The sequence below is a fragment of the Paracoccus sp. C2R09 genome (assembly GCF_018860625.1).
GTDB lineage: Bacteria > Pseudomonadota > Alphaproteobacteria > Rhodobacterales > Rhodobacteraceae > Paracoccus.
Window position 1 is genome coordinate 111,619 of sequence record NZ_JAHKQB010000010.1, and the last position, 57,095, is coordinate 168,713.

The 57,095-nt window shown below is 66.0% G+C and carries 51 protein-coding genes (2 of these 51 only partly in view); 21 read left to right on the plus strand and 30 right to left on the minus strand.

From position 1 onward, the window contains the following. Positions 1–177, minus strand: the 5' portion of a protein-coding gene (locus tag KO490_RS03105) for a hypothetical protein (RefSeq protein WP_252726985.1). 1,293 nt of this gene lie to the left of the window's left edge; only the first 177 of its 1,470 coding nucleotides appear in the window; its start codon is at positions 175–177; the stop codon falls past the left edge of the window. A 111-nt stretch (positions 178–288) separates the two neighbouring features. Here KO490_RS03105 and KO490_RS03110 point away from each other — a divergent pair, with 111 nt between their 5' ends. Beyond that, the gene (locus KO490_RS03110; RefSeq protein ID WP_216017942.1) at positions 289–1,143 is read left to right on the plus strand and encodes an ABC transporter permease; all 855 of its coding nucleotides are present in this window, start codon (positions 289–291) and stop codon (positions 1,141–1,143) included. A gap of 3 nt (positions 1,144–1,146) precedes the next feature. Here the strand turns inward: KO490_RS03110 and choV are convergent, their stop codons facing one another. From choV to choX, 3 genes are all read right to left on the minus strand, one after another. Continuing rightward, complete coding sequence (gene choV, locus KO490_RS03115; protein WP_216017943.1) at positions 1,147–2,166, minus strand: choline ABC transporter ATP-binding protein; 1,020 nt, start codon at positions 2,164–2,166, stop codon at positions 1,147–1,149. After that, positions 2,163–3,014, minus strand: coding sequence for a choline ABC transporter permease subunit (gene choW, locus KO490_RS03120; RefSeq protein ID WP_216017944.1), 852 nt, complete (start codon positions 3,012–3,014; stop codon positions 2,163–2,165). Before choW ends, choV begins: the two co-directional genes overlap by 4 nt. Before the next feature lie 64 nt (positions 3,015–3,078). Further along, on the minus strand, positions 3,079–4,020 hold the full coding sequence (gene choX / locus KO490_RS03125) for a choline ABC transporter substrate-binding protein (RefSeq protein WP_216017945.1): 942 nt from the start codon (positions 4,018–4,020) through the stop codon (positions 3,079–3,081). Positions 4,021–4,108: 88 nt separating this feature from the next. Between choX and betI the strand changes: the two genes are divergently transcribed. From betI to betA, 3 genes are read left to right on the plus strand one after another with little or no spacing between them, the layout of a single operon-like run. Next, a complete protein-coding gene (gene betI, locus KO490_RS03130) occupies positions 4,109–4,675 on the plus strand; it encodes a transcriptional regulator BetI (RefSeq protein ID WP_216017946.1) in 567 nt (188 codons plus the stop codon). After that, positions 4,672–6,117, plus strand: a complete 1,446-nt coding sequence (betB, locus tag KO490_RS03135; RefSeq protein WP_216017947.1) for a betaine-aldehyde dehydrogenase — start codon at positions 4,672–4,674, stop codon at positions 6,115–6,117. Before betI ends, betB begins: the two co-directional genes overlap by 4 nt. Then, the gene (gene betA / locus KO490_RS03140; protein ID WP_216017948.1) at positions 6,104–7,759 is read left to right on the plus strand and encodes a choline dehydrogenase; all 1,656 of its coding nucleotides are present in this window, start codon (positions 6,104–6,106) and stop codon (positions 7,757–7,759) included. Before betB ends, betA begins: the two co-directional genes overlap by 14 nt. 46 nt (positions 7,760–7,805) lie before the next feature. On the opposite strand, the gene metH is transcribed toward betA, so the two are convergent. From metH to KO490_RS03175, 7 genes are all read right to left on the minus strand, one after another. Continuing rightward, positions 7,806–10,523 carry a methionine synthase gene (metH, locus tag KO490_RS03145; RefSeq protein WP_216017949.1) on the minus strand — a complete coding sequence of 906 codons (2,718 nt, stop codon included), beginning with the start codon at positions 10,521–10,523 and terminating at the stop codon, positions 7,806–7,808. Beyond that, positions 10,516–11,553 carry a homocysteine S-methyltransferase family protein gene (locus tag KO490_RS03150; RefSeq protein ID WP_216017950.1) on the minus strand — a complete coding sequence of 346 codons (1,038 nt, stop codon included), beginning with the start codon at positions 11,551–11,553 and terminating at the stop codon, positions 10,516–10,518. The genes metH and KO490_RS03150 overlap by 8 nt, the downstream gene beginning before the upstream one ends. Before the next feature lie 117 nt (positions 11,554–11,670). Next, on the minus strand, positions 11,671–12,711 hold the full coding sequence (locus tag KO490_RS03155) for an ABC transporter substrate-binding protein (protein ID WP_216017951.1): 1,041 nt from the start codon (positions 12,709–12,711) through the stop codon (positions 11,671–11,673). A gap of 74 nt (positions 12,712–12,785) precedes the next feature. Then, positions 12,786–13,673, minus strand: a complete 888-nt coding sequence (ppk2, locus tag KO490_RS03160) for a polyphosphate kinase 2 (RefSeq protein WP_216017952.1) — start codon at positions 13,671–13,673, stop codon at positions 12,786–12,788. A 3-nt stretch (positions 13,674–13,676) separates the two neighbouring features. After that, positions 13,677–14,603 carry a homoserine O-succinyltransferase gene (gene metA, locus KO490_RS03165; protein WP_216017953.1) on the minus strand — a complete coding sequence of 309 codons (927 nt, stop codon included), beginning with the start codon at positions 14,601–14,603 and terminating at the stop codon, positions 13,677–13,679. A 1-nt stretch (position 14,604) separates the two neighbouring features. After that, positions 14,605–15,468, minus strand: coding sequence for an ATPase (locus KO490_RS03170; protein ID WP_216017954.1), 864 nt, complete (start codon positions 15,466–15,468; stop codon positions 14,605–14,607). Between the two features lie 123 nt (positions 15,469–15,591). Further along, positions 15,592–16,746, minus strand: a complete 1,155-nt coding sequence (locus KO490_RS03175) for an OmpP1/FadL family transporter (RefSeq protein WP_216017955.1) — start codon at positions 16,744–16,746, stop codon at positions 15,592–15,594. Positions 16,747–16,967: 221 nt separating this feature from the next. Here KO490_RS03175 and guaB point away from each other — a divergent pair, with 221 nt between their 5' ends. Next, positions 16,968–18,416, plus strand: a complete 1,449-nt coding sequence (gene guaB, locus KO490_RS03180; RefSeq protein ID WP_216017956.1) for an IMP dehydrogenase — start codon at positions 16,968–16,970, stop codon at positions 18,414–18,416. 154 nt (positions 18,417–18,570) lie between these two features. Next, the gene (locus KO490_RS03185) at positions 18,571–20,685 is read left to right on the plus strand and encodes a heavy metal translocating P-type ATPase (protein ID WP_216017957.1); all 2,115 of its coding nucleotides are present in this window, start codon (positions 18,571–18,573) and stop codon (positions 20,683–20,685) included. Positions 20,686–20,703: 18 nt separating this feature from the next. On the opposite strand, the gene KO490_RS03190 is transcribed toward KO490_RS03185, so the two are convergent. The 5 genes from KO490_RS03190 to KO490_RS03210 all read right to left on the minus strand — a co-directional run bounded on the left by KO490_RS03190 (position 20,704) and on the right by KO490_RS03210 (position 25,822). After that, on the minus strand, positions 20,704–21,732 hold the full coding sequence (locus KO490_RS03190) for an HlyD family secretion protein (RefSeq protein ID WP_216017958.1): 1,029 nt from the start codon (positions 21,730–21,732) through the stop codon (positions 20,704–20,706). Further along, entirely contained in the window at positions 21,729–23,342 is a 1,614-nt protein-coding gene (locus KO490_RS03195) for an MFS transporter (RefSeq protein WP_216017959.1), read from the minus strand. Before KO490_RS03195 ends, KO490_RS03190 begins: the two co-directional genes overlap by 4 nt. Then, positions 23,339–23,761: a MarR family winged helix-turn-helix transcriptional regulator gene (locus tag KO490_RS03200; protein ID WP_216017960.1), complete on the minus strand. Its 423-nt coding sequence runs from the start codon at positions 23,759–23,761 to the stop codon at positions 23,339–23,341. Before KO490_RS03200 ends, KO490_RS03195 begins: the two co-directional genes overlap by 4 nt. Before the next feature lie 83 nt (positions 23,762–23,844). Beyond that, positions 23,845–24,600: a hypothetical protein gene (locus tag KO490_RS03205; protein ID WP_252726986.1), complete on the minus strand. Its 756-nt coding sequence runs from the start codon at positions 24,598–24,600 to the stop codon at positions 23,845–23,847. After that, a complete protein-coding gene (locus KO490_RS03210) occupies positions 24,572–25,822 on the minus strand; it encodes a hypothetical protein (RefSeq protein ID WP_216017961.1) in 1,251 nt (416 codons plus the stop codon). Before KO490_RS03210 ends, KO490_RS03205 begins: the two co-directional genes overlap by 29 nt. A 114-nt stretch (positions 25,823–25,936) precedes the next feature. Here KO490_RS03210 and KO490_RS03215 point away from each other — a divergent pair, with 114 nt between their 5' ends. The 3 genes from KO490_RS03215 to KO490_RS03225 all read left to right on the plus strand — a co-directional run bounded on the left by KO490_RS03215 (position 25,937) and on the right by KO490_RS03225 (position 29,884). Next, complete coding sequence (locus KO490_RS03215) at positions 25,937–26,551, plus strand: hypothetical protein (RefSeq protein WP_216017962.1); 615 nt, start codon at positions 25,937–25,939, stop codon at positions 26,549–26,551. 10 nt (positions 26,552–26,561) lie between these two features. Continuing rightward, complete coding sequence (locus tag KO490_RS03220; RefSeq protein WP_216017963.1) at positions 26,562–27,710, plus strand: RsmB/NOP family class I SAM-dependent RNA methyltransferase; 1,149 nt, start codon at positions 26,562–26,564, stop codon at positions 27,708–27,710. Positions 27,711–27,793: 83 nt separating this feature from the next. Beyond that, positions 27,794–29,884 (plus strand): PAS domain-containing hybrid sensor histidine kinase/response regulator, encoded by a 2,091-nt coding sequence (locus KO490_RS03225; protein WP_252726987.1) that lies wholly within the window; start codon positions 27,794–27,796, stop codon positions 29,882–29,884. Here KO490_RS03225 and KO490_RS03230 read toward each other — a convergent pair. Continuing rightward, positions 29,881–30,465, minus strand: a complete 585-nt coding sequence (locus tag KO490_RS03230) for a sulfotransferase family 2 domain-containing protein (protein ID WP_216017965.1) — start codon at positions 30,463–30,465, stop codon at positions 29,881–29,883. The genes KO490_RS03225 and KO490_RS03230 overlap by 4 nt on opposite strands. Positions 30,466–30,701: 236 nt before the next feature. Between KO490_RS03230 and recA the strand changes: the two genes are divergently transcribed. From recA to KO490_RS03250, 4 genes are all read left to right on the plus strand, one after another. Beyond that, positions 30,702–31,769: a recombinase RecA gene (recA, locus tag KO490_RS03235; protein ID WP_216017966.1), complete on the plus strand. Its 1,068-nt coding sequence runs from the start codon at positions 30,702–30,704 to the stop codon at positions 31,767–31,769. A 157-nt stretch (positions 31,770–31,926) separates the two neighbouring features. Further along, positions 31,927–34,584 (plus strand): alanine--tRNA ligase, encoded by a 2,658-nt coding sequence (gene alaS / locus KO490_RS03240; protein ID WP_216017967.1) that lies wholly within the window; start codon positions 31,927–31,929, stop codon positions 34,582–34,584. Continuing rightward, positions 34,581–34,877 (plus strand): DUF1330 domain-containing protein, encoded by a 297-nt coding sequence (locus KO490_RS03245; protein WP_216017968.1) that lies wholly within the window; start codon positions 34,581–34,583, stop codon positions 34,875–34,877. Before alaS ends, KO490_RS03245 begins: the two co-directional genes overlap by 4 nt. A 64-nt stretch (positions 34,878–34,941) precedes the next feature. Further along, complete coding sequence (locus tag KO490_RS03250) at positions 34,942–35,736, plus strand: class II glutamine amidotransferase (RefSeq protein ID WP_216017969.1); 795 nt, start codon at positions 34,942–34,944, stop codon at positions 35,734–35,736. On the opposite strand, the gene KO490_RS03255 is transcribed toward KO490_RS03250, so the two are convergent. Further along, entirely contained in the window at positions 35,737–35,976 is a 240-nt protein-coding gene (locus tag KO490_RS03255) for a DUF4177 domain-containing protein (protein WP_216017970.1), read from the minus strand. A 49-nt stretch (positions 35,977–36,025) separates the two neighbouring features. After that, positions 36,026–37,537 carry an Asp-tRNA(Asn)/Glu-tRNA(Gln) amidotransferase subunit GatB gene (gene gatB, locus KO490_RS03260; RefSeq protein ID WP_216017971.1) on the minus strand — a complete coding sequence of 504 codons (1,512 nt, stop codon included), beginning with the start codon at positions 37,535–37,537 and terminating at the stop codon, positions 36,026–36,028. 274 nt (positions 37,538–37,811) lie between these two features. Between gatB and KO490_RS03265 the strand changes: the two genes are divergently transcribed. Then, positions 37,812–38,420, plus strand: coding sequence for a lytic transglycosylase domain-containing protein (locus KO490_RS03265; RefSeq protein WP_216017972.1), 609 nt, complete (start codon positions 37,812–37,814; stop codon positions 38,418–38,420). 54 nt (positions 38,421–38,474) lie between these two features. Here KO490_RS03265 and KO490_RS03270 read toward each other — a convergent pair whose 3' ends face one another. Beyond that, positions 38,475–39,860: a dipeptidase gene (locus KO490_RS03270; RefSeq protein ID WP_216017973.1), complete on the minus strand. Its 1,386-nt coding sequence runs from the start codon at positions 39,858–39,860 to the stop codon at positions 38,475–38,477. A gap of 163 nt (positions 39,861–40,023) precedes the next feature. Here KO490_RS03270 and hemA point away from each other — a divergent pair, with 163 nt between their 5' ends. After that, positions 40,024–41,253, plus strand: a complete 1,230-nt coding sequence (gene hemA / locus KO490_RS03275) for a 5-aminolevulinate synthase (RefSeq protein WP_216017974.1) — start codon at positions 40,024–40,026, stop codon at positions 41,251–41,253. Between the two features lie 164 nt (positions 41,254–41,417). Beyond that, positions 41,418–42,623, plus strand: coding sequence for a helix-turn-helix domain-containing protein (locus KO490_RS03280; RefSeq protein WP_252726988.1), 1,206 nt, complete (start codon positions 41,418–41,420; stop codon positions 42,621–42,623). A 39-nt stretch (positions 42,624–42,662) separates the two neighbouring features. On the opposite strand, the gene KO490_RS03285 is transcribed toward KO490_RS03280, so the two are convergent. Further along, the gene (locus KO490_RS03285) at positions 42,663–43,715 is read right to left on the minus strand and encodes a dipeptidase (protein ID WP_216017976.1); all 1,053 of its coding nucleotides are present in this window, start codon (positions 43,713–43,715) and stop codon (positions 42,663–42,665) included. Between the two features lie 151 nt (positions 43,716–43,866). Here KO490_RS03285 and parA point away from each other — a divergent pair, with 151 nt between their 5' ends. Continuing rightward, positions 43,867–44,499, plus strand: coding sequence for a ParA family partition ATPase (parA, locus tag KO490_RS03290; RefSeq protein WP_216017977.1), 633 nt, complete (start codon positions 43,867–43,869; stop codon positions 44,497–44,499). On the opposite strand, the gene KO490_RS03295 is transcribed toward parA, so the two are convergent. Together KO490_RS03295 and KO490_RS03300 are read right to left on the minus strand one after the other, a co-directional pair. Further along, positions 44,494–45,171 carry an NAD-dependent deacylase gene (locus tag KO490_RS03295; RefSeq protein WP_216017978.1) on the minus strand — a complete coding sequence of 226 codons (678 nt, stop codon included), beginning with the start codon at positions 45,169–45,171 and terminating at the stop codon, positions 44,494–44,496. The genes parA and KO490_RS03295 overlap by 6 nt on opposite strands. Before the next feature lie 5 nt (positions 45,172–45,176). Then, entirely contained in the window at positions 45,177–45,479 is a 303-nt protein-coding gene (locus KO490_RS03300; protein ID WP_216017979.1) for a hypothetical protein, read from the minus strand. A gap of 153 nt (positions 45,480–45,632) precedes the next feature. Here KO490_RS03300 and KO490_RS03305 point away from each other — a divergent pair, with 153 nt between their 5' ends. From KO490_RS03305 to lepA, 4 genes are all read left to right on the plus strand, one after another. Further along, on the plus strand, positions 45,633–46,325 hold the full coding sequence (locus KO490_RS03305) for an HAD family hydrolase (RefSeq protein WP_216017980.1): 693 nt from the start codon (positions 45,633–45,635) through the stop codon (positions 46,323–46,325). Next, a complete protein-coding gene (locus KO490_RS03310) occupies positions 46,322–47,248 on the plus strand; it encodes a DMT family transporter (protein ID WP_216017981.1) in 927 nt (308 codons plus the stop codon). Before KO490_RS03305 ends, KO490_RS03310 begins: the two co-directional genes overlap by 4 nt. Before the next feature lie 76 nt (positions 47,249–47,324). Beyond that, complete coding sequence (locus KO490_RS03315) at positions 47,325–48,020, plus strand: type 1 glutamine amidotransferase domain-containing protein (RefSeq protein WP_216017982.1); 696 nt, start codon at positions 47,325–47,327, stop codon at positions 48,018–48,020. A gap of 66 nt (positions 48,021–48,086) precedes the next feature. Then, a complete protein-coding gene (gene lepA, locus KO490_RS03320; RefSeq protein ID WP_216017983.1) occupies positions 48,087–49,886 on the plus strand; it encodes a translation elongation factor 4 in 1,800 nt (599 codons plus the stop codon). Positions 49,887–49,943: 57 nt separating this feature from the next. Here lepA and KO490_RS03325 read toward each other — a convergent pair whose 3' ends face one another. From KO490_RS03325 to guaA, 7 genes are all read right to left on the minus strand, one after another. After that, positions 49,944–50,090 carry an entericidin EcnAB gene (locus KO490_RS03325; protein ID WP_216017984.1) on the minus strand — a complete coding sequence of 49 codons (147 nt, stop codon included), beginning with the start codon at positions 50,088–50,090 and terminating at the stop codon, positions 49,944–49,946. A gap of 60 nt (positions 50,091–50,150) precedes the next feature. Further along, complete coding sequence (gene rbsD / locus KO490_RS03330; protein WP_216017985.1) at positions 50,151–50,534, minus strand: D-ribose pyranase; 384 nt, start codon at positions 50,532–50,534, stop codon at positions 50,151–50,153. 3 nt (positions 50,535–50,537) lie between these two features. After that, the gene (locus KO490_RS03335; RefSeq protein WP_216017986.1) at positions 50,538–51,725 is read right to left on the minus strand and encodes a dipeptidase; all 1,188 of its coding nucleotides are present in this window, start codon (positions 51,723–51,725) and stop codon (positions 50,538–50,540) included. Positions 51,726–51,861: 136 nt separating this feature from the next. Continuing rightward, positions 51,862–53,679 (minus strand): M3 family oligoendopeptidase, encoded by a 1,818-nt coding sequence (locus KO490_RS03340; RefSeq protein ID WP_216017987.1) that lies wholly within the window; start codon positions 53,677–53,679, stop codon positions 51,862–51,864. Positions 53,680–53,744: 65 nt separating this feature from the next. Continuing rightward, a complete protein-coding gene (locus tag KO490_RS03345) occupies positions 53,745–54,554 on the minus strand; it encodes a GNAT family N-acetyltransferase (RefSeq protein WP_216017988.1) in 810 nt (269 codons plus the stop codon). 60 nt (positions 54,555–54,614) lie between these two features. Continuing rightward, positions 54,615–56,138, minus strand: coding sequence for a cryptochrome/photolyase family protein (locus KO490_RS03350; protein ID WP_216017989.1), 1,524 nt, complete (start codon positions 56,136–56,138; stop codon positions 54,615–54,617). 59 nt (positions 56,139–56,197) lie between these two features. Further along, positions 56,198–57,095: the 3' portion of a glutamine-hydrolyzing GMP synthase gene (gene guaA / locus KO490_RS03355; protein ID WP_216017990.1), read on the minus strand. Its footprint extends 662 nt past the window's final position; only the last 898 of its 1,560 coding nucleotides appear in the window; its start codon lies beyond the right edge, outside the window; the stop codon is at positions 56,198–56,200.

The window sequence follows — 57,095 nt, forward strand, 5'->3', positions numbered from 1 at the left end:
ACCCGGACCCTGACGCGGGCCGCCCTGGGGCTGTCTGTTCGGGCCTTGCGCGTTGCCGCGGCCCTGGGCCGGTCCCTGGGTCCGGCCTTCGGTGGATTGGGTATCGGGGGATCGACCGTCGGGCCGGTTCGCGGCTGCCTCGGTCGTCGTGCCGGGTGTCTGGTCCTCAGCGGACATGTGCGTGGCCCCGCCTGTCTGTTGCACTTCCAGACGACCTCATACATAAGCGCAGGCGACAGTTCCAGCGCCGATGGATCGGCGGGATCGCGAACCCAGAAGGCGCGGCTGATGTCCGACACCCCACCGTTCCGGAAACCTGCATTCCCCACCCAGACGCGCGCCACGCGGCCCCGGCAGCTGAAGGAGGTCCGCAAGCACCGCAGCCATGCCAGCTTCCGCGCCATCACCGCCCTGATCCTGCGCGAGATGCAGACCAGCAACGGGCGCGGGCGCGGCAGCTATATCTGGGCGATCCTGGAACCCGTGGGCGGCATCGTCATGCTGACCATGATCTTCTCGCTCGGGTTTCGTGCGCCGCCGATCGGGACGAATTTCGCGATCTTCTATGCGACGGGCATGGTTCCCTTCATGGCCTATATGGACATATCGGGGAAGGTGTCGAACGCGGTCGGGTATTCCAAGCCGCTTCTGGCCTATCCGGCGGTGACCTTCATGGATGCGCTGATCGCGCGGGTCATCTTCAACACCATCACGCAGCTGATGGTGGCCATCGTGATCTTCACGGGCATCTGCATGATGATGGAGACACGGACCGAGCCGCAGATCGGGGGAATCGCCCTGGCCATGCTGATGGCCGTCACGATCGGCACCGGGGTGGGGGTGATGAACAGCTTCCTGTTCCAGGCGTTCGACTGGTGGCAGTCGATCTGGAGCATCCTGACCCGCCCGCTGTTCCTGCTGTCGGGGCTGTTCTTCATCTTCGACGACGTGCCCCAGCCCTACCAGGACTGGCTGTGGTACAACCCGCTGATCCATGTCATCGGTCAGATGCGGCGTTCGTTCTTCCCGTCCTATATCGGGGATTACGTCAGCCTCGCCTATCTTTTCGGGGTGGGCATGGGGCTGACGGCCTTGGGGATGGCGCTGCTGGTCCGGTATCACCGCGACCTGCAATACAGCTGATCCTCAGCCCCGCGGATCGATCAGGCGCGCAAGCACCGCGGCCCGCGTGATGCGCCCGCCGCCCTGGACCGGGATGGCGGTATCGCCCGCCAGCCTGTCCATCACGTCGCGAACCGGCATGTCGCGGGGCACGGGATCGCCCTCTGCCTCGCCCGGCTCGGCCACATCCTCGGCCGTCAGCACCCCGAGCGGGTTCATATGCGCCACGAAATCCGCGACATATTCGTTGGCCGGGTTCGCGATGATGTCGCGGGCGGTGCCGATCTGGACGATGCGCCCGCCCTCCATCAGGGCGATGCGGTTGCCCAGCTTGAAGGCTTCGTCCAGATCGTGGCTGACGAAGATGATGGTGCGCCCGGTCCTGGCCTGCAGTTCCAGCAGCTCGCCCTGAAGGCGGGCACGGATCAGCGGGTCCAGCGCGCTGAAGGGTTCGTCCATCAGCAGGATGGGCGCCTCGGTCGCGAAGGCGCGGGCAAGGCCCACGCGCTGCTGCATCCCGCCCGACAATTCGCCCACCTTGCGGTCGGCCCAATCGGCAAGCCCCACGGTCTGCAGATGCCGTTCGACCCGTTCGCGGCGTTCGGCAGTCGAGATACCGGCCAGTTCCAGGCCCAGCCCCACATTGTCGCGCACCGTCCGCCATGGCAGCAGACCGAATTGCTGGAACACCATCGCGACATTGCGCAGGCGGATGTCGCGCAGGTTCCTCTTGCCCGCGCCGGTCACGCTGACCATCCGGTCGCCCCGGCGGATGCGCACCTCGCCGCGGCAGACGTCGTTCAGGGCGTTGACCGCGCGCAGCAGCGTGGACTTGCCCGACCCGGACAGCCCCATCAGCACGAGGATCTCGCCCTCGTCCACGGACAGCGAACAGTCGTGGACGCCCAGGACCTGGCCGGTCTCTTCCTTGATGGGGCCGCGTTCCAGCCCCTCGTCCATCAGGGGCAGGGCACAGGCGGGGCGGTCGCCGAAGACGATGCTGACGCGGTCGAATTCGACCGCCGTGCGTCGGGTGTCGGTCATTTGCGGCCCTCCATGCGCAGCATCCGGTCCAGAAGGATGGCCACGACGACGATGACGAAGCCCGATTCGAAGCCGAGCGAGGTGTTCACGCTGTTCAGCGCCCGCACGACCGGAACGCCCAGTCCCGATGCGCCGACAAGGGCCGCGATCACGACCATGGACAGCGACAGCATGATGGTCTGGTTCAGCCCGGCCATGATCTGGGGCAGGGCGCTTGGCAGTTCGACCTTCCACAGCAGCTGGCGGGGGGTCGCGCCGAAGGCGGTCGCGGCCTCGGTCAGCGCGGCGGGGGTCGAGGATATGCCCAGCTGAGTCAGCCGGATGGGCGCGGGCAGCACGAAGATGACCGTCGCCAGCAGCCCCGGCACCATGCCGATGCCGAAGAAGACGATGGCCGGGATCAGATAGACGAAGGTCGGCAGGGTCTGCATCAGGTCCAGCACGGGCCGCATCCAGGCATAGAGCCGGGGCCGGTGCGCCGCCGCGATCCCCACCGGCACCCCGATCGCCATGCAGACGATGCAGGCCGACAGCACCAGCGTCAGGGATTGCAGCGTCTCATCCCAATATCCCTGGTTCAGCACGAACAGCAGGCCCGCGCCCATCAGCAGGCAGACGGGCAGGCGCCGCTGCAGGACATAGGTCAGCGCCATGGCAATCAGGATGAAGACGAAGGGATGAGGCGCTTCCAACGCGCCCAGAACGCCGTCGATCAGCCCGTCCATCGCATCCGATATCACGTTGAACAGGGGGGCCGCATTGGCGTTCAGCCAGTCGAACACGGCCTTGGCCGTGCGGCCGACCGGGATCTTGTTGTCGGTGACCCACTGGGTGAGCTGCTCCATCATCGCGCCTCTGCCTGTCGGGAATGGAATGCCGGGCACGACGGATGCCGCGCCCGGCAGGGATGTGTCAGCCTTCCAGCGCGGCGTCCAGAGCCGCCTGCGGGTCGTTCCCGTCCACGGTCGTGACATCGACCAGCCAGGGCGTCGCGGCATCGGGGTTGCCGGCCAGCCATTCGGCGGCGGCCTCCATCGGGTCCTGGCCGTCGTTCAGGATCTTGCCCATGACCTCGTTTTCCATGGCCAGGGTGAATTCCAGGTTCGACAGCAGCTTGCCGACATTCGGGCATTCCTCGACATATCCCGCGCGGGTGTTGGTGCGCACCTCGGCACCGCCCAGATCGGGGCCGAAGATGTCGTCGCCCCCGGTCAGATAGGTCATTTCGAACTGGGCGTTCATCGGGTGCGGTTCCCAGCCCAGGAAGACGATGGGATCGCCCGAATTCTTCGCGCGGCCCACCTGCGCCAGCATGCCCTGTTCGCTGGATTCGACGATCTCGAAGGTGCCCAGGTCGAACTGGTCCTCGGCCACCATCTCCAGCAGCAGGCGGTTGCCGTCATTGCCCGGCTCGATCCCGTAGATCTTGCCGTCCAGCGCATCCTTCTGCGCCGCGATGTCGGCGAAATCCGCGATGCCCAGATCGGCACCGGCCTTGTTCGTGGCCAGCGTGTATTTCGCACCGGTCAGGTTGGTGCGGACGGTATCGACGGTGCCCTCGTCGCGATAGGGGGCGATGTCGGCCTCCATCGTGGGCATCCAGTTGCCCAGGAACACGTCCACGTCGTCGGTGGACAGCGCGGTATAGGTCACGGGCACCGACAGCAGCCGGATCTCGGTTTCATATCCGAGCGCCTGCAGCACGGTCGATGTCAGCGCCGTCGTCGCGGTGATGTCGGACCAGCCCACGTCCGAAAAGACGACGGTTCCGCATTGTTCGGGTTCCGCCGCAAGGGCGGGAAGGGCGGTCGCGGCGCCGAAGGCTGCGGCCAGCGCAATACGCGAAAGGGTCATTTTTGGCTCCCTGTTCTTGATTGGTCAGTCAATTAACGATAGGTTGGCCCGGCAAAGCAACGAAATTCTTTCCATTTGTGGTGCATGAATGCCGAAACTTGGCGCAGAGCCTATCCGAAAAGCAGCGCTTATCAACGCTGCCATCTACGAGGTCGGCCGGGCCGGATCGCTTGACGTGACGGTCGCCCAGATCGCCAAGCGTGCGGGCATGTCGCCCGCGCTGGCGCATCATTATTTCGGATCCAAGGAACAGATATTCCTGTCGGCCATGCGCTACATCCTGCGCGTCTATGGCCAGTCGGTGCGCGAGGCGCTGCCCGGTCACGGCCCGCGCGGGCGCGTGAACGCCATCGTGCAGGCCAGCTTCGCGCCGCAGAACTTCCAGCGCGAGACGATCAGCGCCTGGCTGAACTTCTATGCCCTGTCCTTCGTGAACAAGGACGCGGCGCGCCTGCTGGAAATCTATCGCAGCCGCCTGCGGTCGAACCTGATCTTCGCCCTGCGCGGGCTGACCGACGACCCGGGTCGCATCGCCGAGACGCTGGGCGCACTGATCGACGGCGTCTATCTGCGCGCCGTCCTGACGCCGGGGCCGACCGATGCGGATGCTTCACTGAAAACAGTCATGTCCTATCTCGAGGAAACCCTCAAATGAGCCTTTCCGCACAACCCAAAGCCAGCCTCTTCATCGATGGCGCATATGTCGAGGGCGAGGGCCCCGAGCTGCCCGTCCTCTATCCCTTCACCGGCGAAACCATCGCCACCTTGCGCGAGGCATCGCCCGAGCAGGTGCAACGCGCCTGTGCATCCGCCCGCCGCGCGCAGGTCGAATGGGCCGCGATGGCCCCGGTCGAACGTGGTCGCATCCTGTCGCGCGCCGTCCGCATCATCGAAGAGCGCAACGAGGAACTTGCCCGGCTGGAGACGCTGGATACCGGCAAGCCCATCCAGGAGACGCTGGTGGCCGACTGGCCTTCGGGGGCCGAGGCGCTGGAATATTACGCGGGCCTTGCCGCGACCGTCACCGGGCAGATGATCCCGCTGGGTCAGGACTGGGCCTATACCCGGCGTGAGCCCCTGGGCGTCTGCGCGGGCATCGGTGCCTGGAACTATCCCAGCCAGATCGCCTGCTGGAAGGCCGCGCCCGCGCTCGCGATGGGCAATTCGATGGTCTACAAGCCGTCCGAGGAAACGCCGCTGGGTGCGCTGAAGCTGGCCGAGATCTTCATCGAGGCCGGGATGCCCGCGGGCGTCTACAATGTCGTGCAGGGGCGCGGTCAGGTCGGTGCGTCGCTGGTGACCAATCCCGATATCGCCAAGGTGTCGCTGACCGGCTCGGTGCCCACGGGCCGCAAGGTCTATGCCGCCGCAGCCGAGGGGATGCGCCATGTGACGATGGAACTGGGCGGCAAGTCGCCCCTGATCGTCTTTGACGACGCGAATATCGAGGATGCCGTCAGCGCGGCGATCCTGGCGAATTTCTACAGCTCGGGGCAGATCTGTTCCAACGGGACGCGGGTCTTCCTGCAAGAGGGCATCAAGGATCGCTTCCTCGACCGGCTGGTGGAACGCGTGCGCAACATCCGCATGGGCGATCCGCTGGACCCCGACACCAATCATGGCCCCATCATCAACCCGTCCCAGGCCGCCAAGATCCGCGCCATGATCGCGGGCGGCGAGACCGCGGGCGCGCGGATCGTCTGCGGAGGAGAGGGCGAGGGCGCGTTCATCCCGCCCACCGTCTTCGCCGACGCGACCGACGACATGGAGATCGCCCGCGACGAGATCTTCGGCCCGGTCATGACCACGCTGGCCTTCTTCGACGAGGATGAGGTCGTGCGCCGCGCCAACGACACGGGCTTCGGCCTGGCCGCGGGCGTTTTCACGCGGGATCTGACGCGGGCGCATCGCGTGGTCGCGAACCTGCAGGCGGGGACCTGCTGGATCAACACCTACAACCTGACGCCCGTGCAGATGCCCTTCGGCGGCGTGAAGCTGTCGGGTGTCGGCCGCGAGAACTCGGCCGCCGCGATCGAGCATTATTCGCAGCTCAAATCCGTCTATGTCGGAATGGGAGGCGTCGATGCACCCTACTGATCTGCCCAAGGCGGCCGCGACCGCCGATTACGTCATCATCGGGGCCGGCAGCGCGGGTTGCGCGCTGGCCTATCGCCTGACCGAGGCGGGTCGCACCGTGACCCTGATCGAATTCGGCGGCAGCGACATGGGCCCCTTCATCCAGATGCCGGGCGCGCTGTCCTATCCGATGAACATGGCCCGCTACGACTGGGGGTTCAGTTCCGAACCCGAGGCGGGCCTGGGCAACCGCCGCCTTGCCACCCCGCGCGGCAAGGTGCTGGGGGGGTCGTCCTCGATCAACGGGATGGTCTTCGTGCGCGGCAACCGCATGGATTACGAACACTGGCAGGAAAGCGGCGCCGAGGGCTGGGACTATGCCGGCGTGCTGCCCTATTTCAAGCGGATGGAGACCTGGCACGGGGATCCGACCGGGGCGCAGACCTCGGCCTGGCGCGGTGACAGCGGTCCGCTGCACGTGTCGCGGGGCAAGCGCAAGAACCCGCTGTTCAACACCTTCATCAAGGCCGGCGAACAGGCGGGCTGGCCCCGGACCGACGATTACAACGGGCAGCAGCAGGAGGGTTTCGGCCCGATGGAGGCGACGATCTGGAAGGGTCGCCGCTGGTCCACGGCCAATGCCTATCTGCGTCCGGCCAAGAAGTCGGGCAAGCTGACGGTCGTGCGCGGCCTTGCGCGCCGCGTCCTGTTCGAAGGCAAGCGTGCGGTGGGTGTCGAGATCGAACAGAAGGGTCAGGTGAAGGCCGTCCTCGCCTCGCGCGAGGTGATCGTCTCGGCCAGTTCGATCAACACGCCCAAGCTGCTGATGCTGTCGGGGATCGGCCCGGCCGACCACCTGGCCGAACACGGGATCCAGACGCTGTCGGACCGTCCGGGCGCCGGCGCAAACCTGCAGGACCATCTCGAGGTCTACATGCAGTACAAGTCGCTCAAGCCCGTCACGCTGTATACCTACTACAACCTGCTGGGCAAAAGCCGGGTGGGGTTGGAATGGCTGCTGCAGAAGACCGGTCTGGGCGCATCGAACCAGTTCGAGAGCTGCGGCTTCATCCGGTCCACCGAAGACGTGCCCTATCCCGACATCCAGTACCACTTCCTGCCGCTGGCCGTCCGCTATGACGGCAAGACGGCGGCGCAGGGGCATGGGTTCCAAGCGCATGTCGGACCGATGCGGTCCAAGTCGCGCGGTACCGTGCGGCTGGCCAGCGCCGATCCGAACGCGGCGCCGAAGATCCATTTCAACTACATGTCGCATGAAGACGACTGGACCGAGTTCCGCGCGGCCATCCGGCATACGCGCAGGATCTTCGATCAGCCGGCCTTCGCGGAATATCGCGGCGACGAGATACAGCCCGGCGACCACGCGCAGACCGACGCCGAGATCGACGATTTCATCCGCGAGCACGCGGAATCGGCCTATCACCCCTGCGGCACCGCCCGCGTGGGTGCGGTCGACGATCCGATGGCGGTGGTCGATCCGGAACTGCGCGTGATCGGGGTCGAGGGGCTGCGCGTGGCCGACAGCTCGATCTTCCCGCGGATCACGAACGGCAACCTGAACGGTCCCTCGATCATGACGGGCGAGAAGGCCGCCGATCACATCCTGGGCCGGCAGATGCTGCGCGAGGATCCGGGCGCCTGACGCCCGGAAGGAAAAGGCCCGCGCAGCGATGCGCGGGCCTTTTTCGTCAGGCGGCGTCGGTTTCCACCTTGGCCGGGACATAGTTGAGGACCGGCGCCAGCCAGCGTTCCACCTCGGCCAGGGACATCCCCTTGCGCGCGGCGTAATCGCGGGCCTGGTCCTCCTCGATCTTGGCCACCCCGAAGTAATAGCTGTCGGGATGCGCGATATAGAGACCCGAGACCGAGGATCCGGGCCACATCGCCATGCTCTCGGTCAGTTCGACGCCTGTCGCGGCGGTCGCATCCAGCAGGCGGAACAGGGTTTCCTTCTCGGTGTGATCGGGCTGGGCGGGATATCCCGGCGCGGGACGGATGCCCGCATAGGGTTCGCCGATCAGCTCCTCGGGGGCGAAGGTCTCGTCCTTGGCATAGCCCCAGAATTCGCGGCGCGTGCGTTCGTGCAGCATCTCGGCCATGGCCTCGGCAAAGCGGTCGGCCAGCGCCTTGACCATGATCGCGCCGTAATCGTCATTCGCGCGTTCGTATCGCGCCGCGATCTCGGATTCCTCGGGGCCCGCCGTCACGACGAAGCCGCCCACATGATCCGCGATCCCCTCGGGGGCCACGAAATCGGACAGCGCCACGTTGGGGCGACCGTTGCGCTTGGTCACCTGCTGGCGCAGCGTGTGCAGCATGGCCAGCGTTTCGGTGCGGTCGTCGCCGGTGAACAGGCGAATGTCGTCGCCCACGGCGTTGGCGGGCCAGAAGCCCACGACGGCGCGCGGCTTGAACCACTTGCCCTCGATGATGCGGGCCAGCATGTCCTGCGCCTCGGCGAACAGCTGGCGGGCGGCCTCGCCCTGCTTCTCGTCCTCCAGGATGCGGGGATAGACGCCCTTCAGCTCCCATGTCTGGAAGAACGGCGTCCAGTCGATATAGCGCGCGATCTCGGCCAGGTCCCAGTCCTCGATCACGCGGGTGCCGGTGAAACCGGGGGCGACGGGGGCATAGGCCGACCAGTCCACGGCCAGGGCATTGGCGCGCGCGGATGCCAGCGGCAGGCGGCTCTTTGCGGCCTCGGACCGTTCATGGCGGTCGGCCACCTGCGCGTATTCGGCCCGCAGATCCGCGACATAGCCGTCCTTCTGCGTGGGCGACAGTAGCGCCGAGGCCACGCCCACCGCGCGGCTGGCATCGGTGACATAGACGGCCTGCCCGCGATCATAGCGGGGCGCGATCTTGACGGCCGTATGGATCTTCGAGGTCGTCGCGCCGCCGATCAGCAGGGGGATGTCGAAGCCCTCGCGCTCCATCTCGGCCGCGACGTGGACCATCTCGTCCAGGGAGGGCGTGATCAGGCCCGACAGGCCGATGATGTCGACCTTTTCATCGCGGGCGACCTGCAGGATCTTCTGCGGCGGGACCATCACGCCCAGGTCGATCACCTCGAAATTGTTGCAGGCCAGCACGACGCCCACGATGTTCTTGCCGATGTCATGCACGTCGCCCTTGACCGTGGCCATCAGCACCTTGCCCGCGCTTTCGCGTTCGGTGCTGCCGCCCTGGCGCTTCTCCTCCTCCATGTAGGGCAGAAGGACGGCGACGGCCTGCTTCATCACGCGCGCCGATTTCACGACCTGCGGCAGGAACATCTTGCCCGCGCCGAACAGGTCGCCCACCACGTTCATCCCGGCCATCAGCGGGCCTTCGATGACATGCAGCGGGCGTTCGGCGGCCTGGCGGGCCTCTTCGGTATCGGCTTCGATATATTCGGTGATGCCGTTGACCAGCGCGTGTTCCATGCGCTTCTCGATCGACCATTCGCGCCAGGACAGGTCCTTCTCGCGCTTCTGGCCACCGCCGTCGCCCCGGAACCGCTCGGCGATTTCCAGCAGGCGCTCGGTCCCGTCGCGGCGACGGTTCAGGACGACATCCTCGCAGGCCTCGCGCAGTTCGGGGTCGATCTGGTCATAGACGGCCAGCTGCCCGGCATTGACGATGCCCATGTCCATCCCGGCCTGGATGGCGTGATAGAGGAAGACCGCGTGCATCGCCTCGCGCACGGGTTCGTTCCCGCGGAAGCTGAAGGACAGGTTCGACACGCCCCCTGACACATGCGCATGTGGCAGGTTCTGACGGATCCAGCGCGTGGCCTCGATGAAATCCACGCCGTAATTGTCGTGTTCCTCGATGCCCGTGGCGACGGCGAAGATGTTGGGATCGAAGATGATGTCCTCGGGGGGGAAGCCCACCTCGTCCACCAGGATCCGGTAGGCGCGTTCGCAGATCTTGATCTTGCGGGCGGCGGTGTCGGCCTGGCCCTGTTCGTCGAAGGCCATGACCACGACGGCGGCCCCATAGGCAAGGCACAGCTTGGCCTGGTGGCGGAACTGCTCCTCTCCCTCCTTCATGCTGATCGAGTTCACGACCGGCTTGCCCTGCACGCATTGCAGCCCGGCCTCGATCACCTCCCATTTGGAACTGTCGATCATGATCGGCACGCGGGCGATGTCGGGTTCGGCGGCCAGCAGGTTCAGGAACTCGACCATGGTGGCACGGCTGTCGATCAGCCCCTCGTCCATGTTGATGTCGATGATCTGCGCGCCGTTTTCCACCTGGTCGCGCGCGACCTCCAATGCGGTGGCGTATTCGCGGTTCTTGATCAGCTTGCGGAAACGCGCGCTGCCGGTGACGTTGGTGCGTTCGCCCACGTTCACGAACGGGATGTCCGAGGTCAGCGTGAAGGGTTCGAGGCCGGACAGGCGCAGCAGACGATCAGACATGGGCAAGGACCTTTCGCGGGCTGTGGGCGGCGACCGCATCGGCGATGGCGCGGATATGGTCGGGGGTGGTGCCGCAGCAGCCTCCGACGACGTTCACGAGCCCTTCGGCCGCGAATTCCGCGACCTGACGGGCGGTGTCGTCTGGGCCCTCGTCATACTGGCCGAAGGCGTTGGGCAGCCCGGCATTGGGATAGGCGCAGATGCGGGTATCGGCGACGCCCGACATCTCGGCCAGGTGGGGGCGCATCGCGGCAGCGCCAAGCGCGCAGTTCAGTCCAACCGTCCAGGGGTTCGCGTGGCGGACCGAATACCAGAATGCCGTGGGGGTCTGGCCCGACAGCGTCCGACCCGATGCGTCGGTGATCGTGCCCGAAATCATCAGCGGGATCGCCTGGCCGTGCTCCTCCATCGCCTGCTGACAGGCGAAGATCGCGGCCTTGGCGTTCAGCGTGTCGAAGATCGTCTCGATCAGCAGGATGTCCGACCCGCCCTTGATCAGCCCGCGCGCCTGCTGAAGATAGGCCACGCGCAGCTGGTCGAAGCTGATCGCGCGAAATCCCGGATCGTTCACGTCCGGGCTGATCGAGGCCGTGCGGTTCGTCGGCCCCAACGCGCCTGCGACGAAGCGGGGCTTGCCGTCCTCGGCCGTGGCGCGGTCCAGCGCGCGACGCACGACACGCGTGCCCTCGATGTTCAGTTCCTCGACCGCGTGTTCCAGCCCGTAATCGGCCTGCGCGATGGTCGTGGACGAAAAGGTGTTCGTCTCGACGATATCGGCGCCCGCGATGGCATAGCGGTAATGGATCTCCTCGACCGCGTCGGGCTGGGTCAGGATCAGAAGGTCGTTGTTGCCCTTCTGCGCATGGTCGCTGTGATGGCGGCAGACATGGCCGGACCCGTGGCCTGTGTAATCCTCCTCGGACAGGTGCAGATCCTGGATCTGCGTGCCCATCGCCCCGTCGAGGATCAGGATGCGTTCATCGGCAGCGCGGTTCAGCGCATCGAATGCGGGCGATCGGGGCAGGGACATGGAACGGCCTTTCGTTTGAAGCCCGTGATATATGCCCCAAGCCCTACGGCTGCAAATTCATAGTTCTGCAGAAGATCATGAGCGGCCCTCATGTAAGGGCCGCCCAAGGGGGCAGGATCAGAAGCCCGCCTTGATCTTCTCGAACTCGGCCAGCTGGCGCTGACGCTGTTCGGGATCGTTCGGCGTCTGGGCCAGCACCGGCACGTCGATATCGGACAGGCCCTCCTGCACGGCGGGCTGATCCTCGATCGTGGCCATCGCCTCGGTCGAGCTGTGGCCGTATCCGATGGCATCGAGCAGGCCCTGACCTGCCTCGGGGGCCAGCCAGGCGTTGATGAAGTCGTACAGCTTGTCTTCGCTGCCCGGACCGTCCTTCACGTTCACGAAGCCGCAGAAGAAGGTCGAGGATCCTTCCTCGGCCTCGCGTTGGAAGCCCACCGGATAATCGTCATCCTGCAGATAGACGACACCGTCGTTCCAGGACCATGCGATATCCACGGCCCCCGAGGCCATCAGCTGCGCCTGTTCGGACGGATCGGCCCAATAGGCGGCGACGTTCTGATGCGCCTCGCGCAGCCAGTCGGCGGCAGCCTGGAACTGTTCGTCGCTGACATCGGTCCAGTCGGTCGTCCCGGTCGCCAGATAGGCCAGTGCCCAGACATCGTCCGCGCTGTCGGGCAACGAGGTGCGGCCCTGGTATTTCGGATCGGTGAAGACCTGCAGGCTGGCCACATCCTCGGCCGGGACGGTTTCGGTGTTGTAGGCGATGGCGGTGGCGCCCCAGTCGACCGGGATGAACCAGACGCCCTCGTCATCCTTGAACACCTCGGAATCGAGGAAGCGCGGCGCGATCTTGTCGAAATTGGGGATGCGGTCCGTGTCCCAGGGTTCGATCAGGCCCGCATCGCGATACTTGCCGACCATCTGGCTGCAGGGATGGACCGCATCGGCGCGGAATCCCGAGACCATCTTCTGGAACGCCTCGTCGTCATCGCCGAAGAAGGCGAAGGTCGGGCTGTCGCCATGCTGGTCGACATAGGCCTGGAAGATCGCGGGGACCTCGAAGCCGGCCCAGTCGAAGATGGTCAGTTCGCCATCGGCGGCAAAGGCGGGCAGACCCGCCGATGCCGCAAGAATGGTGGTGGTCAGCAAGCGCATGTGTTCCGGCCTCTTTCGATTGAAGTCATTGCCGAAACGCTAGCCCCGCCCCATGGCCTGCGCAAGAAAAACGACTAGTCGTCCAGGATCTCGGGGCCGCCGGTGATCTTCGGGTCGGGAATGCCGATCGCATCGACATCCTTGCCTGCATAATCGACCGCATGAAGGATGGTCTGGATGGCCGCGATGCGTGCGCGGCGCTTGTCGTCCGACCGGATCACGGTCCAGGGCGCGATGGGGGAATGCGACAGGTTCAGCGTGTCGCGGATCGCGGTGGTGTAATCGTTCCATTTCGCCAGCCCCTCGACGTCGATGGGGCTCAGCTTCCACTGCTTCAGCGGGTCCTTCTCTCGGTCGCGGAAGCGGCGCAGCTGTTCGGCGCGGCCCACGTTCAGCCACAGCTTGACCAGGATCACGCCGTCATCGACCAGCGTCTGCTCGAACCCGGGCAGCTGGCGGAAGAAGGCGTTGCGCTGATGTTCGGTCGAGAAGCCGAAGACGCGTTCGACGACGCCGCGATTGTACCAGCTGCGATCGAACAGGGCGATTTCCCCGGCGGCGGGCAGGTGATCGACATAGCGCTGGAAATACCATTGCGTCGATTCGCGTTCGGTGGGCTTGGGCAGTGCCACGATATAGGCCGAACGCGGGTTCAGGTTCTCGCGCACGCGTTCGATGGTGCCGCCCTTGCCCGCGGCGTCGCGCCCCTCGAACAGCACGACGACGCGCTGTCCGCGATGGATCACGCAATGCATCATGCGGACAAGCTGGATCTGCAGAGCCTCCAGGTGGTCGTTGTAGTCGCCCTTGTCCATTTCCCCGTCATAGGGATAGCTCTGATCGAGGATGTCGTCCTTGTGCCCATCTTCGATCGCCTTGCGGATATCCTTGGGCGCGTCGTTCTTCAGATAGTCGCGGATGCGACCGACCAGCGGCAGTTCCGGCATGTCCTTGGGGACCATGGCTTACCCTTCTCCGATGCGGTTCATGTCGTACCAGGTGGTCTGATAGATCTCGTTGATCCAGTTACCGTAGAGCAGATGCGCATGGCTGCGCCACCGGTTCGACGGCATCTGCGCGGGATCGTCGTCGGGATAGTAGTTCCGCGGCACCGCGATCGGCTTGCCGGCCTCGACGTCGCGGTCGTATTCCTCCTTCAGCGTCGTGCTGTCATATTCGAAATGGTTGAAGACATAGAGCGCGCGGTGACGCGGATCGGCCACGAGGCAAGGGCCGACCTCGGGACTGGCCAGCAGGGTGGTCAGTGCAGGGCGCGCGTCCACGTCCTCTTGCCGGATTTCGGTCCAGCGGCTGACGGGGACCAGCACATCGTCCGAGAAACCGCGCAGATAGGGCGATGCGGGCTGCAGGTTCCGGTGGCGGAAGCAGCCGAAGGCCTTGGCGGGCAGGGGGTGCTTTTCCAGCCGGTGGAAATGCCATGCCATGGCCATGCCGCCCCAGCAGACGCCGAAGGTGGAATGCACATGGGTCTGGGTCCAGGCGAAGACCCGTTCCAGTTCGTCCCAATAGGTGACCTGATCGAAGGGCAGCTGCTCGATCGGGGCGCCGGTGATGACCAGCCCGTCGAACTTCTCGCCCGTGGCCTCGACATCGCGGAAGGGGCGATAGAAGCTCTCCATGTGGTCGGCGGCGGTGTTGCGGCTTTCGTGGTCCGACATGCGGATCAGCTGGAAGTCGATCTGCAGCGGCGTCGCGCCGATGACGCGGGCGAACTGGTTCTCGGTCTGGATCTTCTTGGGCATCAGGTTCAACAGCCCGATGCGCAGGGGTCGGATGTCCTGCGTGGCGGCACGACCCGGCGACATGACCATGACGCCTTCTTCCGACAGGATGCGATAGGCGGGCAGGTTCTCGTTCAGCGTGATGGGCATGTCAGTCTTCCTTGCGGGCGATGGCCAGCGCGATCAGGTCGTCGAAATCGCCTGGGCTGCGGATCTCGGCCACTTCCTCGGCCTTGACCGTGACGCCCAGCTTCGCCATCGCGGCATAGCGCGGCTGGCGGTGCGCCAGCGCACGGGCATAGGTCCAGCGGATGAAGTCGTCGGGATTGACCTCGTGTTCGTCCAGCCCCTTTTCCACGCGATAGGCGACCCAGGCGCGTTCCAGGAACTGGGGCTGGTAATACATCGGCTTGGGTGCGCGGTCGAAGCGGCGCACCAGTTCGGCGGTATGCGCGTCCGACCCCTCGATCCAGATCATCAGCAGGTCGCGCGACAGCGACGACAGGACCGGATCGTCGGGATCGGACGGATCGACCACCTCGCAGATCGACCCGCCGCTGTCGCAGACGAAATGCGGGATACGATAGATGTCGTCCGCGCGTTCGATGAAATGGCGCGTGTCCAGCAGGGCCGCGATCTCGGCCCGCTGGTGCTGGTTCTGGCGGCGGCGGTATTCGTCGAAGGGCAGGCCGCCGCGGCTCTGACTGCCGGGCTTGCCCAGATAGGTGGACAGCGGGGCCAGGTTCTCGAACGTGATGTTGCTGGCGATGTAGACGCTGTCGGACATCAGCAATTCGCGCAGCAGCGGCACGCGCATCGCCTCGCGCTTGAAATTGTCGGCGATGTATTCGCCCATGTAGCGGGTGCCGATGCGGTAATCGACCGAGTAGTGGAACCAGTCGCCCGTCTGGCGCAGCATCGTCGCCAGATAGGTCTTGCCCAGACCCGACATGCCGAACAGCACGATCCGCTTCGACGGGCTGTCGCGCCATTCTGCTGCGCTGCGATAGATCATGCGGGGCTTCCTTCGACTGACCGGTGCTTCTAGGTAGCGGCCCCGCCGGGGTTTTGAAAGACCCGCGCCCCGAACGCGAAACGGCCCCGCGCCGGGCGGGGCCGTCCTGTCATCGCGGGCCGATCAGAAGCTGTAGCCGACCCGGACGCCCACGCCCCAGGCATGGCTGTCGGTCATCTCGGCGCGCGCGGTGTCGGGCGTGCCGGTTTCGGGCGTCGCATCGCCCAGCTTGGTGTAGTTCACGCCGGTCGTGACGCGCATCGGACCTTGGTTGTAGATCGCGGCCAGGGTGATGCCCTTGCGTCCGTTTGTCGGCGCCAGAGGAGAGACGAGGTCGTCGCCTGCCTTCTCGAAGGTGAACGAAGCCGAGCCGGACCAGGTCTCGTTGAACTTGCGACCGATGCCGATGGTGTAGGTGGTCGAATCCTCCAGTTCGACCAGGCCCCCGCCGGTGACGGCCACGAAGTTCGCGGGATCGACCCGGAATTCGGACCAGTCGACCCAACGGACCGAACCGAAGACCAGCGTGTCGGGTGCCACGCCCGTCTGGAATTCGAGGTTCCAGCTTTGCGGTGTCTTGACCGTCGTGACGGAATCGCCCGCCAGAAGCGGCAGGTCCGGCGCTGGGCCTGCATCGCCATCGGGATCGACCAGCGGGCCGGTCTCGGTCGTGTCGAAATCGTGCTCGATCTCGGAGTTGTAGGTCAGCGAGACCCGGGCCGCGATCTCGGGCTTCTCCCATGCGACGCCTGCGACCCAGCCGATGGCCGTATCCGCATCCAGATCGACATTGTAGCCCGCGACCGGACCATAGGCCAAACCGTTCAGCCCGACCTCGCCATCGGCGCGCGATCCGCGGATGCCGCCATGAACCGAGAACTGGTTCGGCATCTTGTAGCGCCCGAGCGCGGTGAAGGTGGTGCTGTCCACGCGGGCGAAGGTTCCGCCCAGCAGGGCCGAGCCGCCATCGGCAAGGCCCGGATAGCGGATATCGGCACCGAAGGGCTGTTCCACGATGATCGCGCCCGAGAAGGCTTCGGTGAACTGGTGCTTGTAGGCGAGGCCGGTAAAGCCGTAGCCCTGCGCCACGTCGCCCGTCGAGAAGCCGAGGGTATCGGTCCCCTCGACCGAAGGGTCCACGCCGCCGAAGCTCAGTTCGACATAGTTGCCTTCCTCGAACAATGCCGACAGCGTCTGCGGGGCGCGTTCGATCCCGCCCGCAAACATCGGAGAGGCACCCATCAGAAGGGCCGCAGCTCCGGTAAGTGCAATTTTCATGTCTCTTCCTCCCTACGGGCGCGCACGCCCTGGATCACAGGATTATGCCAAACATGTTACCGATCAATTGCCCTGTCGAGGTAACGTGACGTTAGCGTCACGGGCGGGCCGTTTCCGTTTCATTTCTGCAACGGGGAAATCAATGCGGCCGAAGGGTGGACAAACCGGCCGCTCCGTGAAAATGGGAACTGCCAAACGATCTTGCCGCAAGGATACCCCCCATGCAGATTCGTGAGGCTCTCACTTTCGACGACGTGCTTCTGGTTCCCGCAGCCTCGACGGTGCTTCCGTCCACTGCGGATGTCAGCACGCATGTCACCCGTTCAATCCGGATGAACATCCCGCTGCTTTCGTCGGCCATGGATACCGTCACCGAAAGCCGCATGGCCATCGCCATGGCGCAATCGGGCGGGATCGGCGTGATCCACCGCAACCTGACGACCGAGCAGCAGGCCGACGAGGTCCGCCGCGTCAAGCGCTTCGAGAGCGGGATCGTCTACAAGCCGATCACCCTGCGCCCCGACCAGACGCTGGCCGATGCCAAGGCGCTGCAGGACCGCTACAACGTCACGGGCTTTCCCGTGGTGGACGGCGAAGGCCGCGTGGTGGGCATCGTGACGAACCGCGACATGCGCTTTGCCAGCGACGATCGCACCCCCGTCCACACGATGATGACCGGCGACCGCCTGGCCATCCTGCAAGAGCCCGCCGACCGGCAGGAGGCCATCGACCTGATGAAGGCCCGCCGGATCGAGAAGCTGCTGGTGACCGACGGGTCGGGCAAGCTGACCGGCCTGCTGACGCTGAAGGATACCGAGAAGGCCGTGCTGAACCCCTTGGCCTGCAAGGACGATCTGGGCCGCCTGCGGGTGGCCGCGGCATCGACCGTGGGCGACGAGGGCTTCGAGCGCAGCTGCGCGCTGATCGATGCGGGCGTCGACATGGTGGTGATCGATACCGCCCATGGCCATTCCGCAGGTGTCGCCAAGGCAGTCGAGCGTCTGAAGGCCTATAGCGGCAGCGCACAGGTCATCGCCGGCAACGTCGCCACCGCCGAGGCCACGCGCGCCCTGATCGGCGCGGGTGCCGATGCGGTCAAGGTGGGCATCGGACCGGGATCCATCTGCACGACCCGAGTGGTGGCGGGGGTGGGCGTTCCCCAGCTGACCGCGATCATGGATGCGGCGGGTGCTGCGGGCGATACGCCGATCATCGCGGATGGCGGCATCAAGCTGTCGGGCGATTTCGCCAAGGCCATCGCCGCCGGGGCAAGCTGCGCCATGGTGGGCAGCGCCATCGCGGGCACGGATGAAAGCCCGGGCGAGGTGATCCTGTACCAGGGCCGCAGCTTCAAGTCCTATCGCGGCATGGGGTCGCTGGGCGCGATGGCGCGGGGTTCGGCCGATCGCTATTTCCAGAAGGACGCGGCCACCGACAAGCTGGTGCCGGAGGGGATCGAGGGGCAGGTTCCCTACAAGGGGCCCGCAGGCACGGTGATCCATCAGCTGGTCGGCGGTCTGCGCGCCGCCATGGGCTATACCGGCTGCGCCACCGTCCCCGAGATGCGCAACGGCTGCCAGTTCGTCCGCATTACCGGCGCGGGCCTCAAGGAGAGCCATGTCCACGACGTGCAGATCACCCGCGAGAGCCCGAATTACCGCATCGGCTGATCGCGACCTGCGTCGCGAATGACGAAGGACCCCGCTGCCCATGGCCGCGGGGTCCTTTCACGTTCGGGGGCAAAGCTTGCATGCCGGGGTCGCATCCCGGCACCGATGCGCCTAGGTTTACATGATCTGCAACGGATGCACGCAGGAGCGGGTGATGACCACGGACGGGATGCGCCGGGAATGGCGAGTGACGGGAATGGATTGCGGATCATGCGCCGGCAAGGTGCGTGGCGCGGTCGAACGGCTGCCGGGCGTGGGGGATGTCGATGTCACCCTGATGAGCGAGCGGCTGACCCTGACGCTGGACGAGAGCCGCACCACGCCCGGGGGGATCGAGGATGCCGTCCGCGCGCTGGGCTTCGGGATCGCGCAGGGGGGACAGCAGACGACGGCACAGGATGACGCCGCCACGCCCCGGCCCGAACCCGCCTGGTACGCCACCCCCAAGGGCAAGCTGGTGATCGTGACGGGCGCATTGCTGGCGGCTGCATGGGCGGCGGACCTGCTTCTGCCCGAGGGGATGTCGCATTGGGCCTTCGTCCTGGCGACCGCGCTGGGACTGGCGCCCATCGCCCGCAAGGCATTCGCCATGGCGCGTGCGCGGATGCCCTTCACCATCGAGATGCTGATGACCATTGCCGCCACGGGCGCCCTGTTCATCGGCGCGGCCGAGGAGGCGGCGCTGGTCGTCTTCCTCTTCGCCGTGGGCGAGCTGCTGGAAGGCGTGGCGGCCGGACGCGCCCGCGACGGCATCAGGGCGCTGTCCGACCTGATCCCCCGCACCGCGATGCTGGAAGAAGGGGGGGGCCTGCAGGAGGTTCCCGCAGCCGGTCTGCGTCCCGGACAGGTGGTGCTGGTCAGGCCGGGGGACCGCATACCCGCCGATGGCAGCATCGTCGAAGGGATCTCGGGGGTGGATGAGAGCCCGGTGACCGGAGAGAGCCAGCCCGTTCTCAAGGAACCGGGGGCCGAGGTCTTCGCGGGGTCCATCAACGCCGAGGCGGTCCTGCGCGTCAGGGTGACGAAACCGGCATCGGACAACACCATCGCCCGGATCGTGAAGCTGGTCGAGGAGGCCGAAAGCGCCCGCGCCCCGACGGAACGCTTCATCGACCGCTTCAGCCGGATCTACATGCCCGCGATCACGGGGCTTGCGGTGCTGGTCGCCGTGATCCCGCCCTTGATGTTCGGTCAGGCCTGGGGGGAATGGACATACCGCGCGCTGGCGCTGCTGTTGATCGGCTGTCCCTGCGCGCTGGTGATCTCGGTCCCGGCATCCATTGCATCGGCGCTGTCCGCGGGGGCGCGGCAGGGGCTGCTGATGAAAGGGGGCGCCGTGATCGAGAACGTCGCCCAGGTCACCCATGTCGCCTTCGACAAGACGGGGACGCTGACCAATGGCCGCCCCGTGGTGACCGATATCCAGGGGGAGGAGACGGATCGCCTCATGTCCCTTGCCGCGGCGGTCGAGAGGGGTGCCAGCCATCCGCTGGGTCAGGCGATCCTTGCGCGCGCCGAAGGGCTGTCGATCCCGCAGGCGACCGATGCGCGTGCCATCCCCGGCATGGGGGCCACGGCACTGGTCGAGGGGCAACCGACCACGGTCGGATCACCGCGCCTGGCCGAAGAGAGCGGCGTTCTGACGCCCCGGATGGCCGACGATGTCGCAAGGCTGCAGGATGAGGGCAAGACGGTCGTCATCCTCTGGCAGGAACAGGCGCTGGGACTGATCGCATTGCGCGACGAACCGCGAGAGGATGCCCGCGACGCCCTGGATCACCTGCAGCGGATGGGCGTCACCCCGGTGATGCTGACGGGGGACAACCAGCGGACCGCGACGGCCATCGCCTCGGATCTGGGGATCGGGTTCCAGGCGGGCCTTCTGCCCCAGGACAAGGTGACCGCGATGCGGGCGCTGTCGGGTAAGCAGAAGGCGATGATGGTCGGGGACGGGATCAACGATGCGCCCGCGCTGGCCGCCGCCCATGTGGGGATCGCGATGGGATCGGGAACCGACGTGGCGCTGGAGACCGCCCACGGGGCGATCCTGCGCAACCGGGTGGGCGATGTCGCGGCGCTGATCGGGCTTGCCCGCGCGGCCATGGGCAACATCCGGCAGAACGTGGCCATCGCGCTGGGACTGAAGGGCCTGTTCCTGATCACGACCATCGCCGGTATCACGGGGCTGTGGATCGCGATCCTTGCCGATACCGGGGCGACGGTCATCGTCACCGCGAATGCGCTGCGGCTGCTGCGCTTTCGGGCGTAACGCCGCCCCGGGACGTTCTCAGCCCTGAACGTGGACGACCACCGACAGGCCCGGTGCCAGCTGGGCCGCGTCCTGCTGACCGGGATCGATGCCGATCCTGACGGGCAGGCGCTGGGCGATCTTGGTGAAGTTTCCGGTCGCGTTCGAACCCGCCAGCAGGCTGAATTCGGATGCGGTCGCAGGAGAGAAGGACTCCACCACCCCGTCGAACGTACGGCCCGGCACGGCGTCCACCGTGAAGCGAACCGGATCGCCTTCGTCGATGCCCGCAAGCTCGGTCTCGCGGAAGTTCGCGATGATCCACAGCTCGCTGCCCACCTCGGACACCAATGCGGTGCCGGGGCTGACATATTGCCCCACGCGGACCGACAGGGCGCCCAGACGGCCATCGTCCTGCGCGCGGATCACGGTGTTCTCCAGGTCGATCCGGGCCAGCTCGACCTGCGCCTCGGCCGAGGCGATATCGGCATCGCGCGACGACAGGGCGACCTTGGCGGTGCCGATGGCCTCGGACTGGACGTCCAGCTGCGCCTCGGCCTGGGTCACGGCGGCATTCGCCTGGTCCAGCGCCTGTCGGGCCTGATCGGCGCTGGCCTGCGACGCGACCCCGCGCCCCTGCAGCTGGTTGGCGCGGTCCCATTCGGATTGCGCATTGGCCTGCGCGGCGCGCGCAGACGACAGCGCGGCTTCCGAGGCGCGCATCACCGCCTCAGCCGAGGTGACGTTCTGCCGACCGGCCTGCAGCGCGGCGCGGGCCGCGGCCAGCTGCGCCTCGGCCTGGGCCAGCTTCTGGCGATAGATGCGGTCGTCGATGCGGGCGATCACGTCGCCCTTGGCGATCTGCTGGAAATCCGATGCTTCGACCGCGCTGACATATCCCGACAGCTGCGGCGAGATCGAGGTGACCTTGCCTTGGATATAGGCGTTCTCGGTCGTGGGGTTCGAGGGGTGGAACGGCGGCAGGTGCCACGCGAACAGCAGCAGCGCGACGCCTGCGGCGCCGATGATCATGGCGATGATGGTGGGCAGAAGCTTGGTCTTGGTCATGTCGCGGTTCCGATCGGATTGTCCTGCGGCGCGGGCGTCAGGCGGGCCGTCAGCCAGTCGCGCAGCAGGTGCAGCAGCAGCGCCCCCGCCGCCATCGAGGCGGCAAGGAAGATGAGGGTATAGGCGTCGTCATAGGCCAGCACCGTCGCTTGGCGGCCGGCCTCTTGCGCAAGCTGATAGACGGCCTGCGTCCGGGCCTGCGCGGTGTCGATCATGCCGGGTTGCAGCCGGGCCGCGATCGCGGCGATGGCCGCATTGGTCTGCGCGTCGCCCACGGCAAGCTGTTCGGTCAGGGCCTGGTAATGCGCGGCCTGCCGATGCGTGATCAGGGTCGAGAACAGGCCCGACCCGAGTATGCTTCCCAGGCTCTGGGTCGAGATGAAGACGATGATGAAGGACAGCAGGTATTGCGGCCCCTTGGCCAGCGCGGTCAGCAGGCCGGACATCATCGCGGGCACCATGAAGATCATCCCGGCAAAGGCGATCAGCCCCTGGCTGATCAGCATCTGGTGCGGTCGCGTCAGCACGGTGGATTGCGTATCCAGCCACGCCCCGAACGCGATCATCGCCAGGGCCGCCAGATGAAAGCGCGGGATCCGGTCGGGCCGCATCCATGCCACGCAGGCAAGGCTGCCCAGGATCGTGCCGATCAGGATGACGGTGAACAGCCCGCCCATCTGCTGCGCCTGCAGGCCCAGCACCTGGAACATGCGGGGCGCCCCCGAGGTCTGTTCGGACAGCAGAAGGCGCAGCAGCAGCAGCGTTCCGGTCAGATGCAGGATCGCGGGGCTGGCCAGCCAGCGGATGTCGATGATGGGCGCCTCGCGGTTCAGCTCGATCATGGCGCTGGCGGCAAGGGCCGCGATGGCGCCGGCCAGGGTCCAGATGATCCAGGGCTCGGACCAGTAATGGGCCGGGCCCATTACGAAGGCCGTCACGATCCCCGCGAACCCCGAGGCGATCAGCAGGAAGCTTGCGAAATCCAGCGGCTTGATGACCTTCATGTGGGGCACCGGGCGCAGCGGCAGCAGGAAGACCAGCGCCAGCGACGCCATCGACAACCCGAGCGAGGTGAGGTGCATCCATGTCAGTCCGCCATCCCCGATCAGATGCGGCGAGACGATCCAGCCGAGGCTGGTGCCCGACATGATCGTGGCCAGCGTCGCGGGCAGGCCCAGCCGCATCTTCCAGGTCTGTTCCAGCGGCTCCAGCATATAGAGGAACGCCAGCGTGGACAGCGGCGCGGCAGCGGCCCCCGCCAGGAAATGCAGCACCAGGGCCGAGCGCATGTCCGTCACCCACAGGACCGCGAAGGCCACCACGACGTGGATGGCGATGCCCCATTCGGCAAAGCGCCGCAGCCCGTATTGGGTGCGCAGCTTGATCAGCATCAGCGGCAATGCGGCGCGCGGCACCATGTAGACGATCAGCAACCAGCTGGCATCGGTCGTGGTGATGCCCAGATCGCCCGCGAAGGTCGAGATGTTCACCGTCAGGAAGCTTTGGCCCAGACCCTGGGTGACGGCCAGCAGCGTGGCCGCGGCCATGTAGGCGACGGCGCGCGGAAGCGGCATTCCCGCAGCCGGGGCGGGGGTCTGCGTATCGCTCATGACGACCGCCGCGCGATATTGGCGGCGATGGCGTCCAGCACCTGGCGCGCGGTGTCCAGATCGCCCTCGGGGATGCCCGCGACGACATCCTCGCGCAGCGCCAGGCTGAAGGCCACGATGCTGCTGCGTTGTCCCTTGTCCGTCAGGAAGACGGCGTTCTTGCGCGCGTCCCCTTCGATCGGGCGGCGTTCGATGAAGCCGTCCGCCGCCAGCGCGTCCAGCTGGCGCTTCAGCGTCGGCGTCTCAATCCCGAGCTGGGCGGCCAGCGCGGTCTGGGTCATGCCCTGTTCGCGGTGCAGCGTCGTGATGATCTTGGCCCGTGACATGGTCAGACCCATGCCGCGCGCGGCCTCGTCGAAGTGACGGCGCATGTCGCGCATCACGGTCAGAAGCGAATCGATGATGCTCGTATCGGCCATGTCATTAGCCTGCTAACGTTTCTGGTGATTAGCTAGCTAATGAATTGGTCGCGATGCCGCAAGCCGGGGCCGCCGAATGGCAGCTATGCGTCGGGCGTGGATGTCAGGGACCAGTCGCGCATCTGTTCGGGCGACAGCACGCTGATATCCTCGGGGGCGGTGCGCAGGGCCGGGATCATCATCTGCAGATCGACGCCCATCTCGGTCAGGTAATCCATGACGCTGGCCTGCGCGCGCTGCACGTCGCTGACCGCCATGAAGGCCGGAAGCATCGTGTTCTTGCCGAAGTAGTGCTGGTGGACGCCCACGGTCGAACCTTCGTCCGCGCGCCGTTCCGCGCCGCCCGCCAGCATGTAGGGGCAAGCTGACATGCAGACCGATCCGCGCGCGACACGCGTGTCGTAGCCCGCGCCCCGGATCGTGCGCCCGATGGCCAGCGCATCCGCGACCGACCCGCCAGAGCTGTCGAGCGACACCTCGGACGCTGCGGGCCGGGTTTCGTCCAGCCATTCGGCAAAGCGGTCCGCGTCGCCCACGGCGATCTGACCCTCGATGCGGATGGCATCGTCGGCCTCGGAGAATTCCAGCTGGGCGGGCATCGGGCGCATGGCGGGCGCGCCGGGTTCGGCGGGGCGCAGGTCGGGGCGATAGGGGCGAACCGACGGCCCCTCCTGCGGGGTGAACAGGCCCGGCGCGGCATTGCCCGGGTCGCTGCGCAGGTCGATCGCCACGATGGCCACCCCAAGCGCGACCTGTGCGATCAGAACCGACCGGATCGCCGATTGCGGGGACGAGAACAGCCGCATCGCCTCAGTCCCGCCGCGCCTGGGCCGCGTCATGTTCGCGCAGCAGTTCCGATGCCGCCAGCGCGGCGCGCAATTCGCCCACGGTCATCCGGTCGTCGGTATGATGCAGGCCGCGCCCCGACCGGATGGCGGCCTGGACCACGACCATGATGAAGACCAGAACCGCGGGCAGAAGGTCGATGGATATCGCACCCGCCCATGCGGGCACGAAGTTGCGGGCATAGACGATGACGGCATCCGCCCCCGACATGGGGGTATAGACGGCCTCGTCGGGCTGGGGCAGGGCCTCGACCTCGGATGCGGCCTGGCCAAGGGTGCGGGCACGCTGTTCGACCAGCCCAAGAACCGATGCGATGGTGCTGGACTGACCCTGCCTGATGCCCTCGGTGCTGCCGTCAAGCTCGGGCAGGATCGCGGATTCCGACAGGTCCTGCGCCGCGCGGGCGACCAGTGGCGCGGGGTTCAGCTGCCTCAGCCGGGTGATCATGCCCGCCAGTTCGACCGCGTCCTCGGAGAACTGCACGGTGCGGTCCTCCAGCGCGCCTGCACCGACGGCGATGCCGCGCATCCGCGACAGGACGGCATTGCCCTGGGCGAAGGTATCCTCGATCGGGCCCTCGGCCTCGATCAGCTGGGTTTCGAGCGCGGTCAGTTCCGCCCCCTTCTGGGTCAGGACGCGGAACACTGCCCCGCGGCCCTGAAATCCCGACAGCGTTCCGCCTTCTTCCTGTGCGGACAGGTCGTCGAAGCTCTGGCGGACGCGGGCCACGTCGCGCGACAGGGACTGGCCCGCCACGGCATTGGCATGCGCACGTTCCAGAGACGACTGATAGGATTGCACCGTGTTCGCCATATGCGTTTCCACCGCCGCGCCGCCCGCCAATGCGGCGGCGTTCAGCCAGGACGACATCGCCACGATCGCCACGCAGCCCAGGCACATCGCCAGCAGCAGCCCCATCCGCGACGCCGCGCTGCGCATCGCGGGCAGCAGGCGCAGCAGATAGGACCAGAACACAAAGATCCCGACCGAGACCGCGATGGAATAGGCCAGCGCCGCGAAGGTCGTCCACATCCCCGGCTGGTCCAGCAGCGACCGCACCCCCAGATAGGTATAGATCCCCGATGCGGATGCCAGCACCCCGAGCGCGGTCGAGGTGAAGGTGTCCAGCCAATCCAGATGTCGTTCCAGTTCGCGCGCATAGCGGTCGCCCTGCGTGGCGCGCTCGGCCCGCCCGGTGGTGGGGGTGTCGGTCATCGGTTCTCCGTGGATATGGGGCGGCATCATGCAGTTTTCGCCAATCGGGGGGCGGTTGTCGACATTCGCGGCTTCACGCTTGCATGATCGGGAATGCGTTGGCTAAGGACCATCATGTCGTATCAGAATTTCATCGCCGAGGCGCTTCGCGCAACCCCCATTGCCGACCCCCTTGCCTGGGCGGCGTTCGCGGGCATCGGCCTGGCCGTTCGCCGGTCCATCCTCGCCCTGCTGCTGGTGGCGCTAGTGCTGCTGTCGCCGCTTGCCGGTATCGGGCGGATGACGGCCACGGGGCAGGCGCTGCAGCTGCTGGCGGCGCTGTTTCTGGCCGGACCTGCCATGGCGGCGGCACGACCTCTGGCGGGGCGCATCTGGCCTTGGTCGCCGATCCTGATCCTGCCGGTCCTTCATCTGCCGCGACTGGCCGAGATGGCGTGGTTCCACGCGCCGGCCCTTCCCGCGGCCCTTGCCCTGATCGCGGCATGGGGGTTCTGGAGCAGTCCGCCCCGCGCGTCCCGGCTGATCGCGCTTGGCGCCGTGCTGTCCGCCATCGGCTGCGGATTGATCTTGGCAGGCGATATCCTCTATCCCCATCACATCGAAGGCGCCGCGATCCGGGGCCTGCCGGTCATGCTGGATCAGCGCCTTGCGGGGCTGGTGCTGGGCATGGGGGCGGGACTGCCCCTGCTGATCGTCGGGGCGCTGCTTCTCAGACATCCCCAAGATTGAAGGCCCGCCCATGACCCCCGCCGCCCGCATCGCCGCCGCTGCAGACATCCTCGACCGCATTCTGGACGGCACCCCGGCCGAGGCCGCGCTGCTGCGCTGGTCGCGTGCCAGCCGCTTTGCCGGATCGGGCGACCGCGCGGCGCTGCGCGACCTGGTCTTCGGGGCGCTGCGACGGCGCGACAGCCTTGCCGCGCTTGGCGGCGCGCTGACCGGGCGCGGACTGATGATCGGCCATCTGCGGGCCGAGGGCCTCGACCCCGCGACGGTCTTTACCGGCCAGGCCCATGCGCCCGCACCGCTGAGCGATGCCGAACTGTCGCACGAGGCCCCCGCCACGCTGCCGGACGATCTGCCGGATTGGCTGCGTCCCGCCTGGACCAATGCGCTTGGCGACGATGCGGCGCAGATCGCCCGCGCCATGACCGAACGTGCGCCGGTCTGGCTGCGGGTCAATCCGGTTCGCGCGACGCCGGATCAGGCGATCGACGCGCTGGCCGAGGCCGGGATCGAGGTCGCCCGGACCGAGCTGCTGGCGACCGCCCTGCGCATCACCGCGAATGAACGCAAGCTGGCGCAGAGCCGCGCCTACAAGGACGGGCTGGTCGAGCTGCAGGACCTGTCGCCCCAGATCGCCTGCGCGTTGCTGCCCTTGAACTCCGGCGACAAGGTGTTGGATTTCTGCGCGGGGGGCGGGGGGAAATCGCTGGCCCTGGCCGCCCGGGAACCGGGTGCACAGCTGATGGCGCATGACGCATCTGCCGCGCGGTTGAGCGATCTGCCTGCGCGGGCCGCGCGGGCGGGGGCCTCGATCCGGGTCGTGGACGATCCCCGCGACAAGGTCGACCTGGTGGTGGCGGATGTGCCCTGTTCCGGCAGCGGCACCTGGCGGCGCGGCCCGGATGCCAAGTGGCGCCTGACCGCGGACGATCTGCAGGGGCTGGTCGAAACGCAGGCGCGGATCCTCGACCGGGTGGCGGGGCTGGTCGCGCCGGGGGGGCATCTGGCCTACATGACCTGTTCGGTCCTTGGGGCCGAGAATGACGATCAGGTGGCGGGCTTCCTGCAGCGGCACCCGCAGTTTACGGTGGTGATGCGCCGCCTGATGACGCCGTTGGATGCCGGTGACGGGTTCTTCCTGGCCTTGATGAAATGCGTCTGAGGCGCAGAACATCGCGAATTAACCGCGCGTTAACCGCGATCGGTTCAAGATGGCCCCTGCCAACGGAACGAGGGGCGAAACTCATGGGCTTTCTGGACCGCCATCTGCATGCATCGCGCAATGCGACGATGACCGCGCTGCCGCTGCTGCTGGCGCCGTTGGCGATCGGGGCAGGCGTGCTGATGGTGTCCCCGGGCGCGGCCTTCGGCAGGACGGCGATCATCGGGGCCAGCATCGCGGTGGCGTGGTATCTGCTGGGCGGTGCGTTGTCCCTGCAGCAGGCGCTGCGCGGCATTGCGTCGCGCCGTGCCCTGCGCGCCATCCGGGGCGAGGTCGCGGCATCCGAGGATGCGGTCTGGATCTGCGATCCGGATGGCCACGTCCTGTTCCAGAACCCCGCCGCGATGCAGGGCTTCGAGGATTACACCGGCCGCCCCATCACCGGCCTGTTCACGCGGCGAAGGGCCGATGCGGACGGTGACATCCGGGATCTGATCACGCGGGCATGGCGCTATGGCACGGCCGAGCTGTCGGTCGGACCGGACGAGACGCTGGTCCTGGGCAGCCTGCCGGATGCGCCGCTGCAGATATGGACGCTGCAGCGCGAAGGAAGCGACCGCGCCGCGATCGACATCGCCATGACGCTCGAGGCGGATATGGTGGACGAATTCGACGCGGTCCCGGTGGCGCTGCTTCGCCTTGCGGGGGACGGGTCGATCCTGCGGGCCAACCGGTCGGCGCGCGACCTGCTGGCCGGGCGCCTGAACGCCGAGGGGCAGAACCTGGCGGCGATCCTGGATGGTCCGGGGCGCCCGCTGGTGGACTGGATCGCGGATGCGGCCGATGGACGGGCGGTCAACACGACCGAGATGTTGCGACTGCGCCACCCCGAAGGGCGCGGCGCCGATCTGCGCGAACGGCACTATCAGGTTACACTGGCCCGCGACCCCGCGCGGGGCGAACGCCTGACCGCAGTGATGACCGACGCCAGCGCGCTGAAGATGCTGGAGGCGCAATTCGCCCAAAGCCAGAAGATGCAGGCCGTCGGGCAGCTTGCAGGGGGCGTCGCGCATGATTTCAACAACCTGCTGACGGCGATCAGCGGGCATTGCGATCTTCTGATGCTGCATCGCGACCAAGGCGATCCGGACTATGCCGATCTGGACCAGATCAGCCAGAACGCCAATCGCGCGGCTGCCCTGGTGGGACAGCTGCTGGCATTCTCGCGCAAGCAGACGCTGCGCCTCGAGGTGCTCAACCTGCGAGAGACCCTGGCCGATCTGACCCATCTGCTGAACCGGCTGGTGGGGGAACGGGTGGCGCTGTCGATCACCTACGACCCGTCGCTGCAGGCCATCCGCGCCGACAAGAGGCAGCTGGAACAGGTGATCATGAACCTTGTCGTGAATGCACGCGATGCGATGGCCGATGGCGGGCAGATCACGGTCCGGGCCGAGAACGCGGTCATCGACGATGCGGTGCGTCGCGACGATGTCAGCATGCCCCCCGGCGATTACGTCCGGATCGTGGTTCGGGACGAGGGAACGGGGATCGCGCCGGAACATCTGGCCAAGATATTCGAGCCTTTCTTTACGACGAAGCGCATCGGTGAGGGAACGGGGCTGGGGCTGTCGACGGCCTACGGGATCGTGAAGCAGACCGGCGGTTATATCTTCTGCGACAGCGAACTGGGCAAAGGCACCGTCTTCTCGATCTATTTTCCGGCCAACAGGATGCTGGCCGAAGGGGCGGCGCCCGCAGCGCCCCAGCCCACCACGCGGTCCCGGACGATCGAACGGACGACCGTTCTGCTGGTCGAGGACGAGGCCCCCGTCAGGGCCTTCGCGGCGCGTGCCCTGCGGCTGAAGGGCCATGAGGTCATCGAAGCCGGCTCGGGCGAGGAGGCGCTGACCGTGCTGGCCAACCATGACGGAACGGTCGATATCTTCGTCACCGATGTCGTCATGCCCGGACTGGACGGCCCCGCATGGGTCCGCGAAGCGTGCAAGACCCACGGCACGGTGCAGGTGATCTTCATGTCCGGCTATACCGAGGACGTCTTCGTCGACGGGCAGATCCCGATCGAGGGCGCGGCATTCCTGCCCAAGCCCTTCACGCTGGCCGAACTGTCGGAGGCCGTGGCCCGGCAACTGGCCGAGCGTCGTCCGGCCTAGATCCCCTCGTAGAGCATGATGTCCTCGGCCATGGCCTCGCGCAGATCCTCCTCGGCCTCGTCGGAAAGGCCGACATCCACGCTTGGGGGGACGTTGATCCGCGGCAGCTCGATCGCGCAATCGAGCCGATCCTCGAGGAAATCGATGAAGTCCTGGATCTGCTCGTAGCGGAAGATGCAATCGACATGGGCCTCGCCGTCCATCAGGAACTGCGTCTGCGATCCGATCCCCAGCCGCTCGGGGCCGCCATCGGATGCATAAAGCTCGGCGAAGCGGGCGAAGCTGATCCCGGCCATCGCGTGATGGGGGTCGTCATGATCGTCGCGCAGCTTGAAGCGGTACCAGCTGCGCAGCCAGTCGACGGGCTCCCGGATCAGTGCGACCGTGGTGAAGGGCTCGCCCGCCTGCATCTCGAGCCAGGGGCCGACATGGCGACGGAATGTCGCGACATCGGTATGTTTCAACGAGGCCGGACGCTGGACCGCGGTCGATGCAAGCGATTCCAGCGCCATCTCGATCGCGGAGGAACCAGCCTTCGGTGTGGCCAGAAACACCAGCCTTTGTTCCCAGAATATCAACATCGCCTGACCTCGCGCCGCAAGTTTCGTTTTCCCGATCCGGAATATCGAAACTGCTTCCGGCTGTAAACGCTTCGTTAAGGGATCGCGCCCTATGCTGATCGCCGGAACGGATGTTAACCAAGATCACCTTGAAATCGTCTGTGAACTGTCGCATCTATGGCAGGAACAAGAAGCGAACATCCACCGGTGTTTTGATTGCCCCGACAAGGGTGCTGTGAAATAACAAGGACGATGGAATGGCACAGGCGAGCATTTTCGACATGACTGACAAACGGACTGCCGACAAGCAGAAGGCCCTCGACAGCGCGCTGGCTCAGATCGAGCGGCAGTTCGGCAAGGGGTCGATCATGAAGCTGGGCAAGGACAACCCCGTGGCCGAGATCGAGGCGACCTCGACCGGCTCGCTCGGGTTGGACATCGCGCTTGGGATCGGCGGCCTGCCCAAGGGCCGCATCATCGAGATCTTCGGGCCCGAAAGCTCGGGCAAGACCACGCTGACGCTGCATGTCGTGGCCGAGGAACAGAAGAAGGGCGGCGTCTGCGCCTTCGTCGACGCGGAACACGCGCTGGATCCGCAATATGCCAAGAAGCTGGGCGTGAACCTGGACGAGCTGCTGATCAGCCAGCCCGATACTGGCGAACAGGCGCTGGAGATCGTGGATACGCTGGTCCGGTCCGGGGCCGTCAGCCTGGTGGTCGTCGACTCGGTCGCGGCGCTGACGCCGAAGTCCGAGATCGAGGGCGACATGGGCGACATGCAGATGGGCAGCCAGGCCCGCCTTATGAGCCAGGCCATGCGCAAGCTGACCGCAAGCATCGGGCGCAGCAACTGCATGGTGATCTTCATCAACCAGATCCGCATGAAGATCGGCGTCATGTTCGGCAGCCCCGAGACGACGACGGGCGGCAACGCGCTGAAGTTCTACGCCTCGGTGCGACTGGACATCCGCCGCACGGGCTCGGTCAAGGATCGCGACGAGGTGACGGGCAACAGCACCCGCGTCAAGGTCGTCAAGAACAAGGTCGCGCCGCCGTTCCGGCAGGTCGAGTTCGACATCATGTATGGCGAAGGCATCAGCAAGGTCGGCGAACTGATCGACCTGGGCGTGAAGGCCGGCGTGGTCGAGAAGTCTGGCGCCTGGTATTCCTATGGCGACGAACGCATCGGGCAGGGCCGCGAGAACGCCAAGCAGTTCCTGCGCGACCGTCCCGAGGTGGCCACCGCGATCGAGGACAAGATCCGCGCCAGCCACGGGCTGGAATTCGGAATGGACGGCAACGAGGATTCCCTGACCGAGGATTGATCCCCGCACACCGTCCACCACGCAAACGAACGCCGGGCCTTGTGCCCGGCGTTCTGCGTTCAATGCCTTCTCGATTGCTGGACAGGACAGCAGGGGGCAGTTAGACCATGCGGCAAACCGGTCTTCCGGCACCGAAAACATTGCATGAAGGCGCGCCATGCCCAGCTTGAACGATATCCGTTCCACCTTCCTTGGTTACTTCGAGAAGAACGGCCACCGCGTCGTGGAAAGCAGCCCGCTTGTCCCGCGTAACGATCCGACCCTGATGTTCGCCAATTCGGGCATGGTCCAGTTCAAGAACATGTTCACCGGTGTCGAGACGCGCGACTACAGCCGTGCGACCAGCGCGCAGAAATGCGTCCGCGCGGGCGGCAAGCACAACGACCTGGACAATGTGGGCTACACGGCCCGCCACCATACCTTCTTCGAGATGCTGGGCAATTTCAGCTTCGGCAACTACTTCAAGACCGAGGCCATCCCCTATGCCTGGGAACTGCTGACCAAGGAATTCGGCATCCCCAAGGACAAGCTGCTGGTCACCGTCTATCACACGGACGACGAAGCCGCCGATATCTGGAAGAAGGTCGCGGGCCTGTCCGATGACCGCATCATCCGCATCCCGACCAGCGACAACTTCTGGCAGATGGGTCCGACCGGCCCCTGCGGTCCGTGTTCCGAGATCTTCTTCGATCATGGCGACCACATCTGGGGCGGCCCTCCGGGTTCGCCCGACGAGGATGGCGACCGCTTCATCGAGATCTGGAACATCGTCTTCATGCAGAACGAGCAGTTCGAGGACGGCTCGATGCGCGCGCTGGACATGCAGTCCATCGACACCGGCATGGGTCTTGAACGGATCGGCGCGCTGCTGCAGGGCAAGCACGACAATTATGACACCGACCTGATGCGCAGCCTGATCGAGGTCAGCGCCCACGCCACCAGCGCCGATCCCGACGGGCCGGGCAAGGTGCATCACCGCGTGATCGCCGACCATCTGCGGTCGACCAGCTTCCTGATTGCCGACGGCGTGATGCCCAGCAATGAAGGGCGCGGCTATGTCCTGCGCCGCATCATGCGTCGCGCGATGCGTCATGCGCATATCTTGGGCGCGCAGGACCCGCTGATGCACCGCCTTGTGCCGTCGCTGGTCCACCAGATGGGCGCCGCCTATCCCGAACTGAACCGCGCGCAGGCCCTGATCGAGGAGACGCTGCGGTCGGAGGAGACCCGCTTCCGCCAGACGCTGGACCGCGGCCTGCGCCTGCTGGACGACGAACTGGGCAAGCTGCCCGACGGTGCGAACCTGCCGGGGGAAACCGCGTTCAAGCTGTACGACACCTATGGCTTCCCGCTGGACCTGACGCAGGACGCACTGCGCGAAAAGGGCCGCGCGGTCGATACCGACGGCTTCGACAGTGCCATGGCCGAACAGAAGGCCAAGGCCCGCGCTGCCTGGTCCGGTTCCGGCGAGACGCAGGACGCCACCATCTGGTACGAACTGGCCGAGACGCATGGCACGACCGAGTTCCTGGGCTATGACGCGGAAGAAGCCGAAGGCCAGGTTCTGGCGCTGGTTCAGGACGGTGCCGCCGTGGCCCAGGCGGGCGAGGGCGCGAAGGTCGCCATCGTCGTGAACCAGTCGCCCTTCTATGCGGAATCGGGCGGTCAGGTCGGCGACACGGGTCTGATCAAGACCGAAACCGGTGCCGCACGGGTGACCGATACGCGCAAGATCGCGGGTGTCTTCGTCCACCAGGCCGAGGTGACGATGGGCACTATCGCTCCGGGGCAGGGGGCGCAATTGTCGGTGGATCACGATCGCCGTGGCGCGATCCGGTCCAACCACTCGGCCACGCACCTGCTGCACGAGGCGCTGCGCCGTGCGCTTGGTGATCACGTCGCGCAGCGGGGCAGCCTGAACGCGCCGGACCGTCTGCGCTTCGATTTCAGCCACAACCACGCCATCACCCCCGAGGAGATGTCGCGGATCGAGGCCGAGGTGAACGAATATGTCCGCCAGAACAGCCCGGTCGAGACGCGGATCATGACCCCCGACGACGCGCGCGCCATCGGTGCGCAGGCACTGTTCGGCGAAAAATACGGCGACGAGGTTCGTGTCGTGTCGATGGGGGCATTGGCCGATAGCGGCAAGGGGACGGACGGCGCGACCTATTCGCTGGAACTGTGCGGCGGCACGCATGTCGCGCGCACCGGCGATATCGGTGCCTTCGCGCTGCTGAGCGACAGCGCATCCAGCGCGGGTGTGCGGCGCATCGAGGCGTTGACCGGGCAGGCCGCGATGGACCATCTGCGGAACGCCGACCGCCAGCTGGGCGAGATTGCGGGCATCCTCAAGGCGCAGGCGGGCGAGGTCGTGAACCGCGTCAAGGCGTTGTCGGACGAACGCAAGGCGCTTGCCAACGAGGTCGCGCAGCTGAAGCGTCAGTTGGCCATGGGCGCAGGCGGCGCATCCGAGGCCGAGGAGATCGCGGGCATCAAGTTCATCGGGCGCACGGTCGAGGGCGTCGGCGGCAAGGAGCTGAGCGGCCTCGTGGACGAGATGAAGGCACAGCTGGGCAGCGGCGTCGTGCTGGTCTTGGCCGAAGCCGATGGCAAGGCCACGGTCGCGGCGGGGGTGACCCCCGATCTGACCGATCGGATCAGCGCGGTCGCGTTGGTTCAGGCCGCGACCGTCGCGCTTGGCGGCAAGGGCGGTGGCGGCCGCCCGGACCGCGCGCAGGGCGGCGCCCCCTCGCTTGCGGCCGCGGAAACCGCGTTCCAGGACGCACGCAAGATCATCGAGGACAGCAAATGACCGCACTCTGGATTGCCAATGTGAACGTGACGGATGCCGAGGCCTATGGCCGCTATGCCAAGGCGGCAGGCCCGGCCATCGAAAGCCATGGCGGGGTCTTCCTTGCCCGTGGATCGCGTTATCGGCAGATGGAAGGCCGTGATCGCGCGCGGAACGTGGTCGTGCGTTTCCCCAGCCTCGAGGCCGCGGTTGCCTGTTACGAGAGCAGCGAATACCAGGCGGCGCTGGAACATGCCAAGGATGCGAGCGAACGCGACCTGGTGATCGTCGAGGAAACCCCCGCCGCGACGTAATGGCGTGATCGGCCTGCCCCTTCGTGCTAGGACTGTCGCAAAGCAGTCGTGAAGGGGCAGCGCCATGTGCCGTTGGGCCGCCTATGTGGGCCAACCGATATTCCTGGAAGACATCGTCAGCCGTCCGGCCCATTCGCTGATCCGGCAGAGCCAGGGTGCGACCCGCTGCCCGACCCCGGTCAATGCCGACGGCTTCGGCCTTGCCTGGTATGGCGAACGCCCCGAACCGGGACTTTATCGCGATGTGATGCCGGCATGGTCGGACCCCAATCTGCGCAGCCTGGTGGGTCAGGTGCGGTCGGGTCTGTTCCTTGCGCATGTCCGCGCATCGACCGGAACGGCGACAAGCCGGAACAACTGCCATCCATTTGCCGTCGGCCGTTGGAGCTTCATGCATAACGGTCAGTTCGGCGGATATGACGGGTTTCGCCGCCATGCCGACGCGTTGATCGACGACGTGCATTATCCCCATCGCCTGGGCGCGACCGACAGCGAGACGCTGTTCCTGATCGCGCTTGGCGCGGGGCTGGAGGATGATCCGAAGGCAGCCATGGAGACCGCGATCGGGCGGCTGACATCGCTGGCCCGCGATCGCGGCGAGGCCCCCCATATGCGGGCGGCCTGCGCCCTGTCGGATGGGCGTCGCCTGTTCGCGCTGCGTGCGGCCAGCGACGAGCATGCGCCCTCGCTCTATTATCGTTGGTCGAACAGTCGTCAGGGTTTCGCGGTGGTGTCCGAACCGCTGGAAACCGATCAGGCCGACTGGATCGAGGTTCCGCCCGGCAGCTTCTGCACGTTCGAACGGGCCGAGGTCCGGATCGAGGATTTCATCCCCGACCGGATGGTCCGCGCGGCCTGATCAGCCCTTCTTCGGGCGCCGGAACACCAGCAGGTTGTGATAGGTCGTGACGCGCCCGGTCAGACCGCTGCGTTCCTCGCTTGGAAGGACATCGGCGCGCAGATATTCCCAGCCATCACCTGCCATGCGGTTCAGCTCGGATGCGACGGCCAGCGCATAGCGGTCGGTCGCGGTCTTGGCCTGGCTGTCCTTTTCGCCGCGCGAAGGGGCGGGAATGACCGTGTATTCAAAGGCGTCCATGCATCCTCCTGAAGGGAAAGCCGCCGCGGTTTCCCGCGGCGGATGCGGGTCAGCCGTTCAGCTTCTTCGCGACCAGTTCGTTGACGGCGGCGGGGTTCGCCTTGCCACCGGTTGCCTTCAGAACCTGACCGACGAACCAGCCTGCCAGCTTGGGGTTCGCCTTGGCCTTCTCGACCTGGGCGGGGTTCGCGGCGATGATCTCGTCCACCGCGGCCTCGATGGCGCCCAGATCGGTGACCTGCTTCATGCCGCGCGCCTCGACGATCTCAGCCGGGTCGCCGCCTTCGGTCCACAGGATCTCGAACAGGTCCTTGGCGATCTTGCCCGAGATGTCGCCCTTGGCGATCAGGTCGATCACGCCGCCCAGCTGGGCGGCCGAGATGGGCGAGGTCTGGATGGTCAGCCCTTCCTTGTTCAGGCGGCCGAACAGCTCGTTGATGACCCAGTTCGCGGCCATCTTGCCGTCGCGGCCCGAAGCCACGGCCTCGAAGAAGTTCGCGCTCTCGACCTCGGCGGTCAAAACGCCGGCATCGTATTCCGACAGGCCCATATCCTTGACGAAGCGGGCCTTCTTCTCGTCCGGCAGTTCGGGCATGTCAGATGCGATGTCGTCCACCCATGCCTGCTCGATCTCCAGCGGCAGAAGGTCGGGGTCGGGGAAGTAGCGGTAGTCGTGCGCCTCTTCCTTGGACCGCATCGAGCGCGTCTCGCCCTTGTCGGGATCGTAGAGCCGCGTTTCCTGCACGATCTTGCCGCCATCCTCGATGATGGCGATCTGGCGGCGGGCCTCGTAGTCGATCGCGGCCTGGATGAAGCGCAGCGAGTTCATGTTCTTGATCTCGCAGCGGGTGCCCAGATGGCCGAAATCGCCCGTTTCCTGGTATTTCTCGTAGGCGCCGGGCTTGCAGACGCTGACATTGACATCGGCGCGCAGGTTGCCGTTCTGCATGTTGCCGTCGCAGGTGCCCAGATAGCGCATGATCTGGCGCAGCTTGCTGACATAGGCCGCAGCCTCTTCGGGGCCGCGAATATCGGGGCGGCTGACGATCTCCATCAGGGCGACGCCCGTGCGGTTCAGGTCGACGAAGGACATGTTGGGGTCCATGTCGTGGATCGACTTGCCAGCATCCTGTTCCAGGTGGATGCGTTCGATCCGCACGCGGCGGGCGATGCCCGGGGCCATGTCCACGATCACCTCTCCCTCGCCCACGATGGGGTGATAGAGCTGGCTGATCTGGTAGCCCTGCGGAAGGTCGGGATAGAAGTAGTTCTTGCGGTCGAAGGCGCTGAACAGGTTGATCGCGGCCTTGAGGCCGAGGCCCGTGCGCACCGCCTGTGCCACGCAGAATTCATTGATGACGGGCAGCATGCCGGGCATGGCGCTGTCGACGAAGGCCACATTGCTGTTGGGTTCCGCGCCGAATTCGGTGGATGCGCCCGAGAACAGCTTGGCCTTCGAGGCCACCTGTGCATGGACCTCCAGCCCGATCACCAGTTCCCAGTCGCTTGTCGCGCCCTGGATCACCTTGGGCTCGGGCGGGGTGAAGGTCAGGTCAAGCATCGGCGCCTCATTCCATTCTGTCGGTCTTGGCGGGCTTCTACGACAAGCGGCGGGCCTTGTCACGAGCCGCATTGAGGCCGGGGATTCGAGGGCCCCACCAAGCCCGAAATTGCGTCGCATTCTAACGAATTCGGGAACTGGCGGCCCGATGGGCGGGATTGCGGCGCCGCATCCGGGCAACCGGCATGATCTTGCCCATGGGAAAACGCCAAGCTTGCGGGATTTCGCCCGCCGTCTAATCAGGTCCGCGACGAAACAACCCTCCGAGGTCCCCATGCGCGTCGCGCTTTCCCTTGCCGCACTGGCCGTTGCCGCAGCCTGCACACCCGCCCCCAAGGTCGAGGAACCGACGAAGGTCGAAGTGCAGGAGATGGCGCTGGCGCAGACACCTCCGATGCGGTGGGGAAAGCAGGGTTCGACCGAATGGACCCAGGCGACGCTGGAAGCACTGGACCGCGAAGGCGCGACGATCCTGTCGCATGTGCCGCAGGACATCAACGAATACTGCCCCAATTACCGCGAACTGACCCAGACCGGCCGCAAGGCATTCTGGGCAGGACTGCTGTCGGCAGTTGCCAAGCACGAAAGCACCTATAACCCGCAGGCATCGGGCGGCGGTGGGCGTTGGCTGGGCCTGATGCAGATTGCCCCCGCGACCTGGCGGCATTACGGCTGCACGGGCAACATCCGCAACGGTGCCGACAACATGTCCTGCGCGGTCAAGATCATGTCGCATCAGGTCGGGCGCGACAACGCGGTCGCCCATGACGGTGCCGGCTGGCGCGGCGTCGCCCGCGACTGGGCACCCATGCGCAGCGATCGCAAGCGGGCCGACATCGCGGCCTGGACATCGTCGCAAAGCTACTGCTCGACCGAAAGCTGAGGAACAGCTGGACGAGGGACGGGGAAGGGGCGGTGCGATCACCGCCCCCTTTTCTTATCGCAGGGCGGCCAGGATGCGCGCCCAGGACCGCGCGCCCTTCTGGAAGCTTTCGAGATCGTATTTCTCGTTCGGGGAATGGATGCGATCGTCATCCTTGGCAAAGCCGATCAGCATCGTGTCCATGCCCAGCATCCGCTTGAAATCGCCCGCGATGGGAATGGACCCGCCCGCACCGATGAAGACGGCCTCCTGCTGCCATTCGTCGGACAGCGCCTGACGCGCAAGACCGAAGGCCGGGTCGGTGATGTCCATGACGCTGGCGGGGCTGGCGCCGTGGTCGTGGAATTCGACCCTGCAATCGGCGGGAACGAAGCTGCGGACATGGGCCTGGAACGCGGCACGGACCTTTTCCGGGTCCTGCTGGCCCGTCAGGCGGAAGCTGACCTTGGCGCGGGCCTCGGCCGGCAGCACGGTCTTGAACCCGTCCCCGGCATAGCCGCCCGCGATACCGTTGATCTCGGCCGTGGGGCGGTTCCACTGCATCTCCAGCGGTGTGCGGCCCTTTTCCCCGATTGGGGTCTTCAAGCCGACGCCGCCCAGGAATGCCTGCGCGTCGAAATTCAGCGCCTCCCAGTCGCGGGCAAGCTGTTCGGGCAGATCCTCGACCCCGTCATAGAAGCCGGGCAGGGTGACGCGGCCATCGGCATCCTTCAGCGCCGCCAGCGCCTGCGACAGCACCATGATCGGGTTCGCGGCCAGCCCGCCGAAGCTGCCCGAATGCAGGTCGCGATCGGCGCCGCGGATGACGACCTCCTGGCCCACCAGGCCGCGCAGCTGGGTCGTGATGGCCGGACGCCCGTCCGAATAGCGGCCCGTGTCGCAGATCAGCGCGATGGATGCCGACAGCTCGTCCCGGTGCGCCTCGAGGAAGGGCAGAAGTGAGGGAGAGCCGGATTCCTCCTCGCCCTCGAACAGCAGGACCAGATCGGTGGGCAGGGTGCCGTGGACGGCCTTCCATGCGCGCAGCGCCTCGACGAAGGTCATCAGCTGGCCCTTGTCGTCGGATGCGCCGCGTGCGCGGATCACCGGGCCATCGGGCGTGTCCTGCAGTTCGGGGTCGAAGGGATCGCGGTCCCACAGGTTCAGCGGATCGACCGGCTGCACGTCGTAGTGACCGTAGAACAGCACCGGACGCGCATCGCCCGAAGGCGTGTGCGCCACCACCATCGGATGGCCGGTCGTGTCGTGCAGCTTCGCATCCAGCCCCAGGCCGGTCAGTTCCGCGACCAGCCATTCGGCGGCGCGGCGCACCTCGGGGGCGTATTCCGGGTCGGTCGAGATCGAGGGAATCCGCAGCAGTTCGAACAGTCGCGACAATGCGTCGTCACGCCCCGCGTCAAGCTGCGTCAGGATGTCGCCAAGCCTTGCGTCAATGCCCATGAAACCTATCTTTCCACTGTTTTTGTTGGGTTTGCAGACGGATCTTTCGGATAGATGCGTCGTTTTTGGACTGTCACTTTCGCGCTTCGCCCATTACTAAGGCAACAACGCGCGTGATCGCAGATGATCGCACCCAGCCAGGTTACGCAAGGGAACGCCCGCCATGAATTACGATGCCGCTCTGGATTCGGCCATTGCCCGACTTCACGACGAAGGCCGCTATCGCACCTTCATCGATATCGAGCGCGCGAAGGGCCGTTTCCCGCAGGCGGTCTGGAACCGACCCGACGGAGAACAGCAGGAAATCACCGTCTGGTGCGGCAACGATTATCTGGGGATGGGGCAGCACCCCGTCGTGCTGGCCGCGATGCACGAGGCGCTGGATGCGACCGGGGCGGGGTCGGGGGGCACGCGCAACATCAGCGGCACCACCGTCTATCACAAGCGGCTCGAGGCCGAGCTTGCGGATCTGCACGGCAAGGAGGCGGCGCTGGTCTTCTCCAGTGCCTATATCGCCAATGACGCCACGCTCTCGACGCTGCCCAAGTTGTTTCCGGGGCTGATCATCTACTCCGATGCGCTGAACCATGCCTCGATGATCGAGGGGATCAAGCGCAATGGCGGCGCCAAGCGCATCTTCCGCCACAACGACCCCGAGCATCTGCGCGAACTGATCGAGGCCGACGATCCTGCCGCGCCCAAGCTGATCGCGTTCGAGTCGATCTATTCGATGGATGGCGATTTCGGCCCCATCGAGGCCCTGTGCGACCTGGCCGACGAATATGGCGCGCTGACCTATCTGGACGAGGTTCACGCGGTGGGCATGTATGGCCCGCGCGGTGGCGGCGTGTCGGAACGCGACGGGCTTGCAGGGCGCATCGACATCATCAACGGCACGCTCGGCAAGGCATATGGCGTCTTCGGAGGCTACATCGCCGCCAGTGCGAAGATGTGCGACGCGGTCCGATCCTATGCTCCGGGCTTCATCTTCACGACCTCGCTTCCGCCGACGGTGGCGGCAGGTGCCGCGGCCTCGATCGCGTTCCTGAAGACCGAAGAAGGCCAGAAACTGCGCGACGCCCAGCAGCTTCACGCCCGGATCCTGAAGATGCGGCTGAAATCGCTCGGCATGCCGATCATCGATCACGGCAGCCATATCGTGCCGGTCCATGTCGGGCACCCGGTGCATTGCAAGGCACTGTCGGACATGCTGCTGCGCGATTTCGGCATCTACGTTCAGCCGATCAACTTCCCCACCGTTCCGCGCGGGACCGAGCGGTTGCGCTTCACCCCTTCGCCCGTGCACGATCCCAAGCAGATCGACTGGCTGGTCCGGGCGATGGACAACCTGTGGTCGCAATGCGCGCTGAATCGCGCGGAATTGAGTGCATAGGCAAATCTGCCCGTGAACTGCTCTCGGGGGCGTGATAACGTCTTGGTAAAGAAGCTGGCACGCTCTCCGATTCGGAGACGGCCGAACGGGCGTATGAGGCATTCGAGATGAGCAGGCTGCGGGCACAACACCCGGCAGAAGAATTCGTGCAAGCGGAGGAAAACATGCATTTCCTCGATGAAGACACGCGTTTGGGCGATCTTATGCGCGGCGAGCGGGCGACGCTTGGCAAGTCGCTTCTGGATGTGCAGCGCGAATTGCGCATACGCGCGTCCTATGTGGCCGCGATCGAGAATTGCGATATCACGTCCTTCGATACGCCCAGCTTCATTTCGGGCTATGTGCGGTCCTATGCCCGTTATCTGGGCATGGATCCGGATTGGACGTTCCGCAGGTTCTGCCAGGAATCCGGCTTCCAGCCGACGCATGGGATGGCTGCCGCCGCCTCGGGCCCGAAGCCTGCGCGCCGCCCCTCCGATCCGGCCGAGGCGCTGGCCAATCCGCGGGCGCTGTTCATCCCCCAGAAGAAGAGCTTCTGGTCCGAGATCGAGCCCGGTGCCGTGGGTGCGATGCTTGTGCTGATGGCGCTGATCGGCGGGCTCGCCTATGGCGGTTACGCCGTCCTGCAGGAAGTGCAGCGTGTGACCCTGGCACCCGGCGACGACACGCCCAGCATCGTGGCCGAACTGGACCCCGCGCAGGGGGCGGGTATCATCGATCCCACGATCGAACAGAACGGCACGACCGAACTGGCCCGCAATCTGCCGCAACCTGAATCGCTCGACCGTCTCTATCGGCCGCAGATCCTCGAAGCGCCCGTGCTGACGGCGCGTGACGGACCGATCGCGGCCATCGATCCGGGCATCGTCGAGAATGCCTCCGCGATCGAGAGCGTGATCGCGAATGCCGGCAAGGTGACCGAGGTGCCGCAGCCCCAGCAGCAGCCGACCGATGCCGAAGGCCCCGTCCGGCAGGTCGCAGAGGCAGGTGTCAGCACGACCGCCCCCGACGCCCCCGAGCTGGAGCTGATGGCCGCACGTCCCGCATGGGTGCGCGTCAAGGCCGCCGATGGCACCGTGCTTCTGGAAAAGATCATGGATGCGGGCGAACGCTTCACCCTGCCCAAGCTGGAAGAGGCACCGACCCTGCGCACGGGCAACTCGGGCGCGATCTATTTCGCGGTGAACGGGCAGACCTATGGCCCGGCGGCACCCGGTGCACAGGTCGTCAGCAACATCGCCCTGGCATCCGACAGCCTGGCCGAGACATATGCCCTTGCGGATCTGGGCGCCGACCCGGAACTGGCGCAGATGGTCGCCATGGCCCAGGCCGATACGGGGCAGGGCGCGGACACGCCCACCACGGAATGATGCAAAAGGCCCGGTCGCGATCGACCGGGCCTTCTTCGTTCAGCCGTCCTTCCAGGTCCGTTCCAGGACCGAGATCCAGTTCTCGCTCGTGATCTTGCGGATAAGCGCCTCGCCGTAGCCCGCACGCTCCATTGCCGCGATCAGGTTCGGCACCGCGGCGACATCGGCCAGATCGGCAGGCATCAGCGCCCCGTCGAAATCCGACCCGAGCGCGACGCCATCCTCGCCCAGGATCGCCAGCATGTGATCCATATGGCGCAGCATGACATCCAGGTTTTCCAGGGGCAGGCGGCGGCCATCCTCGCGCAGGAAGCTCGAGGCATAGTTCAGCCCGACAAGCCCGCGGCTCTCGGCGATGACCTGCAGCTGCCTGTCCGTCAGGTTGCGGCTGCTTGGGCAGATGGCATGGGCGCAGCTGTGGCTTGCCACCAGCGGGGCGTCGGACAGGCGCGCGATGTCGTTGAACCCGGCCTCGTTCAGATGCGACAGGTCCAGCATGATCCGAAGCGCGTTGCACTCGGCCACCAGTCGCTTGCCCTCGGGGCTGAGGCCCGCGCCGATATCGGGCGTGGCGGGATAGGCGAAGGGCACCCCGTCGGCATAGCGCGTGTTGCGCGACCAGACCGGCCCGAGCGACCGCAGCCCCAAGCGGTGCCACAGATGCAGCGCGTCCATGTCGGGAATGGCCTCGATCCCCTCCATATGCATGATCGCGGCGACCTGCCCCTGGGCCATCGCCTCGTGCAGATCGGTGATGCCGCGAACGACGCGCAGCGTGCCCGTGCGCTCCAGCGACAGAAGCGCCGCCGCCTGCTGCATCGCATGCGGGATCGCCTGCGCGGGCGGAATGGGGTCGGGCAGGGGCAGGCGGAACGGGGGATTCTCCAGCTGACGCAGCGCATCCTCGTCGTCGAAACCGGCGGGCGAGGGGACCCAGATCGCGAAGAACCCGCCCACCATGCCCCCCTTGCGGATGCGCGGCAGGTCCATATGGCCCTGCCCGTTTCCCTTCAGCCACAGATCCTGACCGCCCGGGCCCGCCGCGACGATACGCTGCAGAAGATCGTTATGGCCGTCGAATACCGGGATCATGTCCCCCTCCTTTTTTGCGTTTTGTGCAACATGCCCGCGCTTTTGCGGTGCCGCAATGGTGCAAGCCCGCCCGACTGTGCAGTCGCAGAAAATTCGTGCAATCCCACCGCGCTTCGTTAACCTTGCCCGAAATACGACAAGGGGACATTTCATGGCAGGCCGGATCATCACCGTGGCGCAGCAGAAGGGCGGGTCGGGCAAGACGACGCTGGCGGTCAATCTTGCGGTCTGCCTGCATGCGCGGGGCCATTCGGTGGCCCTGGTGGATACCGACCCGCAGGGCAGCATGGGCCGCTGGTTCATGGAACGGATGCAGGCGCGGGGCGAGGATGAGGCGATGGATTTCTCGACCTCGTCGGCCTGGGGGGCCAGCTACGAATCCGAGAAGCTGAAGAAGCGCTTCGATTTCGTCATCATCGACACCCCGCCCAAGATCGACAGCGATCTGCGCCCGGCGCTTCGCGTGGCGGATCTTGTTCTGGTGCCGGTGGCCAGCAGCCAGGTGGATCTGTGGGCGACCGAAGGCGTGCTGGACCTGGCCAAGCGCGAGAAATCCGAGGTGCTGGTCGTTCTGAACCGCACGCGTCCCAATACCCGCCTTGCGGCCGAGGTCGCGGCCGGGGCCGAAGGGCTGGGTGCGCGTCTGGCCGCCACGCAGCTTGCGAACCGGGTGGCCTATGCCGAAAGCCTGGGCATCGGCCTGGGGGCGCTGGAGACCGCGCGTCGCGGTCCTGCCACCGACGAGGTCAACGGCCTGACGGACGAGGTTCTGGCGCTGTTATAGCAGACCATCCACCCATTCGGGCACTGTCACGGTCGCCGGGCCCATGATCTGGCGGTCGAAATCGCGGGCGTTCATGCTGGGTTCCAGGTTCAGCTCGACGCATTCGACGCCGTTGCGGGATGCGTGCTGGGCGAAGCCCGCGGCGGGATAGACATTGCCCGACGTGCCGATCGCGACGAACAGGTCCGACGCCTGAAGCGCGTCCCAGATGAGGTCCATGTGATAGGGGATCTCTCCGAACCAGACGATGTCGGGGCGGGTGGCGGCGGCCCCGCAGGCGGGGCAGTGATCCGCAGGCGACATGACCGCGGGCGCGGGCCAGCGGTGGTCGCATTTCGCGCATAATGCGCCGTCCAGCGATCCGTGCATGTGGATCACGTCGCGGCTGCCGCCACGTTCATGCAGCCCGTCGACATTCTGCGTCACCAGCGTCAGGTCGTGCCTGTCCTGCAGCCGCGCCAGCGCCAGATGCGCCGCATTGGGCTGCGCATCCGCAGCCGCCGCACGTCGCATGTTGTAGAAGCGATGCACCAGTTCGGGATCGCGGGCGAAACCCTCGGGGGTGGCCACATCCTCGATCCGGTGATCTTCCCACAACCCGTCCGAGGCGCGGAAGGTCCGCAGCCCGCTTTCGGCCGAGATCCCCGCGCCCGTCAGGAGCGTGATGCGCAAGGGGCCTACCGGCACAGAGCCTCGGCCTGGGAGGCGAAGTTGCGATAGCGGCGCCAGAAGGCGTTGTCGCTGTCGCGCTTCGATGTGCGGACCTCCTGGGCGCGGTGGGGGTCGCGGAAGAACTGCGCCGCCCGGCGCTGATCCGACCGCGAGAGCGCGCGGTTCGCGACCTGCTGGATGCAGCCGCAGAGGGGGGCGTTGCCGCGCGCGCGGTCCGACCGGACGCAGGCGCTGTCGATGGGGCCCGCCATCGCAAGCGGCGTCGTCAGCACGACCGCGGCGGCCGCGATCACTAGGCGATTGAACATGACTGTCTCCTCGGGTTCCTGATCCTCGTGCTGCGGTCCGCCGGTTGACCCGGTCTTCGCGATCCCGCATGCAACCCGCATCATAGCAGCAGCGCCCCCGCCGCTCAATCGCGCGGGTGCGGACAATTCGCCCCATGGGCGGCAGGAGGGGACATGATCCGCGCCATCGGGCTGGATGCCGACGACACGCTTTGGGAAAACGAGACCTTCTTTCGTCTGACCGAAGGCGAATTCTGTGCCATGCTGTCGGATCACGCAGAGCCGGACCATATCGCGTCCCGCCTGATCGACATCGAACGCGCCAATCTCGAACGCTACGGTTATGGGATCAAGGGCTTCATGCTGTCGATGGTGGAAACCGCGATCCAGCTGACCGACGGGGCGGTGGACGGGCGCACCATCGCGCGCATCCTGGAACTGGGGCAGGACATGCTGGCCCATCCGGTGGACCTGCTGCCGGGTGTCGAACGGGCGCTGGACGATCTGTCGGACAGGCCGCTGATCCTGATCACCAAGGGCGATCTGATGGACCAGGAACGCAAGGTCGCGGCCTCGGGGCTGGCCGAACGCTTCGCCGCGGTCGAGATCCTGGCCGACAAGACGCCCGAGGCCTATGCCCGCGTGCTGTCCGCCCACGATGTCGACCCGCGGGATTTCCTGATGGCGGGCAATTCGCTGAAAAGCGATGTCATCCCGGTCCTGGAATTGGGCGGCTGGGGCATTCACATCCCCCATGGTCCCACCTGGGTGCTGGAGCATGCCGAGGAACCGGACGCCCCGCGTTTCCGCAAGCTTGCAGGGATCGCGGAGCTGCCCGCCCTGATCCGCGGGATCGAACAGGGATGAGCGCGGATTCGAACGCCCGCGCGGCGCTTTTGATGGTCGCGTCCATGGCGCTGTTCGCGGTCGAGGATGCCTTCATCAAGCTGCTCGGCGCGGGGATGGGCGTGGGCCTGCTGCTGATCCTGACGGGTCTGCCCGGCGCGGCGATCTTCTGGGTCAGGTTGCGGCTGCGCGGGCAGCGCATGTTCACCCGCGACATCCGGCGGCCCGTGGTCCTTCTGCGCACCCTGGGCGAGATCGTAGGCGCCGTGGGCTTCGTCACCGCGCTTGCGCGTGGCGATCTGGCGGCCACCGCCGCGATCCTGCAGGTCCTGCCGCTGGCGCTGGTCATGGGGGGCGCGCTGTTTCTTGGGGAAACCGTGGGCTGGCGGCGCTGGTTGTCGGTCATCCTGGGCTTTGCGGGGGTGATGCTGATCCTGCGCCCCGGAACGCAATCCTTCGATCCGGTCCTTCTCTGGGCCGTGGCGGGGGTCTTCGGATTGGCGCTGCGCGATCTGGCCACGCGGCTGGTCCCGCGCGAACTGCCTTCGGACGTCCTGTCGGGTGCGGCCTATGGCGCGATCGTGCCCGCAGGCGCGGCGCTGATGCTGGTGGGGGGCGAAATCGCCGCGATGCCCTCGGCCGTCGAATGGGCCTATGTCGCGGGCACGGTGGTCTTCGGGGTTTCGGGATATGGCGTGATGGTCGCGGCCCTGCGCATGGGCGAGGCATCGATGGTCGCGCCGTTCCGATATGCGCGCCTGGCCTTCGCGCTGATCATCGCGGCGCTGCTGTTCGGCGAACGCCCCGACGGGCTGACGCTGGCGGGGTCCGCGCTGATCGCGGGGGCGGGGGCCTATGCCATGTGGCGAGAGGCGCGACTGCGGGGAGGGCGCAGCGCGATCGGGGGTCTGATGCGCGCTTCGCGTCGGCGCGATCGCCGATAGGGTGGAACCCGGCGGAGGGGCTGCACATTCCTTGGGCGAACGCGGCCGCGCCGCCCCTTTGATACCGGAGATACCCATGCCCAAGGCCCTGATCATTCTGACGTCACACGCCAAGCTGGGCGATACCGGAAACCCGACCGGTTTCTACTGGGAGGAACTGGCCGCCCCCTACTGGATCCTGTCCGATGCCGGCTACCATATCGAGATCGCCAGCATCGAAGGCGGTCGCCCGCCCGCCGATCCCAGCAGCGAGACCGACGACGTCGTCACCGACGAGGTGCGTCGCTTCTGGGCCGATGATGCGGCGATGAACCGGTTGGCCAATACCGAGAAGGTCGCCGATCTGCAGGTCTCGGGCTGCGACATCGTCTTCCTGCCTGGCGGCCACGGCACTATGTGGGACCTGCCCGCGAACGAGGCGCTTGGCCAGCTTCTGGCGCAGGCATTCGAAAAGGGCGCCGTCGTCGGTGCCGTCTGCCACGGTCCCGCGGGCCTGCTGGGGGCCACGCTGTCGAACGGCGATCCGCTGGTCAAGGGCCGCCGCGTGGCCGGCTTCTCGAACAGCGAGGAAGAGGCCGTGGGCCTGTCCACCACCGTTCCCTTCCTGCTGGAGGACCGCCTGAAGGAGCTGGGCGGGGAATACAGCGCGGGCGACAACTGGACCTCCTATGCGCTGGCGGACGGCAAGCTGGTCACCGGTCAGAACCCGCAATCCTCGGCCGAGGTGGCGCGCATGATGCTTGCCGCGGCCGATCTGCCGACGGTGATCTGACGCGCTTTGGTCGCGGGGCGCTTGAATCCTCTTTTCCAGCGCCCCGCGGCCCTGTATAGCCCGGCCATGACCGAGCTCGATCACATTCGCAACTTCTCCATCGTGGCCCATATCGACCACGGAAAATCCACCCTCGCCGACCGGCTGATCCAGCTGACGGGGACTGTCGCCGAACGCGACATGAAGAACCAGATCCTCGATGCCATGGACATCGAGCGTGAGAGGGGGATCACCATCAAGGCGAACACCGTTCGCATCGCCTATCCGGCGAAGGATGGTCACACATATATTCTGAACCTGATCGACACGCCCGGTCACGTGGACTTCGCCTACGAGGTCAGCCGTTCGATGCGCGCGGTTGAGGGCAGCCTGCTGGTCGTCGATGCGACCCAGGGCGTCGAGGCGCAGACGCTTGCGAACGTCTATCAGGCCATCGATGCCGACCACGAGATCGTGCCGGTCCTGAACAAGATCGACCTGCCCGCGGCCGAACCCGACCGCGTCAAGGAACAGATCGAGGATGTCATTGGCATCGACGCGTCGCAGGCCATCCCGATCAGCGCCAAATCCGGCCTGGGCATTCCCGACGTGCTGGAAGCCATTGTCCAGCGTCTGCCCGCCCCCAAGGGCGATCGCGATGCCCCGCTGAAGGCCATGCTGGTCGACAGCTGGTACGATGCGTATCTGGGCGTCGTCGTCATGATCCGCGTCATGGACGGGGTCGTCCGCAAGGGCGATCAGGTCAAGATGATGCAGACCGGCGCGACCTATCGCCTGGACAAGCTGGCCGTGCTGACCCCTGCGATGAAGGACATCGCGGAGCTGGGCCCGGGCGAGATCGGCGTCTTCACCGCCTCGATCAAGCAGGTCCGCGACACCCGTGTCGGCGATACCATCACGCATGAGAAGAAGCCCACCGAACGCGCGCTGCTGGGCTTCAAGCCCGCGCAGCCCGTCGTCTTCTGCGGCCTGTTCCCCGTCGATGCCAATGATTTCGAGACGCTGCGCGACGCGATCGAGAAGCTGGCCTTGAACGACGCCAGCTTCAGCTACGAGATGGAAACCTCGGCCGCGCTCGGCTTCGGGTTCCGCTGCGGCTTCCTCGGGCTGTTGCATCTCGAGGTGATCCGCGACCGGTTGGAGCGTGAATACGATCTGGACCTGATCACCACCGCGCCTTCGGTCGTGTTCAAGCTGCACATGAAGGATGGCGAGGTCCGCGACCTGCACAACCCCGCCGACATGCCCGATCCGACGCTGATCGACCACATCACAGAACCGCGGATCAAGGCGACCATCATGGTCCCCGACGAATATCTGGGCGATGTGCTGAAGCTGTGCCAGGACCGTCGCGGCATCCAGATGGACCTGACCTATGCCGGCAGCCGCGCCATGGCGGTCTATGACCTGCCGCTGGCCGAGGTGGTCTTCGACTTCTACGACCGCCTGAAATCCGTGACCAAGGGCTATGCCAGCTTCGATTACCAGATCAGCGAATACCGCGAGGATTTCCTGGTGAAGATGTCGATCCTGGTCAACGACGAACCGGTCGATGCGCTGTCCATCATGGTACATCGCGACCGCGCCGAGAGCCGTGGCCGCGTCATGGTCGAGAAGCTGAAGGAGCTGATCCCCCGGCACATGTTCAAGATCCCGATCCAGGCCGCCATCGGCAGCCGCGTGATCGCGCGCGAAACGCTGTCGGCGATGCGCAAGGACGTGACGGCCAAGTGCTATGGCGGCGATGCCACGCGAAAGAAGAAGCTGCTGGAGAAGCAGAAGGCGGGCAAGAAGAAGATGCGCCAGTTCGGCAAGGTCGAGATCCCGCAGACGGCCTTCATCCAAGCCCTCAAGATGGATACCTGATCCAACGGAAAAGGCCCCCGGGATACCGGGGGCCTTTTCGATTTCGTGCCTGCCGGATCACATCCCGGCCTGGGCCTCGGCGCTTTCCTGCTGGACCACGGCACCCGCGGTCGAGATGTCGCGACCCGCACCCTGCACGGTTTCGCAAGCGGCCAGACCCATCAGGGCAAGGATGGCACCAAGGCCGAGAAACTTCCTGGACATATCACGCCTCCATGTTTGTCTGGGGATGCAACGCCGTGATTTCCCAAGCGGTTCCTGCGATCAGAACGCAACCCCCGCATAGAGGCATATATTTGCGTAAGGCGTGCATTCCCCCGTCCTGACAATGGCACGTGCGGATGCGCTGTTGGCCTTGAACCGGTCATGGGACAGCGTGGTGACGGTTCCGATATCGCGGCTGCGGAAACGCGCGGCCAGATCCTCGGATGCTTCGGACGCCAGTTCTGCGCGTTCGACGACCAGTTCGCTCAGCACGGCGTCCAGCACGTCGAAGACGCCGGGCAGCCCGCGTATCACCGCCAGGTCGATGACCTCAACGCCGGGCGGGACGGGCAGGCCGGCATCGCCGATCACGATCAGGTCGCCATGGCCCATCGATGCGATCAGGCCCGACAGGCGGGCGTGCAGCAGGGTGGTTTTCTTCATGTCCTATCCATCATCCTCGGGCAGGCTGTCCAGCAGGAAGCCGACCATGTTTCCACCCATGACCTTGGCGATCTGCGCCTCGGTCAGGCCCGCATCGATCAGCGCCTGTGTCAGTGCGGCAAGGTTTGCCGCGCCGAAGGGACTGTCCACCGATCCGTCGTGATCCGAACCGAGCGAGACGTGATCCTCGCCCACAAGGCGGATCGCGGCCTTGATCGCGCCCGCGACATCGCCGGGCGTCGGGCCGCAGACGACATCCGACCAGAAGCCGATGCCGATCAGACCGCCCTTGTCCGCGATCGCGCGCACCAGGTCGTCGGACAGGTTGCGCGGGCCGGGGCAATGCCCCTGGATGCCGGTATGGGACAGGACCGGGCGCACACCGTCGATCTGCAGCACATCGCGGACCATCTGCGGGCTGGCATGGGCCAGATCCACGATCATCTGGCGTTCGACCATTCCGGACACGACCTGCCGCCCGAAATCCGACAGGCCCGCACCGGTGCCGCCTTCGCCGTGCAGGCTGCCGCCCAGTTCGTTGTCGAAGAAATGCGTCAGACCGATCAGGCGAAAGCCCGCATCGTACATCTCGTCCAGCGCGGCAATATCCCCTTCCAGCGGATGGCCGCCCTCGGACCCCAGAATCCCGCCCACCGTTCGTGCGCCCGCCTGCCTTGCGGCCAGCAGATCTGTCAGATCGCTGCGGGTCCTGATGACGCGCAGTGCCTCGGGGTCGCGGGTCGATGCATCGCGCAATGCGCGCGCCTGCACCAATGCCCGCGCCTTGAGCGATGTCCAGGCCTGCACGGGTCGAAGCTGGCCGATGAACAGGGGCGTGATGTTGTCGGGCGCCTCGGCGCTGTTCTGGGCATAGTTCTGACCGCGGGGGCTTTTGGTGACCGTGGTGAAGACCTGCAGCGCGACATTGCCGTCTTGCAGGCGCGGAATGTCGGTATGGCCGCGATCCACGCGGGTCAGCAGATCGCGGTCCCACAACAGCGCGTCGGAATGCCAGTCGCCGATGATCAACCCGTCATGCAGGGCCTGCGCCTCGGGGGTGATCTGCCAGCCGCCCTCGGGCATGGTCAGCGGGTTCATCCCGCGTTCGACATGACCGGGGGCCAGTGCGAAGAATGCCACGCCACCCGCCAGCATCAGCAGGCCGACGCCCGCCGCGATCCTTTTCCACATGATCCCCCCCAAGGTCCCGATGGATCAGCATAGCGGCAGAATTGCCGCCTGTGCCATGCTGAATGTCGGGGCGGGAAATCGAGCAGGCAAAAGGCCGCCCCCGCAGGGACGGCCTTTGCATCCGATGCGGTGCGCCTCAGTCCTCCAGGCGCTCCAGCTCGTCGATGAAGCCCTCGATCATGGACAGGCCCTTGTCCCAGAAGGCGGGGTCGGACGCATCCAGCCCGAAGGGGGCCAGCAGTTCCTTGTGATGCTTCGACCCGCCGGCCGCCAGCAGGTCGAAATATTTCTGCTGGAAGTCCGGCAGCCCGTCCTCGTATGCGGCATAGAGCGCATTCACCAGCCCGTCGCCGAAGGCATAGGCATAGACGTAGAAGGGCGTGTGCACGAAATGCGGGACATAGGTCCAGAAGGTCTCGTATCCCGGCATGTATTCGAAGACGGGGCCGAGGCTCTCGTGCTGGACCTCCATCCAGATGGCGTTGATGTCGTCAGGCGTCAGTTCACCCTGCGCACGGGCCGCATGCAGGCGGCATTCGAAATCGTAGAAGGCGATCTGGCGGACGACCGTGTTGATCATGTCCTCGACCTTGCCGGCCAGCAGGGCCTTGCGCTGCGCGGGCTCGGTCGTCCTGGCCAGAAGCGCACGGAAGGTCAGCATCTCGCCAAAGACCGAGGCCGTTTCGGCCAGCGTCAGCGGGGTCGAGGCCAGCAGTTCGCCCTGGTCGGCCGCCAGGCGCTGGTGGACGCCGTGACCCAGTTCATGCGCCAGCGTCATCACGTCGCGCGGTTTGCCCAGATAGTTCAGCATGACATAGGGATGCACCGTCGTGACGGTGGGATGCGCGAAGGCGCCCGGGGCCTTGCCGGGTTTCACGGCGGCGTCAATCCAGCCCTTGTCGAAGAACGGCTCGGCCAGATCCGCCAGCTTGGGCGAGAAGCCCGCATAGGCGTCCAGCACGGTCGCGCGCGCCTCGGTCCAGTCGATGGTCTTGGGCGCATCCGTCGGAAGGGGCGCGTTGCGGTCCCACACCTGCAGCTTGTCCAGACCCAGCCATTTCGCCTTGAGCGCATAGTAGCGGTGCGACAGGCGCGGATAGGCGCTGGTGACGGCATTGCGCAGCGCCTCGACCACCTCGGGTTCGACATGGTTCGACAGGTGGCGGCCGTGCTGGGGCGTGGGCATCTTGCGCCACTTGTCCTCGATGGCCTTTTCCTTGACCAGCGTGTTGTGGACGCGGGCAAACAGACCGACATTCTTCTGGAACACTTGCGCCAATGCGCGGGCACCGGCCTCGCGCCGCGCGCGGTCGTGATCGGTCAGCAGGTTCAGCGTGGCTTCCAGGCCCAGTTCCTCGCCATCCACGTCGAAGGTCAGCGCGGCGGTCGTTTCGTCGAAGAGGCGGTTCCATGCGGCGGCGCCGACGACCGAATTGTCGTGCAGGAACTGCTCCAGCTCGTCCGACAGTTGGTGCGGGCGCATGGCGCGCATCCGGTCGAAGACGGGCTTGTAGCGGGCGGGACCGTTTTCGGCGGTAAAGACGGCCTCGTAGGTGGCGTCCGGGATGCGGTTGAACTCCAGGCTGAAAAACACGAGCGGCGTCGTGATCTCGGTCAGCCTGGCCTGCAGGTCGCCCATCATCTTGGCCCGCGCGGTGTCGGTCGTGTTCTGGTAATAGCGCAGCCCGGCATAGGACATGATGCGTCCGGCGATGATGTCGATCGATTCATAGAGCCGGATACAGGTCAGCATGCCCTCGGCGTCCAGTTCCGCCAGCTTGCCCTGGTAGGTCTGGGCGAAATCGCGGACCATCACGTCCAGACGCTCGATATCCGATTGCAGTTCGAGGCTGTCGGGACCGGGATAGAGATCGCTCAGATCCCATTCCGGCAGATCCCCGAAGGGCGTGCCCTTGACCTGTTCTGCGGCATCGTAAAGCGGTTCAGCGGCCATGCGTCGGGTCCTTTCCATCTGTTGGCACAGATGTGGACCCTGATGGGCCGAACCGCAAGCCTTGGTCAGATCGTGGCGAAGGCCGGGGCATGGGCGATGGTGGTGCCATCCGGCAGATCGCCTGCGACCTGCAGGCAGGGCCCGGCATAGGGCGATTTCAGATCGGCGGGCCGGAATCCGAAGCGGGAATAATATGCCGGGTCGCCCAGCACCACGACCGGCCTATCCCCGGCGTGATCCAATGCGGCACGGATCAGGGCCGAGCCGATCCCCAGACCCTGCGCCCTGGGGTGAACCGCAACAGGTGCCAGCGCCAGCGCGGGACGGTCGGCGGCAATCGGCGACAACGCCAGATGGCCCAGCAGCCTGCCCGCGGCGATCGCCACCAGCGACAGCGAAAGGTCTTCGTCCGCGCGCAACTGCCGGACCAGGGCGGCCTCGGACGGGCCGTCGAATGCGGCGGCCAGCAGGCTGTCGATGGGATCGCGGTCGGATGGCTGTTCGGGGCGCAGCGCGGGCATGACCTCGTGCCGGTCGAAATCACGCGCGATCTGCGCCGTTTCATGGCCCCAGATGCTGTCCGCCGTCCGGGCCCGATGGGCCGCGAAGGCAGCTTCGTCGCGGAACAGTTCGGACAGGTGCCAGATCAGCGGATCGTCGTCCTGCCACAGATCGAAGCGCAGGTTCCCGGCCTCGGCGCGGCTGAGATCGACGTGATCCTGCACATGCCCGAGCACGGTCATCATCTGACCCGCATCGGCGCAGACCAGCCGCCCCGTCAGGGCGATCATCGGGGCGGGCAGGGCGACCGGCGCGCCACCGCCATCGCAATCATGCGGCCCGGTGGCGTGGTTCTGTCCGCAGGCGCAGGTCATGTCGGCGATCCCCTTGTTCCGGCGGGCAGATTGCCCCGAAATCGCGGCAAGGGGAAGATGTCACACCGTCTTGCCCGCATCCATGCGCCGCAGGAAATCGGCAGCCTCGGCCTGGATCGTCCTGCGCTTGTCCGCGTCCATCCGGTCCCAGGTGCCATAGATGCGGCTGATGCGGGGGTTCCTTTCGAACCGTTCGCGGTGACGAACCAGGAAATCCCAATAGAGCAGGTTGAACGGGCAGGCATCCTGTCCCGTCTTGGCCGTCACCTTGTAGGCGCAATGCCTGCAGTAATCGGACATCCTGTTGATATAGTTGCCCGAACTGACATAGGGCTTCGATCCGACGATGCCGCCATCGGCGAACTGGCTCATCCCAATGACATTGGGTGCCTCGACCCATTCATAGGCATCGACATAGACCTCCAGATACCATTCGTGGACCTGATGCGGGTCGATCCCTGCCAGCAGGGCGAAATTGCCGGTCACCATCAGGCGCTGGATGTGATGGGCATAGGCCAGACGCTGCGTCTGCCCCACCGCCTGCGACAGGCAGTTCATCCGGGTTTCGGCGCCCCAATACAGCGGCGGCAGATCGCGGTCGTGACCCAGTTCGTTCCGGTCGGTGTAATCCGGCCCCTGCAGGAAATAGATGCCGCGCATGTATTCGCGCCACCCGAGGATCTGGCGGATGAACCCCTCGGCCGAATTAAGGCGCGCCTTGCCATCGGCATGGGCCCGGGCCACGCGGTCACAGACCTCGCGCGGGGACAGAAGGCCCGCATTGATATAGGCCGACAGGATCGAGTGGTGCAGATACGGATCGTCCTGCAGCATCGCATCCTGATAGGGGCCGAAATCGTCCAGCGAATGGTCGATGAAATGGCGCAGCACCTTCAGCGCCCCCGCCCGGTCGGTGGCATAGTTGAAGGGGCGCAGATCGCCGAAATTGTCGGGAAAGCGTTCCTCGACCAGGTCCAGCACCTTGGAGGTGATCTGGTCGGGTTCGAACCGCGGGGGGCCTTCGCGGAACAGGTCGGCCGCGGCGGGCTTGCGGTTGTCGTGGTCATAGTTCCACTGCCCGCCCGCGGGTTCGCCATCCTCCATCAGCAGGCCGGTGCGGCGCCGCATTTCTCGGTAAAACCACTCCATCCGCAATTCCTTGCGGCCCTCGGCCCAGCTTTCGAAATCGGCATGGCTGGCGAAAAAGCGGTCGTCGGGCAACTGGCGAACGGGGATCGGCAGATAGGACAGGATGTCGATTAGCCGCCATTCGCCGGGTTCGGTCGCGATCACCTCGGATGCGCCATGTTCCGAGGCGCGGCGCAGCAGCTCTCCGCCGATCTTCTGGCTGTTTTCGGGATCGTCCAGTCGGGAATAGGCGACGGTGAACCCCTTGTCCTGCAGATGCGCCGCGAATTTGCGCATGGCTGCAAAGATGAAGGCGATCTTCTTGGGGTGGTGGCGGACATAGGATGCCTCGTCCATCACCTCGGCCATGACGACCACGTCGCCATCCTTCGCCTCGCGCAGCGCGGACAGATCGTCGGAGAGCTGATCGCCCAAAACCAGTATCAGTCGCGTCATGGCACCCCCTGAACGAAAGGGACGCGCAGGTTGCCCTGCGCGTTCCCCAAGTTCTCAGGTCATTCCCACTCGATCGTGCCCGGGGGCTTCGAGGTGATGTCATAGGTGCAGCGGTTGATGCCCTTGACCTCGTTGATGATCCGCGTCGCGGTCTCGCCCAAGAATTCGTGGGTGAAGGGATAGTAATCCGCCGTCATCCCGTCGACCGAGGTCACGGCTCGCAACGCGCAGGCGTAATCGTAGGTCCGGCCGTCGCCCATCACGCCCACCGTGCGGACGGGAAGGATCGCGACGAAGGCCTGCCAGATCTCGTCATACAGGTCGTGCTTGCGGATCTGGTCGATGAAGACCGCATCCGCCTTGCGCAGGATCTCCAGCTTCTCGCGGGTGATCTCGCCGGGGCAGCGGATGGCAAGGCCGGGGCCGGGGAAGGGGTGGCGACCGATGAACTTGTCGGGCAGACCCAGCTCGCGGCCAAGGGCGCGGACCTCGTCCTTGAACAGTTCGCGCAGCGGCTCGACCAGCTTCAGGCCCATCTTCTCGGGCAGGCCGCCCACATTGTGGTGCGACTTGATCGTGACCGACGGCCCGCCCGAGAAGCTGACGCTCTCGATGACGTCGGGATAGAGCGTGCCCTGGGCCAGGAAATCCGCGCCCTCGATCTCTCCGGCATAGCGCTGGAAGACGTCAATGAACAGGCGACCGATGGTCTTGCGCTTGACCTCGGGGTCGGAAACCCCTTCCAGCGCGCCAAGGAACAGGTCGGCCTCGTTCGCGTGGATCAGCGGGATGTTGTAGTTGTCGCGGAACATCTCCACGACCTCTTCGGCCTCGTTCAGGCGCAGAAGGCCGTGATCGACGAAGACGCAGGTCAGCTGATCGCCGATCGCCTCGTGGATGAGGACGGCGGCGACGCTGCTGTCCACGCCGCCCGACAGGCCGCAGATGACCTTGCGG

Excerpts from the sequence above, each read along its gene's own strand:
- KO490_RS03110 (WP_216017942.1), top strand. The coding sequence starts at position 289 with ATGTCCGACACCCCACCGTTCCGGAAACCTGCATTCCCCACCCAGACG.
- choV (WP_216017943.1), bottom strand. The coding sequence starts at position 2,166 with ATGACCGACACCCGACGCACGGCGGTCGAATTCGACCGCGTCAGCATC.
- choW (WP_216017944.1), bottom strand. The coding sequence starts at position 3,014 with ATGATGGAGCAGCTCACCCAGTGGGTCACCGACAACAAGATCCCGGTC.
- choX (WP_216017945.1), bottom strand. The coding sequence starts at position 4,020 with ATGACCCTTTCGCGTATTGCGCTGGCCGCAGCCTTCGGCGCCGCGACC.
- betI (WP_216017946.1), top strand. The coding sequence starts at position 4,109 with ATGCCGAAACTTGGCGCAGAGCCTATCCGAAAAGCAGCGCTTATCAAC.
- betB (WP_216017947.1), top strand. The coding sequence starts at position 4,672 with ATGAGCCTTTCCGCACAACCCAAAGCCAGCCTCTTCATCGATGGCGCA.
- betA (WP_216017948.1), top strand. The coding sequence starts at position 6,104 with ATGCACCCTACTGATCTGCCCAAGGCGGCCGCGACCGCCGATTACGTC.
- metH (WP_216017949.1), bottom strand. The coding sequence starts at position 10,523 with ATGTCTGATCGTCTGCTGCGCCTGTCCGGCCTCGAACCCTTCACGCTG.
- KO490_RS03150 (WP_216017950.1), bottom strand. The coding sequence starts at position 11,553 with ATGTCCCTGCCCCGATCGCCCGCATTCGATGCGCTGAACCGCGCTGCC.
- KO490_RS03155 (WP_216017951.1), bottom strand. The coding sequence starts at position 12,711 with ATGCGCTTGCTGACCACCACCATTCTTGCGGCATCGGCGGGTCTGCCC.
- ppk2 (WP_216017952.1), bottom strand. The coding sequence starts at position 13,673 with ATGGTCCCCAAGGACATGCCGGAACTGCCGCTGGTCGGTCGCATCCGC.
- metA (WP_216017953.1), bottom strand. The coding sequence starts at position 14,603 with ATGCCCATCACGCTGAACGAGAACCTGCCCGCCTATCGCATCCTGTCG.
- KO490_RS03170 (WP_216017954.1), bottom strand. The coding sequence starts at position 15,468 with ATGATCTATCGCAGCGCAGCAGAATGGCGCGACAGCCCGTCGAAGCGG.
- KO490_RS03175 (WP_216017955.1), bottom strand. The coding sequence starts at position 16,746 with ATGAAAATTGCACTTACCGGAGCTGCGGCCCTTCTGATGGGTGCCTCT.
- guaB (WP_216017956.1), top strand. The coding sequence starts at position 16,968 with ATGCAGATTCGTGAGGCTCTCACTTTCGACGACGTGCTTCTGGTTCCC.
- KO490_RS03185 (WP_216017957.1), top strand. The coding sequence starts at position 18,571 with ATGACCACGGACGGGATGCGCCGGGAATGGCGAGTGACGGGAATGGAT.
- KO490_RS03190 (WP_216017958.1), bottom strand. The coding sequence starts at position 21,732 with ATGACCAAGACCAAGCTTCTGCCCACCATCATCGCCATGATCATCGGC.
- KO490_RS03195 (WP_216017959.1), bottom strand. The coding sequence starts at position 23,342 with ATGAGCGATACGCAGACCCCCGCCCCGGCTGCGGGAATGCCGCTTCCG.
- KO490_RS03200 (WP_216017960.1), bottom strand. The coding sequence starts at position 23,761 with ATGGCCGATACGAGCATCATCGATTCGCTTCTGACCGTGATGCGCGAC.
- KO490_RS03205 (WP_252726986.1), bottom strand. The coding sequence starts at position 24,600 with ATGACGCGGCCCAGGCGCGGCGGGACTGAGGCGATGCGGCTGTTCTCG.
- KO490_RS03210 (WP_216017961.1), bottom strand. The coding sequence starts at position 25,822 with ATGACCGACACCCCCACCACCGGGCGGGCCGAGCGCGCCACGCAGGGC.
- KO490_RS03215 (WP_216017962.1), top strand. The coding sequence starts at position 25,937 with ATGTCGTATCAGAATTTCATCGCCGAGGCGCTTCGCGCAACCCCCATT.
- KO490_RS03220 (WP_216017963.1), top strand. The coding sequence starts at position 26,562 with ATGACCCCCGCCGCCCGCATCGCCGCCGCTGCAGACATCCTCGACCGC.
- KO490_RS03225 (WP_252726987.1), top strand. The coding sequence starts at position 27,794 with ATGGGCTTTCTGGACCGCCATCTGCATGCATCGCGCAATGCGACGATG.
- KO490_RS03230 (WP_216017965.1), bottom strand. The coding sequence starts at position 30,465 with ATGTTGATATTCTGGGAACAAAGGCTGGTGTTTCTGGCCACACCGAAG.
- recA (WP_216017966.1), top strand. The coding sequence starts at position 30,702 with ATGGCACAGGCGAGCATTTTCGACATGACTGACAAACGGACTGCCGAC.
- alaS (WP_216017967.1), top strand. The coding sequence starts at position 31,927 with ATGCCCAGCTTGAACGATATCCGTTCCACCTTCCTTGGTTACTTCGAG.
- KO490_RS03245 (WP_216017968.1), top strand. The coding sequence starts at position 34,581 with ATGACCGCACTCTGGATTGCCAATGTGAACGTGACGGATGCCGAGGCC.
- KO490_RS03250 (WP_216017969.1), top strand. The coding sequence starts at position 34,942 with ATGTGCCGTTGGGCCGCCTATGTGGGCCAACCGATATTCCTGGAAGAC.
- KO490_RS03255 (WP_216017970.1), bottom strand. The coding sequence starts at position 35,976 with ATGGACGCCTTTGAATACACGGTCATTCCCGCCCCTTCGCGCGGCGAA.
- gatB (WP_216017971.1), bottom strand. The coding sequence starts at position 37,537 with ATGCTTGACCTGACCTTCACCCCGCCCGAGCCCAAGGTGATCCAGGGC.
- KO490_RS03265 (WP_216017972.1), top strand. The coding sequence starts at position 37,812 with ATGCGCGTCGCGCTTTCCCTTGCCGCACTGGCCGTTGCCGCAGCCTGC.
- KO490_RS03270 (WP_216017973.1), bottom strand. The coding sequence starts at position 39,860 with ATGGGCATTGACGCAAGGCTTGGCGACATCCTGACGCAGCTTGACGCG.
- hemA (WP_216017974.1), top strand. The coding sequence starts at position 40,024 with ATGAATTACGATGCCGCTCTGGATTCGGCCATTGCCCGACTTCACGAC.
- KO490_RS03280 (WP_252726988.1), top strand. The coding sequence starts at position 41,418 with ATGCATTTCCTCGATGAAGACACGCGTTTGGGCGATCTTATGCGCGGC.
- KO490_RS03285 (WP_216017976.1), bottom strand. The coding sequence starts at position 43,715 with ATGATCCCGGTATTCGACGGCCATAACGATCTTCTGCAGCGTATCGTC.
- parA (WP_216017977.1), top strand. The coding sequence starts at position 43,867 with ATGGCAGGCCGGATCATCACCGTGGCGCAGCAGAAGGGCGGGTCGGGC.
- KO490_RS03300 (WP_216017979.1), bottom strand. The coding sequence starts at position 45,479 with ATGTTCAATCGCCTAGTGATCGCGGCCGCCGCGGTCGTGCTGACGACG.
- KO490_RS03305 (WP_216017980.1), top strand. The coding sequence starts at position 45,633 with ATGATCCGCGCCATCGGGCTGGATGCCGACGACACGCTTTGGGAAAAC.
- KO490_RS03310 (WP_216017981.1), top strand. The coding sequence starts at position 46,322 with ATGAGCGCGGATTCGAACGCCCGCGCGGCGCTTTTGATGGTCGCGTCC.
- KO490_RS03315 (WP_216017982.1), top strand. The coding sequence starts at position 47,325 with ATGCCCAAGGCCCTGATCATTCTGACGTCACACGCCAAGCTGGGCGAT.
- lepA (WP_216017983.1), top strand. The coding sequence starts at position 48,087 with ATGACCGAGCTCGATCACATTCGCAACTTCTCCATCGTGGCCCATATC.
- KO490_RS03325 (WP_216017984.1), bottom strand. The coding sequence starts at position 50,090 with ATGTCCAGGAAGTTTCTCGGCCTTGGTGCCATCCTTGCCCTGATGGGT.
- rbsD (WP_216017985.1), bottom strand. The coding sequence starts at position 50,534 with ATGAAGAAAACCACCCTGCTGCACGCCCGCCTGTCGGGCCTGATCGCA.
- KO490_RS03335 (WP_216017986.1), bottom strand. The coding sequence starts at position 51,725 with ATGTGGAAAAGGATCGCGGCGGGCGTCGGCCTGCTGATGCTGGCGGGT.
- KO490_RS03340 (WP_216017987.1), bottom strand. The coding sequence starts at position 53,679 with ATGGCCGCTGAACCGCTTTACGATGCCGCAGAACAGGTCAAGGGCACG.
- KO490_RS03345 (WP_216017988.1), bottom strand. The coding sequence starts at position 54,554 with ATGACCTGCGCCTGCGGACAGAACCACGCCACCGGGCCGCATGATTGC.
- KO490_RS03350 (WP_216017989.1), bottom strand. The coding sequence starts at position 56,138 with ATGACGCGACTGATACTGGTTTTGGGCGATCAGCTCTCCGACGATCTG.